The sequence below is a fragment of the Miniimonas arenae genome (assembly GCF_006351005.1).
In the GTDB taxonomy this organism is placed as follows: domain Bacteria; phylum Actinomycetota; class Actinomycetes; order Actinomycetales; family Beutenbergiaceae; genus Miniimonas; species Miniimonas arenae.
The window spans coordinates 1-57,666 of record NZ_VENP01000020.1 but is presented as its reverse complement, the minus strand read 5'-3'; the positions used below and the strand labels follow the sequence as shown (position 1 = coordinate 57,666).

Annotated in this window: 41 protein-coding genes and 1 pseudogene; 19 read left to right on the top strand and 23 right to left on the bottom strand. The window is 74.4% G+C overall.

The window, feature by feature from the left end; translation table 11 throughout:
* Positions 1–128: 128 nt before the first annotated feature.
* A complete protein-coding gene (locus FH969_RS07125; RefSeq protein WP_139986632.1) occupies positions 129–1,094 on the bottom strand; it encodes a LysR family transcriptional regulator in 966 nt (321 codons plus the stop codon).
* Positions 1,095–1,166: 72 nt separating this feature from the next.
* Between FH969_RS07125 and FH969_RS07120 the strand changes: the two genes are divergently transcribed.
* Complete coding sequence (locus FH969_RS07120; protein WP_218975281.1) at positions 1,167–2,204, top strand: EamA family transporter; 1,038 nt, start codon at positions 1,167–1,169, stop codon at positions 2,202–2,204.
* A gap of 225 nt (positions 2,205–2,429) precedes the next feature.
* Here the strand turns inward: FH969_RS07120 and FH969_RS15685 are convergent.
* Positions 2,430–2,807 (bottom strand): annotated as a pseudogene (locus FH969_RS15685) (class I SAM-dependent methyltransferase); the annotation flags it as partial.
* A gap of 763 nt (positions 2,808–3,570) precedes the next feature.
* Here FH969_RS15685 and FH969_RS07110 point away from each other — a divergent pair.
* The 5 genes from FH969_RS07110 to FH969_RS07090 all read left to right on the top strand — a co-directional run bounded on the left by FH969_RS07110 (position 3,571) and on the right by FH969_RS07090 (position 10,527).
* On the top strand, positions 3,571–4,641 hold the full coding sequence (locus FH969_RS07110; protein ID WP_139986631.1) for a serine hydrolase domain-containing protein: 1,071 nt from the start codon (positions 3,571–3,573) through the stop codon (positions 4,639–4,641).
* A 119-nt stretch (positions 4,642–4,760) separates the two neighbouring features.
* Positions 4,761–6,440 carry a DNA-3-methyladenine glycosylase 2 family protein gene (locus FH969_RS07105; RefSeq protein ID WP_139986630.1) on the top strand — a complete coding sequence of 560 codons (1,680 nt, stop codon included), beginning with the start codon at positions 4,761–4,763 and terminating at the stop codon, positions 6,438–6,440.
* Positions 6,441–6,641: 201 nt separating this feature from the next.
* On the top strand, positions 6,642–7,193 hold the full coding sequence (locus tag FH969_RS07100) for a methylated-DNA--[protein]-cysteine S-methyltransferase (RefSeq protein WP_246071751.1): 552 nt from the start codon (positions 6,642–6,644) through the stop codon (positions 7,191–7,193).
* 89 nt (positions 7,194–7,282) lie between these two features.
* On the top strand, positions 7,283–9,556 hold the full coding sequence (locus tag FH969_RS15220) for a phosphodiesterase (RefSeq protein WP_246071750.1): 2,274 nt from the start codon (positions 7,283–7,285) through the stop codon (positions 9,554–9,556).
* Complete coding sequence (locus tag FH969_RS07090; RefSeq protein ID WP_246071749.1) at positions 9,553–10,527, top strand: MBL fold metallo-hydrolase; 975 nt, start codon at positions 9,553–9,555, stop codon at positions 10,525–10,527. The genes FH969_RS15220 and FH969_RS07090 overlap by 4 nt, the downstream gene beginning before the upstream one ends.
* Before the next feature lie 266 nt (positions 10,528–10,793).
* Here the strand turns inward: FH969_RS07090 and FH969_RS07085 are convergent, their stop codons facing one another.
* Positions 10,794–12,977, bottom strand: a complete 2,184-nt coding sequence (locus FH969_RS07085) for an alpha-galactosidase (RefSeq protein ID WP_139986629.1) — start codon at positions 12,975–12,977, stop codon at positions 10,794–10,796.
* 444 nt (positions 12,978–13,421) lie between these two features.
* Between FH969_RS07085 and FH969_RS07080 the strand changes: the two genes are divergently transcribed.
* On the top strand, positions 13,422–16,235 hold the full coding sequence (locus tag FH969_RS07080) for a glycosyl hydrolase (RefSeq protein ID WP_180359712.1): 2,814 nt from the start codon (positions 13,422–13,424) through the stop codon (positions 16,233–16,235).
* A 98-nt stretch (positions 16,236–16,333) separates the two neighbouring features.
* On the opposite strand, the gene FH969_RS07075 is transcribed toward FH969_RS07080, so the two are convergent.
* The 4 genes from FH969_RS07075 to FH969_RS07060 all read right to left on the bottom strand — a co-directional run bounded on the left by FH969_RS07075 (position 16,334) and on the right by FH969_RS07060 (position 20,265).
* A complete protein-coding gene (locus tag FH969_RS07075; protein WP_139986627.1) occupies positions 16,334–16,747 on the bottom strand; it encodes a phage holin family protein in 414 nt (137 codons plus the stop codon).
* Positions 16,748–16,981: 234 nt separating this feature from the next.
* Entirely contained in the window at positions 16,982–18,709 is a 1,728-nt protein-coding gene (locus FH969_RS07070) for an FAD-dependent oxidoreductase (RefSeq protein WP_139986626.1), read from the bottom strand.
* A 10-nt stretch (positions 18,710–18,719) separates the two neighbouring features.
* Positions 18,720–19,652: an FAD:protein FMN transferase gene (locus FH969_RS07065; protein ID WP_180359711.1), complete on the bottom strand. Its 933-nt coding sequence runs from the start codon at positions 19,650–19,652 to the stop codon at positions 18,720–18,722.
* Positions 19,653–19,707: 55 nt separating this feature from the next.
* Positions 19,708–20,265: an FMN-binding protein gene (locus FH969_RS07060; RefSeq protein WP_139986624.1), complete on the bottom strand. Its 558-nt coding sequence runs from the start codon at positions 20,263–20,265 to the stop codon at positions 19,708–19,710.
* 143 nt (positions 20,266–20,408) lie between these two features.
* Here FH969_RS07060 and ppk2 point away from each other — a divergent pair, with 143 nt between their 5' ends.
* Genes ppk2 through FH969_RS07045 form a run of 3 tightly spaced genes read left to right on the top strand, consistent with a single transcriptional unit; the run spans position 20,409 to position 22,785 of the window.
* Positions 20,409–21,269, top strand: coding sequence for a polyphosphate kinase 2 (gene ppk2, locus FH969_RS07055; RefSeq protein ID WP_139986623.1), 861 nt, complete (start codon positions 20,409–20,411; stop codon positions 21,267–21,269).
* 47 nt (positions 21,270–21,316) lie between these two features.
* Positions 21,317–22,183: a hypothetical protein gene (locus tag FH969_RS07050; RefSeq protein ID WP_139986622.1), complete on the top strand. Its 867-nt coding sequence runs from the start codon at positions 21,317–21,319 to the stop codon at positions 22,181–22,183.
* 50 nt (positions 22,184–22,233) lie between these two features.
* The gene (locus FH969_RS07045; RefSeq protein WP_139986621.1) at positions 22,234–22,785 is read left to right on the top strand and encodes a hypothetical protein; all 552 of its coding nucleotides are present in this window, start codon (positions 22,234–22,236) and stop codon (positions 22,783–22,785) included.
* A gap of 120 nt (positions 22,786–22,905) precedes the next feature.
* Here the strand turns inward: FH969_RS07045 and FH969_RS07040 are convergent, their stop codons facing one another.
* Both FH969_RS07040 and FH969_RS07035 read right to left on the bottom strand, forming a co-directional pair.
* Positions 22,906–24,630 carry an MDR family MFS transporter gene (locus tag FH969_RS07040; protein ID WP_139986620.1) on the bottom strand — a complete coding sequence of 575 codons (1,725 nt, stop codon included), beginning with the start codon at positions 24,628–24,630 and terminating at the stop codon, positions 22,906–22,908.
* Between the two features lie 364 nt (positions 24,631–24,994).
* Complete coding sequence (locus tag FH969_RS07035) at positions 24,995–25,681, bottom strand: hypothetical protein (protein WP_139986619.1); 687 nt, start codon at positions 25,679–25,681, stop codon at positions 24,995–24,997.
* A gap of 41 nt (positions 25,682–25,722) precedes the next feature.
* On the opposite strand from FH969_RS07035, the gene FH969_RS07030 reads away from it, so the two are divergent.
* Both FH969_RS07030 and FH969_RS07025 read left to right on the top strand, forming a co-directional pair.
* A complete protein-coding gene (locus FH969_RS07030) occupies positions 25,723–26,370 on the top strand; it encodes a response regulator (protein WP_139986618.1) in 648 nt (215 codons plus the stop codon).
* Between the two features lie 42 nt (positions 26,371–26,412).
* Positions 26,413–28,767 (top strand): ATP-binding protein, encoded by a 2,355-nt coding sequence (locus tag FH969_RS07025; RefSeq protein WP_139986617.1) that lies wholly within the window; start codon positions 26,413–26,415, stop codon positions 28,765–28,767.
* A 756-nt stretch (positions 28,768–29,523) separates the two neighbouring features.
* On the opposite strand, the gene FH969_RS07020 is transcribed toward FH969_RS07025, so the two are convergent.
* Together FH969_RS07020 and FH969_RS07015 are read right to left on the bottom strand one after the other, a co-directional pair.
* Positions 29,524–30,387, bottom strand: coding sequence for a universal stress protein (locus FH969_RS07020; protein ID WP_139986616.1), 864 nt, complete (start codon positions 30,385–30,387; stop codon positions 29,524–29,526).
* Positions 30,384–31,922 (bottom strand): APC family permease, encoded by a 1,539-nt coding sequence (locus tag FH969_RS07015; RefSeq protein ID WP_139986615.1) that lies wholly within the window; start codon positions 31,920–31,922, stop codon positions 30,384–30,386. Before FH969_RS07015 ends, FH969_RS07020 begins: the two co-directional genes overlap by 4 nt.
* 207 nt (positions 31,923–32,129) lie before the next feature.
* On the opposite strand from FH969_RS07015, the gene FH969_RS07010 reads away from it, so the two are divergent.
* A complete protein-coding gene (locus FH969_RS07010; protein ID WP_139986614.1) occupies positions 32,130–34,124 on the top strand; it encodes a DUF4914 family protein in 1,995 nt (664 codons plus the stop codon).
* A gap of 357 nt (positions 34,125–34,481) precedes the next feature.
* Here the strand turns inward: FH969_RS07010 and FH969_RS15955 are convergent, their stop codons facing one another.
* A complete protein-coding gene (locus FH969_RS15955; RefSeq protein ID WP_255421195.1) occupies positions 34,482–34,607 on the bottom strand; it encodes a hypothetical protein in 126 nt (41 codons plus the stop codon).
* A gap of 39 nt (positions 34,608–34,646) precedes the next feature.
* Between FH969_RS15955 and FH969_RS15680 the strand changes: the two genes are divergently transcribed.
* From FH969_RS15680 to FH969_RS06995, 3 genes are all read left to right on the top strand, one after another.
* Positions 34,647–34,853, top strand: a complete 207-nt coding sequence (locus FH969_RS15680) for a sigma factor-like helix-turn-helix DNA-binding protein (RefSeq protein ID WP_370445275.1) — start codon at positions 34,647–34,649, stop codon at positions 34,851–34,853.
* Positions 34,840–35,649: an anti-sigma factor gene (locus tag FH969_RS07000; RefSeq protein WP_139986613.1), complete on the top strand. Its 810-nt coding sequence runs from the start codon at positions 34,840–34,842 to the stop codon at positions 35,647–35,649. The genes FH969_RS15680 and FH969_RS07000 overlap by 14 nt, the downstream gene beginning before the upstream one ends.
* Positions 35,650–35,926: 277 nt before the next feature.
* Positions 35,927–36,415: a VOC family protein gene (locus FH969_RS06995; protein ID WP_139986612.1), complete on the top strand. Its 489-nt coding sequence runs from the start codon at positions 35,927–35,929 to the stop codon at positions 36,413–36,415.
* 51 nt (positions 36,416–36,466) lie between these two features.
* Here FH969_RS06995 and FH969_RS06990 read toward each other — a convergent pair whose 3' ends face one another.
* Positions 36,467–37,432, bottom strand: coding sequence for an RNA polymerase subunit sigma-70 (locus FH969_RS06990; RefSeq protein WP_139986611.1), 966 nt, complete (start codon positions 37,430–37,432; stop codon positions 36,467–36,469).
* A gap of 55 nt (positions 37,433–37,487) precedes the next feature.
* Positions 37,488–37,859, bottom strand: a complete 372-nt coding sequence (locus FH969_RS06985; RefSeq protein WP_108718882.1) for an RNA-binding S4 domain-containing protein — start codon at positions 37,857–37,859, stop codon at positions 37,488–37,490.
* A 797-nt stretch (positions 37,860–38,656) separates the two neighbouring features.
* On the opposite strand from FH969_RS06985, the gene FH969_RS06980 reads away from it, so the two are divergent.
* Together FH969_RS06980 and FH969_RS06975 are read left to right on the top strand one after the other, a co-directional pair.
* Positions 38,657–42,061 carry a phage tail protein gene (locus FH969_RS06980; RefSeq protein WP_180359710.1) on the top strand — a complete coding sequence of 1,135 codons (3,405 nt, stop codon included), beginning with the start codon at positions 38,657–38,659 and terminating at the stop codon, positions 42,059–42,061.
* Between the two features lie 196 nt (positions 42,062–42,257).
* Positions 42,258–43,673, top strand: coding sequence for a dicarboxylate/amino acid:cation symporter (locus FH969_RS06975; RefSeq protein WP_139986634.1), 1,416 nt, complete (start codon positions 42,258–42,260; stop codon positions 43,671–43,673).
* A 78-nt stretch (positions 43,674–43,751) separates the two neighbouring features.
* Here the strand turns inward: FH969_RS06975 and FH969_RS06970 are convergent, their stop codons facing one another.
* Positions 43,752–45,026, bottom strand: a complete 1,275-nt coding sequence (locus tag FH969_RS06970) for a hypothetical protein (protein ID WP_180359709.1) — start codon at positions 45,024–45,026, stop codon at positions 43,752–43,754.
* A 155-nt stretch (positions 45,027–45,181) separates the two neighbouring features.
* Between FH969_RS06970 and pdxY the strand changes: the two genes are divergently transcribed.
* Positions 45,182–46,033 (top strand): pyridoxal kinase PdxY, encoded by an 852-nt coding sequence (pdxY, locus tag FH969_RS06965; RefSeq protein WP_108720142.1) that lies wholly within the window; start codon positions 45,182–45,184, stop codon positions 46,031–46,033.
* 380 nt (positions 46,034–46,413) lie between these two features.
* On the opposite strand, the gene FH969_RS06960 is transcribed toward pdxY, so the two are convergent.
* From FH969_RS06960 to FH969_RS06925, 8 genes are all read right to left on the bottom strand, one after another.
* Positions 46,414–47,157, bottom strand: coding sequence for a hypothetical protein (locus tag FH969_RS06960; RefSeq protein ID WP_139986609.1), 744 nt, complete (start codon positions 47,155–47,157; stop codon positions 46,414–46,416).
* A 316-nt stretch (positions 47,158–47,473) separates the two neighbouring features.
* On the bottom strand, positions 47,474–49,264 hold the full coding sequence (locus FH969_RS06955; RefSeq protein WP_218975280.1) for a cation:proton antiporter family protein: 1,791 nt from the start codon (positions 49,262–49,264) through the stop codon (positions 47,474–47,476).
* Positions 49,261–50,082 carry an ABC transporter permease gene (locus FH969_RS06950; RefSeq protein ID WP_139986608.1) on the bottom strand — a complete coding sequence of 274 codons (822 nt, stop codon included), beginning with the start codon at positions 50,080–50,082 and terminating at the stop codon, positions 49,261–49,263. The genes FH969_RS06955 and FH969_RS06950 overlap by 4 nt, the downstream gene beginning before the upstream one ends.
* The gene (locus FH969_RS06945; protein ID WP_139986607.1) at positions 50,079–50,930 is read right to left on the bottom strand and encodes an ABC transporter ATP-binding protein; all 852 of its coding nucleotides are present in this window, start codon (positions 50,928–50,930) and stop codon (positions 50,079–50,081) included. The genes FH969_RS06950 and FH969_RS06945 overlap by 4 nt, the downstream gene beginning before the upstream one ends.
* Before the next feature lie 89 nt (positions 50,931–51,019).
* Positions 51,020–51,802 (bottom strand): ABC transporter ATP-binding protein, encoded by a 783-nt coding sequence (locus tag FH969_RS06940; protein WP_139986606.1) that lies wholly within the window; start codon positions 51,800–51,802, stop codon positions 51,020–51,022.
* 2 nt (positions 51,803–51,804) lie between these two features.
* Positions 51,805–53,514, bottom strand: a complete 1,710-nt coding sequence (locus FH969_RS06935) for an ABC transporter permease (protein ID WP_425462451.1) — start codon at positions 53,512–53,514, stop codon at positions 51,805–51,807.
* Positions 53,490–54,689 (bottom strand): thiamine ABC transporter substrate-binding protein, encoded by a 1,200-nt coding sequence (locus tag FH969_RS06930; RefSeq protein WP_139986605.1) that lies wholly within the window; start codon positions 54,687–54,689, stop codon positions 53,490–53,492. Before FH969_RS06930 ends, FH969_RS06935 begins: the two co-directional genes overlap by 25 nt.
* 245 nt (positions 54,690–54,934) lie before the next feature.
* Entirely contained in the window at positions 54,935–57,307 is a 2,373-nt protein-coding gene (locus FH969_RS06925) for a hypothetical protein (protein ID WP_139986604.1), read from the bottom strand.
* Positions 57,308–57,666 lie beyond the last annotated feature (359 nt).

Genomic DNA, 57,666 nt, shown 5'->3' with positions numbered 1-57,666 from the left:
CATGGCTCCTCAGACCGACCGCGTTGGGCACGATGACCGTGGGCCACGAGGTCGTCCGGCAGTCCGCCGGCACGGCGGCGCCGTTCCGGCTGTTCCACCACCACCTCACGATCGAGCCGCCGCGCGGGTCAGCGGTCGCGGGTCGCAGCGACGACGGCGCCGAGAACGGCCTGCAGCGCGGGCGAACCCGCCATGCTGCGCCGGTGCACGGCGGCGACGTCGCGCGTCGAGGCGGGCTGCGCCGTCGGGACCGCGACCAGGCCCTCCCCGAGCGGACCGCGGCCCAGCCGTGGGACGAGCGCGACGCCGAGGCCCGCGCGCACGAGCTCGAGGTGGCTCGCGAACTCCATCGACTCGTGCACGACCCGCGGCGCGTTCGCGACGCCGTCGAAGAGCCGGCGCAGCCACTGGCGGCAGATCGTCGAGTCGAACGTCGCGATCCAGTCCTCGTCCGCCAGATCGGCCGGCGTCAATGCAGCACGGCCGGCGAGCCGGTGCCCCGCCGGCAGCACGACGTCCGCGACGTCCGTGAACAGCGGCGTCGCGACGAGGTCGTCCGGCATCGCGAGCGCCACCCCGCCCCACCGGTGCACGATCCCGAGGTCCCGCTGCCCGGAGGCGACGAGCGCGATCGTCTCCCACGGCTCGCTCTCGCGGACCGGCGTGCGCAGCCCGGGGTGGCGCGCCCTCAGGGCGGGGAGCGCCTCGACGAGCACGCCGCGGACCACCGTGGAGAACGCCCCGATCCGGACCTCGCCCGTGAGCGGGCGGACGGGTGCACCGCCCGGCGCCATGCCGACTCCCGCGCCGACCTCCGCGCCGACCTCCGCGCCGGCCGCGAGCTGCAGGTCGGCCTCGATCCGTTCGAGATCGGCGAGCACCACGGCCGACGCCGCGACCAGGTGCTGGCCCGCGTCCGTGAGCACCACCCCGCGCCCCGCGCGCTCGAGCAGCGCGACGCCGACGTTCCGCTCCAGCCGCTTGACCTGCTGCGACACCGCCGACGGCGTGTACCCGAGCGCATCGGCCGCGCCGGCCACGCTCCCCCGGGTCGCCACCGCGCGCAGCGCCACCACGCCCTCGAGATCGATCATGAAGCAACGCTACCGAGTGAATGCACGAAATGATCGCTGGTGCTACCGGGTGCAGGGTGGTCGGCTGGGCGCGTGAATCGACGCGACATGCAGCTCGCCGCCCTCGTGGCCACCCTGTGGGGGTTCAACTTCGTCGTCATCGACTGGGGGCTCGAGGGCATCCCGCCGCTGCTGTTCGTGGCGGTGCGGTTCGCCGTCGTCGGCCTCGCCGCGCTCGTCGTGCCACGCCCGACGGCGAGCCGGCGCACCGTCGTCGGCGTGGGGACGTTCATGTGTCTGGGTCAGTTCGGGCTGCTGTACTCCTCAATGGCGCTCGGCCTGCAACCCGGGCTCGCGGCGCTCCTGCTGCAGGCGCAGGTCGTGGCGACGATCACCGTCGCCGCGCTCGTCCTGCGCGAGCGGCCGACCCGGGCGCAGCTCCTCGGCGTCATCCTCGGCACGGCCGGCCTGGCGATCGTCGCGCTCGGGCGAGGCGGCAGCGCACCGGCGCTCGCCGTCGTGCTCTGCCTGCTCGCGGCGCTGTCGTGGGCGATCGGGAACGTCATCGCGCGGCGGGCGGGGCACGTCGCGCCGGACCGGCGCGGCGGCGCCCTCTCACTCACCGTCTGGTCGGCGCTCGTGGTGCCGCTGCCGGCCCTGGGGCTCGCGCTCGCCGTCGAGGGCCCCGACGCCGTGACCGCCGGACTCGGCGCGCTCGTGGGTTGGCGGCCCGTGCTGTCGACGCTCTACACGGCCGGGCTGTGCACGCTCGTGGGGTACGCGGTGTTCAACGCGCTCCTCGCGCGGAACGCGTCGGCATCGGTGGTGCCGTGGGTGCTGCTCGCGCCGGTGGTCGCGATGGCGTCGGCCGCCGCGCTGCTCAGGCAGGTGCCGAACGCGGCCGAGGTGATCGGCGGGGCGACCCTCGTGGCGGGGGTGCTGGTGGCGTCGGTGCGGTGGACCGTCCGCGGGGCGCCGCGGCTACGGTCGGCGGGCGAGCCAGAGAGTGCGGCCGCTGGTCAGCTCGAGGTCGGCGACGGCGAGCGGGCCGCGTCCGGCGGCGCCGTCGGCCAGGACCGCGTCGAGGTCCGCGACGAGACGGTCCCGCTCGGCGGGCTCGGCCAGCGCTGAGGCGTGCCGACGCAGGCGGGTGAGCCACGCCGTCGCCCACGCGCGGGCAAGCTCGGGCGACGGGCTGGTGTCGAGGATCGAGCGCTGCTCGAGGAGCTCGAAACCAGCCCCGCGCAGCGTCGGCGCCCAGTCCGGGTGCGAGCTCCAACCGACGCTGAGCGCCGCGAGCCGCTCGGACAGCCCGTCGGGGCCGGTGCCGGCCGGGAGGGGCTGGGGCAGGTCGTCCATCTCGAGCACCGCGAGCAGGCCGCCGGGGCGGAGCGCGGCGTGGACGCGCGCGAGCAGCGCCGCCGGGTCGGCCGCGTGGTGCAGCGTGCCGGAGGACCACATGACGTCCGCGGGTGCGGGCAGGGGCGGCTCGTCGGCGTCGAAGTCGCCTCGCTGCGCGACCACCCGCGCACCCAGACCGCGCTCGGTCGCCCGCTGCGCGACCGTCGCGAGCATCGCGGGATCGACGTCGACGGCGTGCACGGTCGCCTCGGGCATCGCCTCCGCCAGGGCGAACGTGCCGGCGCCGGTGCCCGCGCCGAGGTCGACGACGGTGCGGGCGTCCGGCGCGAGGCGGGCGAGATTGGCGGCGACCGACTCGAGGTAGCCGCCCATGGCGGCCGCGTCGAGGTCGAGCATCTCGGCGAGGGCGTCGGGGGCGGCGCCCGCGGCGTGCGCGTGGCCGGTGTTCCCGCCGACGGCGTGCCCGTGGCCGCCGTGCCCGGCGCCGGAGTGTCCGTGGCCGTCGTGCCCGCCGACGGCGTGTCCGTGGCCGTCCGGGCCGTGCTCGCCGTCGGCGCTGTGGTCGCCGTCGGCGCTGCGGTCGCCGTCCGGGCCGTGCTCGCCGTCGGCGCTGTGGTCGCCGTGTCCGTCGTGTGGCATGCCGCGACGCTAGCGCGGCCAGGTGGCCGGGCGGCCGGGCGGCCGGGCGGGCGGCTGGGCGGCCGGGCGGCTGAGCAGCCGAGCAGCCGAGCAGGCAGCGGGCGCAGCGCGTCTGCCGCACGATCCGACCCGAGGCCGTCACAGCGCTGTGACCGGGCCAACCTCCCCGAAGCGCGTCTGGCAACCGCTGCAAGCCGCAAGATAGCGCGGAAAATGGGCCCGGGCGGAGAGAAGCGGGCTCGCGGGCGCCGACGCTGCACAGCCACAGCGCTGTGGCTCTGTAGTGTCGGCGCACCTTCGCCAGGGCGCACGGCGACGTCGCCCACGAGCACCGGTTCATCCGCAGAATCACGGGGAAGACGCGCGCGAAGGCGCCGGTTGGCCCCGGCCGGGCGAGTCCGAGCAGGACCAAGGTCGAGCTCGACGGAGCCACAGCGCTGTCAGCGGCGCGGAAATCCTCTCGCGACGCGGGACTCCCGCGAGGAGCATCGTGGCCATGACCCCGACCGCCGACCCGACCGCCGACCCGCCCGCCGACCCACCGCCCCCCGCGCTCCCCGACCACCCCCTGCTCACCATCGAGCGGCGCGATGCCCTCGCCACCGCCCTGCGCGAGGCGGCGGAGGAGCCGAGCGCCGGCGTCGTGCGCATCGACGAGGAGGGCGAGACCGTCCTCGAGCACGCGTGGGGCCTGGCCGACCGCCGCCACAGGATCGCGATGACGCCGGAGCACCGGATCGCCGTCGCGAGCGGGGCCAAGGGGTTCACCGCCCTCACCGTGATGAGCCTCGTCGCCGACGGCACCCTGACCCTCGACACGACGGCGCGCTCCCTCCTCTGTGACGACCTTCCGCTGATCGGCGAAGACGTCACGATCGAGCACCTGCTCGCCCACCGCTCCGGCATCGGGGACTACCTCGACGACGACGCGGACTCCGCCGAGTACCTCCTGCCCGGCGCGATGAGCGGCTACGTCGACGCCGAGGACTACCTTGACGTGCTCGGCGGGCACGACCCCGTGTTCGCCGCGGGGACCGACTTCCTGTACTGCAACGGCGGCTTCGTGGTGCTCGCGATCCTGGCGCAGCGCGCCTCGGGCGTGCCGTTCCACGACCTCGTGCGCACGCGCGTGATCGAGCCCGCCGGGCTCACCGCGACGGCCTATCTCCGCAGCGACGCGCTGCCCGGCGACGCCGCCGTCGGCTACGTCAGGGTCGACGGCGTGTGGCGCACCAACGTGCACCACCTCCCCGTGATCGGTGGGGGCGACGGCGGGATCTGGACCACGGCGGCCGACCTCGTGACGTTCTGGGACGCCCTGCTCGACGCGCGGATCGTCCCGCGCGAGCTCGTCGACGACATGCTGCGCGAGCGCTCCGCGGCGTCCGAGGACGAGAACGCCTACGGCCTCGGCTTCTGGCTCCCCGCTCCGGGGGTGGTGGAGCTCGAGGGGATGGACGCGGGCTCGTCGTTCGTGTCCCGCCACGAGATCGCGACGGGCCGCACGGCGAGCGTGCTGACGACGACGGCGGACGCGGCGTGGGAGGTGGCGCGTGCGATCCGTTAGGGCGCCACTGCGTGCGGACCCGCCTGGCCCACCGCCGCCCGGCGCCGGCGCACGCCGCACCCACCGCGACGTCCGAATCCCGCTAGTGCTCCGCCGTCGGGCACCGCAGACTGGTGACCGTGCACCTCCCCCTCGACCCCACGTCCGCGTACGGCGCCGTCGCCGGCCGCGACGCCCGCTGGGACGGTCGGCTGTACCTGGGCGTGGTGACGACGGGGATCTACTGCCGGCCGTCGTGCCCGGCGCGGACCCCGCGGCCGGAGAACTGCCAGTACTTCCCGACGGTCGCGGCGGCGGTCGCGGCCGGGTTCCGGGCGTGCCGGCGCTGCCGCCCCGACTCGCTGCCGGGCAGCCGGCATTGGGACGCGCGCGGCGACCTCGTCTCCCGCGCCGTCCAGCTGATCTCGGGCGGTGCGCTCGACGACGGTGGGGTCCCCGGCCTGGCCCGACGCCTCGCGGTCTCCGAGCGCCACCTCACCCGGATGCTCGTCGCAGAGGTCGGCGCGGGGCCGCTCGCGCTCGGCCGGACGCGCCGCGCGCACACGGCCCGGCTCCTCATCGAGCAGACGACGATGCCGCTGGCCGACGTCGCGTTCGCGGCCGGGTTCGGCTCGATCCGGCAGTTCAACGACGTCATGCGGGCCGAGTTCGGCTGTGCACCGCGCACGTTTCGCAGGCCGCAGGCCGTGGCAGGGAGCGGGCGCTCGCCGTCGGGCAGGGCGGTGGGCGCCGCCGTCGACCCGGGCGACCGCGTGGGCGTCGGCCCCGCCTCCCTCGTGCTGCGCCTCGCGTACCGACCGCCGCTCGCGCTCGTGCCGCTGCGGCGCACGCTGACGGCGCACGCCGTCGCCGGCGTCGAGGCCTTGGTGGGCACCGCCCACTGGCGGGTGGTCGACGCGCCGGGTGGGCCCGCCGTCGTGCGGCTGTCGCTCACCGGCGGCGAGGACGCGCCGGACACCCCCGGCACGCGGGACGCTGCCGCGCACCACGCGCGCGACCTGCCGCACCACCTCACCGTCACCGTGCGGCCGGCCGACCTCGCGGACCTCATGCTCGTCGTCGCGCGGGTGCGGCGCTGGCTCGACCTCGACGCCGACCCCGTGCAGGTCGGCGAGCACCTGCGGGACGCGCCGCTCGTCGGCGACCTCGTCGCGCGGCGGCCGGGCCTGCGCGTCCCGGGCGTTCCCGACGGCGCCGAGCTCGCCGTCTGCGCGGTGCTGGGGCAGCAGGTGTCGCTCGCCGTCGCGCGGACGTTCCAGGGCCGCATCGCGCGGGCGTTCGGGACGCCGGTCACGGGGGGTGGCCCAGCGGACGTTGCGGCCGAGCGCGCGGCGCAGGGCGCGGCGAGCGAGCACGCGCAGGCGCACGACGGCGAGCGTCCGCCCACGGACCTCGTCACCTTCCCGAGGGCGAGCGTCCTTGCGGAGGCCGGGCCGCAGGCGATCCGCGACGCCGCGAACCTCACGCAGGCGCGGGCCCGGGCCGTGCACGCCGTCGCGACGGCGCTGGCCGACGGGCTGACGCTCGAGCCGGGGGTCGACGTCGCGGCGACGCGCTCGGCGCTGCTCGCGCTGCCCGGGATCGGGCCGTGGACCACCGACTACCTCACGCTGCGGGCGCTGCGCGACCCGGACGCGTTCATGCCGAGCGACCTCGTGCTGCGCAAGGCGCTCGCCGCGCGGACCGGGGTCGAGCTCGGGAAGGTGACGTCCGCCGTCGCCGAGGGGCTCTCCGCGCCGTGGCGGCCGTGGCGCTCCTACGCGTTGCAGCACCTGTGGACGGCGGAGGTCTACGCGTGAGCGCGACGGAGAACCTCTCGCGAAAGGACGGAGAACCTCTCGCGAAAGGACGAAGAACCTCTCGCGAAAGGACGAACATCACCTCGCGAAACTACGGACTTCCTCTCGCAGACCTCGGAAACCCTCTCGCAGGCTTCAGAAACCCTCTCGCAGACCTCAGAAACCCTCTCGCAGACCTCGGAAACCCTCTCGGAGACAACCATGACCACGACGACGGCCCCACCCGCCCCAGCGTCGGCGACGACCACCCAGCCGCTGCTCCTCATGACCCTGCCCACGCCGGCCGGGCCCGCACACGCCGTCGTGACGCCCGAGGACGGCGTGCTGCACCTGTTCGGCTGGCATGACCCGGTCGACAACCTGCCGCGCCTCGCACCGCACCTGCGCGACCGCGGCGTGCAGACCGCGACCGGGCCGGAGCGGGTGCGCGACGCCGTCGCACGCTACGGCGACGGCGAGCTGGCCGCCCTGGACGAACTCGCCGTCGGGCAGCCCGGCGGCGCGTTCTTCCAGGCCGCGTGGCTCGCGATGCGGCGCATCGCGCCCGGACACCCCGTCACCTACACGACGCTCGCCGCCGACGCCGGGCGCCCCGCGGCCGTCCGGGCGGCCGCGAGCGCGTGCGCGCGCAACCTCGTCGCGCTCGTCGTCCCGTGCCACCGGGTGGTCCGGACCGACGGCGGGCTCGGCGGCTTCTACTACGGACTCGACGTCAAGCGCGCGCTGCAGGCGCACGAGGCGCGCTTCGCCTGAGCAGGCGGGCGACACCGCCGGCCGAGCCCGTCCCGACGCTCGCGAAACCGCCGCCCCCAAGGCCCGCCGCGGGCTGGCACGCTAGCCCCATGACGGGGAGCAGGGGCGAGGCACGTCCCGCGCGCGACCGGCCGCGTCCGTCGCACCTGCCGCTCTCGGCACACCACCTCTCGCCCGTCGTGCGCGAGGCGCGGCCGCTCGCCGTCGACCTGTGGGACGCCGTCGCGTCGCTCGCCGCGACCGTCCTCGGCCTGTCCGTGGCCATCGCGCTGCTCGACCCGATCAGCGTGACGTCGCTGTGGTCGATCCCGCTCGCGGCGCTCGTCGTCTCGCTCGTCACGTGGGTCGTGGCCGCTCCCCTGCGCATGGTCGCCGACCGCCTCGGCGGCATCGTCGCGTTCGTGCTCGGCCTCGCCGCCCAGATCACCGCGATGTGGGCGGCCCTGCGCTGGCTGCCGGGGCTCGTCGTGACGAGCTGGTGGGCCGCCGCGCTCGCGCTCCTCATCACGGCGCTGGTGGTGGCCGCCACGTCGTGGGTGGCCGGGGGCAGCGACGCGGGCTACGTCGTCGGCGACGTGCTGTGGCGCGGTCGACGGCGAGCCGCCCAGCGCCGCCGCGCCGACCGGGCCGGCACGCCCCTGCCCGACGACCGCGAGCCCGGCCTCCTCCTCGTGATCCTCGACGGCGTCGCCGAACCCGTGCTGCGCACCGCCGTCGAGGCCGGCATGGTGCCGACGATCTCGCGCTGGCTCACCGACGGCTCCTACCGGCTGGAGTCCTGGTGGGCGCAGGTGCCCAGCACCACTCCGGCCTCGACGGCCGGCCTCCTGCACGGCGCCGCCGACCACATCCCCGCGTTCCGCTGGTGGGACGAGGCGCAGGCGCGTCTCGTCGTGGCGAACCACCCGCGCGACGCGGCGGCGATCGAGTCGGCGATGTCCGACGGCGAGGGCCTCCTCGCGCACGGCGGCGCCGCCATCGGCACGATGTTCTCAGGCGACGCCCCGGCGACCCGCCTCGTGATGAGCCGCCCCGTCGGCGCGACCGGGCGGCGTGACGGCGGCGTGTACGTGCGGTTCTTCCTCCAGCCTCTCGTGTTCGCGCGCACCCTGGTCCTGACGATCGGTGAGATGGTCAAGGAGCTGTACCAGGCGCGGCTCGCGCGGCTGCGCGGCGTCGAGCCGCGGATCTCCCGCGGCGGTTGGTACGTCGTGCTGCGCGCCATCAGCAACGTCACGCTCCGCGGTCTCAACACCGCGCTCGTCGCCGAGCACATGGAGCGCGGCACCCCGACGATCGCCGTGGACTACGTCGACTACGACGAGATCGCGCACCACGCCGGGCCGCTGCGGGCGGAGTCGCTGCGCTCGCTCGAGGGTCTGGACGCGGTGCTGCGGGCGCTCGAGACGGTGAACGAGGTCGCGCGCCGGCGCTATCGCATCGTGTGCGTGTCCGACCACGGCCAGGCGCTCGGCCCCACGTTCGAGCAGGTCGCGGGCGTCAGCCTGGAGCACCTCGTCACGACGCTGATGGGCAAGGACCCGCGCAGCGCGCTCGCCTCCGGGGGCGGTGAGGAGTGGGGGCCGGTGAACGCACTGCTCAACGAGCTCGTCCGACCGATCCGCAGCCCCCGCAGCCCCCGGGCGGCGCGCGGCTCGGGCTCGCGCGGATCGCGCGGCTCAGGCGGCTCAGGCGGCTCACGGGCAGCAGACGACGCCCGCACGGCGGGCGTCACCGTGACGGGGCCCGAGCGTGAGCAGGTCGGCCTCGCGCCGGGGACGGCCGCGGAGGACTCGGTTGCCGTCATCGCGTCGGGCAACCTCGGCCTCGTCTGGTTCACCGGCCGCCCCGGACGTCTCACGCTCGCCCAGACGCAGGAGGCGTGGCCCGACCTCGTCGCCGGGCTCGCGACCCACCCCGCGATCGCCGTGGTGGTGGTCGACTCGGCGCAGGGACTGCTCGCCGTCGGGCCCGCGGGGCTGCGCCTGCTCGAGCCCGAGCGTGCGGCCGGCCGTTCAGCCGACCCCGCGTCCGGGGGCGACCCCGGCCGCGCGCTCGTCGAGGGCGAGGACCCGCTCGCCGCGTTCGAGGACCCGGACGCCGCGGCCCGTGACCTCGCCCGCGCCGGGCGCCTGCCGCACACCGGCGACCTCCTGCTGGTCTCCACCGTCCGGGACGGCCGGGTGTGCGCGTTCGAGCACCAGGTCGGCTCGCACGGCGGCCTCGGCGGGGACCAGAACCACGCGCTGCTGCTGCACCCCACGTCGCTCACGCGGCCGGACGACGCCGAGCCGCTCGTCGGCGCGAACGCGGTGTTCCACCAGCTGGTGGCGTGGCAGCGCGAGCTGGGGCTGCGACCGTGAGCGCGACGCCGCCGCCGGCCCGTCGTCGCGAGCGGCCGGAGCCGCCGCACCGGCGCGGGGCGCCGGTGCCGCCGGTCCGGCCCGAGAGGCTCGAGCCGCCGGCGCGCCCCGACGCCCTCGCCTGGCTCGGGCACGCGACGTGCGTGCTCGACGTCGGCGGCGTCCGGCTGGTCACCGACCCGCTGCTCGGCGCGCACGCCGGGATGCTGCGGCGGCTCGGCGGGATCGCGCCGTCGGCGGAGGACTGGTCGGGCGCGGACGCCGTGCTCGTCTCCCACCTGCACCACGACCACGCGCACGTGGCCTCGCTGAGGTCGACGCACGCCGTCGTGCTCTCCGCTCCGGCGAACGCGCGGTGGCTCGGCCAGCGCGGGCTGCCGACGCGCGGCCTCGGGCCCGAGGAGTGGTGGCGGCCGTCGTGGGCGCCGCAGGTCGCGGTGCGGGCGGTGCACGCGGTGCATGGGCACCGGCCGATGCCGCACCGGCCGAACGCAACGGTGGGGTTCCTCGTCGTACGCGACGCGCCCGGCGATGACGACGCCGCGAAAGGTGGCTCGGCGTCGGGCACGAACGCGCCTGGCGCGGGCTCGCCGTCGGGCGCGTCGGGCGCGTCGGCCGACGGCGCGCTGCGGATCTGGTTCGCGGGCGACACCGAGCTGTACCCCGAGATGGCCCACCTGCCCGACGTGGCGGGCGGCCCGATCGACCTCGCGCTCGTGCCGATCGGCGGCTGGGGGCCGCGGCTGTCCGGCGGCCACATGGACCCGACACAGGCCGCGCACGCGTGCGCGCTGGTCGGTGCGCGCCGCGCGGTGCCCGTGCACTGGGGCACGCTGCACGCACCGCTCGGGCGAAACCTCCCGCGGGGGTGGATGGAGCACGGCGGAGCCGCGTTCGAGGCCGCGGTGCGACGCGAGGCGCCGGACTGCGAGCCGGTGGTCCTCGCGCCGGGCGAGCGCCTCGCGCTCTAGCGGCCGCCGCGCCCGCGCGTTCTCGTGACGCCGCAGCGAGTCGCTCTCCCGTCAGCCGTGACGCCGCAGCGACTCGGCGTGACACCACAGCGACCGAGACGCCCCGCGACGGCCTCACCCGGCGCATCGCCGCAGGTCAGCGCCTTGCGACCAGCTGAGAGGCTGCGACGAGTCGCTCTCCCGTCACGACGAGTCGCTCTCCCGTCAGCCGTGACGCCGCGGCGACTCGTCCGCGCCGGCGGCGCCGCAGCGCTGCCGCGCCCCGCTCACACGGCGACGACGTGCAGCAGCACCGAGTGCTCGGGGTGCTGCAGCGGCGCCTGCACCCCCACCTCGGCCAGCACCCGGCCGCTCAGCGTGACGCCCTCGGCCCACCACGCGGGCTGCCACAGGGGCCCGGGAGACACGATCGTGTCCCCCGGCGGCAGCGGGGTCACGCGGTAGGCGCGCCCGGCGACCAGCCCCGGCAGTCGCACCCGGCCCGACGGCGAGCTCACCCCCGTGGTCCGCTGCACGATCGCGAAGATCGCCTCCCCGCCGTCGTGCGCCACCACGCCGTGCACCCGCAGCGCGGGATCGGGGTCGTCCGCCCGGACGACGCGGCCGCGGTGCAGCAGGTGCCGGTGCTCGCGGTAGGCGGCCACCCACCGGGCGAGCTCGTCGAGCTCGGTCTCGCTCGCCGTCGTGAGGTCCCACTCCACGCCGAGGTGACCGAACAGCGCCGTCGCGGCGCGGAAGCCCAGGTCGTGGCGCCGGCCCGTGGTGTGCGAGTGCGGCGAGGCGACGTGCGAGCCCATGAGCTCCGGCGGCACGAGCAGCCCGGTCCCGGCCTCGATCATCTGGCGCTCGAGCGGGTCGATGCAGTCCGAGGCCCAGATCCGGTCCGTCAGCGCGAGGATCCCGAGGTCGGCGCGCCCGCCGCCGCTCGAGCACGACTCGAACTCGACGTCCGGGTGCGCCACACGCAGCGCCGCGAGCAGGCGGTAGGTCGCGAGCGTCTGCTCGTGCACGCCCGCGGTGCCGGTCGCCTGACGCCCGGCGTCGAGCAGGTCGCGGTTGAAGTCCCACTTCACGAAGGAGATCGCGTACTCCGACAGGATCGCGTCCATGCGCTCGAGGACGTACTGCCACGCCTGCGGCACCGTGAGGTCGAGGACCTGCTGGCGGCGGTACTCCAGCGGCATCCGGTCCGGCACGCGCAGGATCCACTCGGGGTGCGCGCGGGCGAGGTCGGAGTCGGGGTTGACCATCTCCGGCTCGAACCAGAGACCGAACTCCAGCCCGAGACCCGTGACGTGATCCACGAGCGGCGTGAGGCCGTCGGGCCACACCGTCTCGTCGACGTACCAATCGCCGAGGCCCGCGGTGTCGGTGCGGCGGTGCCGGAACCAGCCGTCGTCGAGCACGTAGCGCTCCAGGCCCACGCGCGCCGCGGCGTCCGCGAGCGCCGTGAGCCGGTCCAGCCGGTGGTCGAAGTACACCGCTTCCCACACGTTGATGAGCGCCTTGCGCGGGGTCTGCGGGTGGGTGGGCCGCGAGCGCAGGAAGTCGTGGAAGCGCGCCGAGAGCGCATCGAGCCCGTCGCCGTAGGAGAAGTAGACCCACGGGCTCTCGTACCTCTCGCCGTTCGCCAGCCTGACCTCGCCCGCGAGCAGCAGCTCCCCGCCACCGAGCGTCGCGAGCCCCTCCGGCATCTCGCGCTCCACCAGCGTGCGCGTGTTGCCCGACCACGCCACGTGCGTGCCCCACACCTGCCCGTGCCGGTGCGCGAAGCCCGCCTCGCCCGCGAGCATGAGCAGCGTCCCGTCCAGCGTCCGGGCGCGACGCGTCTCCCGCAGGTGCAGCCCCGCGACCAGCGGGTGGCGCTGCGGGCTGCGCTCGCGCATGTGCCGCCCCGTGAAGTCGAGGATCTCGGTCGCCTCGCGCGGCAGCGGCAGCAGCGCGTCCACGCCCCCGACGGCGAAGCTCCCCTCGCGCGTGCTCGTCACCGTGGTCCTCGTCCGCACCAGGCCGCCGACGGCGAGCTCGAGCCGCCAGGTCAGCGCCAGCCCCGCGGCGTCGTCCGCCGCGGACACGGTGACCGCACCGGCGAGGGGGGCTGCGCCGTCGGGCGAGGTGAGGTGGACGGGCGTGTCGGCGACGACGGGTGCCGTGTCGTGGACGTCGACCGACGTGACGCGGAACGCCGTGGAGAACGCGCGACCGTCGCGGTGGCCGGTGACGCCGGGCGTGCCGAACCAGCCGGCCGACTGCTCGGGCAGCACGCTGAGGAGCACGCCGGAGTCCGGCGAGCTGCTGGTGACGGGGCGGACCGAGGCGCGGACGAGCTCGGCGACGGCGTGGTCGTCGAGCTCGCCGAGGTCGCGTCCCCAGTGCAGCACGCGGGGCAGGTGGGGGCCGGTGGTGTCGAGCAGCAGGCTCACGCCGGCGGAGCGCAGGTACGCGTACATGGTCGTCCTCGATCGGGGCGTGGGACTGGGGCTGGCTGGTGCTCGGTCGGGCGCTCGTGCTCGGCTCGGACGTGGCCGTGACTCGGACGGCGCTCGGGCTCGGGCGTGGTGACGTCGACATGTGACCCTACCGGCCCGGCCCGGGCCTGTCCGGAGCGCGAGCGCCGTGCGGGCGCCGTGCCTGCGCCGGGCGGGTCGCGGACGCGGTCGACCCCCACATACGCACCAACGGAGTCCCAACCGAGATGTAGACGAATGTTTCTAGTGTGTTAACGCGCACGCTGGCTACGGTTCTCGAGTCCGGAAATGGAAGCGCTCTCACCGCGGAGGGGCGCCCATCCCCGGGCCGGCCACGACTCCGACGTCAGGCGATGCCCCCTGCCCTGACGCGGGTCGGACCGACCGAGCAGCGCGGTCCGCCGCGCCCGTCGAGAGGAGCACCCGGTGCCTGACACACCCCGCCCCCAGCCCCGCCCCACGCCCGACAGCATCGACACCCCGGCGACCACAGCCACGAAGCCCGCCGGCGACGCCGGCGCCACCGGCCGACCCGCTGGTCGACCCCTTGGCCGACCCGCGCGCCCCACGCCGCGACCGGCCCGGGCGAGCCTCACCGGGGTGGCGGCGCTCGCCGTCGCCGGCCTGGTCGCGGGCGGCCTCGCCGTCGGTGCCGCCGCGGCGCCCGAGACGCAGCACGCCCCCAGCGCCCCTGGCGCCCCTGGCGTCGCGGCCGCGGCCCTCACCGCGGCGGACCTGCCCGAGCTGCCCACCCGCGTGCCGCAGACCCCGCGCGTCGACGACGGCGTCGCACCGCCCACGAACTCGTGGATCTCCGGCGCCGTGTACGACATGGCCGACGTCGACGCGCCGACGTGGGTCGGCGGCGGGCTGGCGTTCCGCGCGCACGACACGAGCGTCGGCGTCGCCGTCCCGGACGTCACCGGGTATGGCGACTTCGCGATCATGCAGACCTGGGAGAACCGGGCCACGCCCGAGGACCCGGAGTCGCAGGTGATCGAGCTCGCCCCGCCCGGCGCGGTCACCTACCGCCTGTCCGCCTGGGACGACATCTCCGCGGACCTCACCTGGTACGCCGCCGACGGCACCGCCGTCGGCACGCTGCGCGCCGTCGAGGGCTGGCCCTACGTCCAGTACACGGCGGCCACGGACCAGACGCTCGGCGTGAACCGCGAGCTCGCGGCGAGCTCCACGCCGTCGCGCTACACCTGGACCGGCGCGACGGGTCAGGAGCTCAACGTCGTCACGGCGGGTTCGGTCTCCGGCACGGGCGTCGCGCTCGACGCCGGCCAGGCGGTCCACGTGTTCGGCACGCCCCAGGGCGCGACCGCGCAGGACCTCGCGACGCTCGTCGCGGGCGCCGTGGAGGTGAGCGGAACGCACACCGAGTGGTCGGTGAGCGGCGCGGCCGACGGTGGCACGGCGTCGGCCACGTTCGTCCTCGACACCGCGGGCGGGGCGGACACCGTCCTCGCGCAGATGCCGCACCAGGACTACGGCCTGCCCACGCTGACCGGCAGGTGGGAGAACGCCACGGGCTGGGCGACGGGCGCGGTCGGCACGAGCTTCACGACGACGGCCCCGACCTGGGACGTCTCCAGCGCCCTGGACCTGAGCGGACTCAGCGAGGCCGAGCTCTCGCTGCTGCGCGACCAGGTCCGCGCCGACCTGCCGAGCACTCTCACCTTCCCCGAGGACACCTACTTCGGCGGCAAGGCGCTCTACCGCGCCGCGAACCTCTACACGCTCGCGAACCAGCTCGGGCTGACCGACGAGGCCGCGACGATCGCCGAGGCGATGCGCGCGCAGCTCGCGCTGTGGTTCGACCCGGACGGCTGCGCGTCCGCCGTGCCCGCGCAGTGCTTCGGGTACGACGCCGTCAACCACACCGTGGTGCCCGACACCGACGGCTTCTTCGTCTCCTCGATGCTCAACGACCACCACTTCCACTACGGCTACCTGCTCTACGCGGCCGCCGTCCTCGCGCAGGACGACCCGAGCCTCGTAGCGCAGTACGCCCCGGTGGCCGACGTCCTGGCCGCGGACATCGCCGCCGAGCAGACCACGGACGACACGATCCAGCGCCGCAGCTTCGACGACTGGCGCGGGCACTCCTGGGCCAACGGCCTGGGCGGCGGGATGGACGGCAACGACCAGGAGTCGACGTCGGAGGCCATGAACGCGTGGGCCGGCCTCGAGCTGTGGTCACGCGTGCGCGGCGACGAGGCGATGGAGCAGCACGCCCGCTGGCTCTTCGCGTTCGAGGCCGAGACCGCGGCGCAGTACTGGTGGAACCCCTACCGGGGCACGCCGGCCACGAACACCGCACCGATCGCGTCGATGGTGTTCGCCGGCAAGATCACCTACGAGACGTGGTTCTCCCCCGAGGCGAGCGCCAAGACGGCGATCGAGGTCATCCCCATGGGGCCGAGCCAGCTCGCGTTCCTGCACTCCCTCGGCACCGACCGGATCCTCGAGATCGCCGAGCCGCTCTTCGCGGGCGAGTACGCGACCAAGCCGCTCATCGACTGGAACACCGCGCTCCTCGGCCTGGCCGACCCCGACCGCGCCCTCACGATCGCCCAGGGCCTGCCCACGGTCGACGACGGCAACACCCGCGCCTACCTGTACGCGCTGATCCTGTCCGGGAAGGCCCTCCCGAGCGACGGCGGGACCTCGCCGACGCCCAGCCCGTCGCCCTCCCCGACGGCGAGCCCGAGCCCGACGGCGAGCCCGAGCCCGACGGCGAGCCCGAGCCCGACGGCGAGCCCGAGCCCGACGGCGAGCCCCAGCCCGACGGCGAGCCCGAGCCCCAGCCCGACGCCCAGCCCGACGAGCGAGCCCACGCCGTCGGGGCTGGACCCCTTCCAGGCGGTGGCGGTGACGAGCGCGGTCGAGACCCACGGCCTCGTCGTGACCGACGGAGCGGCGAAGGTCGGCAACGGTGACTGGCTCGCCTTCGACGCGGACTTCGGCACCGGCGGCACGCGCGACGTGGTGCTGCGCTACGCGGGCGGGGCGGACGGGGCGATCTCGGGCCTCGTCGAGATCCGGCTCGACTCCCCGACCGCGCCGGTGATCGGTTCCGGTGCGGTGTCACACACCGGCGGCTGGGACGCGTTCCGTGAGGTGCCGTTCAACGTGGACCCGATCCGCGGGGTCCACCGGGTGTACGTGACGTTCACGTCGGGCGTCGGCGAGGACTTCACGCGGGTCGCGAGCCTGCGGTTCCGTCCGTGAGGCCCGACCTGCACTGAGGTCTGAGCCGCCCTCACCCCCACCGGACGGGCGTCGCCCGCGAACCTGCCTCGCGGGCGACGCCACCGGTGCGAGCCGGATCAGCGGGTGGCGGCGCGGATCCGCTTGGCCTCGCGCTTGCGGTCCCACCAACGGGTGAGGATGAGCCAGCCCAGCAGCCACCCGCCCAGGGCGAGGGTGAGCCAGACGACGAGGGTGGCGCCCGCCCAGCCGGCGGCGCCGGTGATCTCGAGCCCGCCGTCGAACAGGCTGGCGATCCAGAGGGCGAGCAGTGTGGAGATGAGTCCCACTCCCCCGAGCACGGCCGACGCGTACTTGCGGGCCATGTTGAAGACGAACGGCGCGAGCACCGCCTGAGCGACGGCCACGATGAGCACGGCCACGACGAAGCCCGAGGCGTGAACGGTGACGTCGTCGAAGAGCGCGTTGGCCAGCAGGAGGCCGAGCGCCGCGAGCACCAGGTTGATGGCGAAGTTCAGCAGAAGGCGGATCATGCCGCGAGTGTGCCACCGCCACCCTGGCGACGCACCGGAACGCGCGCGGCGCTCGAGGCGCAGATGCTGCGCGGATGCTGCGGCCCACGACGACCCGCATCGGACGACCCCGCCCGGCGCAGATCCGCTGTCACGGCAGCTCGCACCCCCGACTCGCGAGCCGTCAGCCGATCCGGCGGACGGGGTTGAGCGATCTCGCGGGGTCCTGCGGCACGAACGCGAGGGTCCGCCCGATCAGTAGCCGAGGAACGTGTCCGTGCGCACCCGGGCGGCGCCGAGCGAGCGTGCCGCGGTCCGCAGGGCGTCCACCGAGGCGGGTGACCCGGACACGAGGACGGTCCGCGCGCCGAGGTCGGGCACGGCACGGCCGAGCACCGCGGCGTCGGTGACGGCGCCCTCGAGCACCTCCCAGCGCCCGTCGAGCCCGACGCCGTCGGGCCCGCCAGCCGTGCCGCCCGAAGCGCTGGCCGCCGTCCCACCCGCCACGCCGCCGGCCGTCCCCGGAGGCACCACGAGCACGAGCCGCACGCCGGCGGGAAGCGCGTCGCCCGCGGAACCGGGCAGCTCGAGGACGTCGGCGCGGGTGCGCACGCCGTGCACGAGCACGACGTCGCGCGCGGCGGCGAGCTCGCCGTCGTGCCCGTGGCGAACGCCCGAGGCGCCGCCGGGCGCCGCACCCGACCCGCGAACCACCCCGTCCAGGTGTGCGAGGAACGGCGTCACGCCGATCCCCGCGCCGACCAGCGCGACCGGGCCGGACGGCAGAAGGAAGTCCCCGCCCACGGACGTGACGCGGAGCTCCTCCCCCGGCGCGAGCGCCGCGAGCGCCCGCTTGACCGGGCTCGGCTCGCTGCCCTCGGCACCGGACAGCCGGGTGACGAGCCGGACGTCGCCCGAGGCGGGGTCGCTCGCGAGGCTGAGCACCCGCCGTCGGCCCCGCGGGTCCCAGCGCGCGGCGGCGCCCGCCTGCGGGACGTCGATCTCCACGTACTGGCCCGGCAGCGCGCGCACGGGCGACGACGGCGCCAGGTGGAGGTCGAGCACGTCACCGGTGAGGGTCGCGCTGCTGAGCCGCAGCCGCACGCCACGGCGCAGCCCGAGGCCGAACGCGACCGCGTTGCCGACGATCAGGGCCAGCTCGGGCGAGAGCCAGCCCCACTCGAGGAAGAGCGGCGCGGCCGCGAGCACCGCCACGAGCGCGCCGACGAGCAGACGCTGAGGGCGCCGCGGCGGGCTTGTGAGGGGTTCGGTGAGCATGAACAGCGCGAGGAACGCCACGGGACTCGCTGTCAGCGCCCACCAGAGCGCGTCGTTCGCAGCCACGCCGAGCGTGAGGTAGCCGACCGCGGTGAGCACGAACGCGGGCACCGCGTAGGCGAGCACGAACGCCACGCGCCGGGTCCGCCACGCGACCACGCCGCCCGCCACCGCGACGGCGGGCAGCAGCGCCGCGGTGCCGACCCACCAGCCGCTCGTCGCGAGCCCGGTCCAGCCCACCACGACGAGCCCGACGGCGGCCGGGTTGAGGACGTGTCGCCCGCGCCACGCGAGGAGGTACTTCGAGGCGCCCGCGGCGGCCCCCGCCACGGCCGCACCCGCGAGCGTGCGCCCGTCGGTGCCGGGCAGGAGGACGAGGGCAAGGATCGCGCCGGTCACGAGGCTGGACGCGACGTGCGGCCGGCTGCGGGTGACAAGGCCGCCGACCCACGTCGCGGCGAGCGTGCCGAGCGTCCCGACGGCGAGCACGGCCACGATCCCGAGCGCCGGGTACCCGAGCGTGCCGGTCGCGGCGAGCACGAGCGCGAGCGCGACGGCGAGCACCACCCCGAGCGCGGCGAGCACCAGGCGGTACATCGAGACGCGGCCGAGGCCGGCGTCGAGGCGGCGCAGGGGTGACAGGGGCCGGGCCGGCGCGAGGGGGCCGGCGGGTGAGGCGGCCGGCGAGGGGGTCGGCCGCGTCATCACAAGATCCTCAGTCGAAGAGGCGCGCGGACCGCAGCGCGGTGGTCGGGGCGGTGTCCAGGCCGGCGGCGCGCACCGGGCCGTGCGGACCCATCGACACGACGGCGTACACGCCGTCGAGCGCGTCGAGCACCGCCTGCGGGGCGAGGAAGAAGGCGGCCGTTGAAGCCGCGTCGGCGAGCATCGCGCTGCGCGCCACGGCCCAGGTGGCCACGATGTCGCGCACCGGCTCGCCGGTCCGCGCGTCGATCACGTGGTGCAGGCCGTCCGCCCAGGCGCGCCGGTTCGTGGCCGAGGCCGCGAGCCCCGCCTCGCCGAGCTCGAGGACGCCGACGGCACGGCTGGGGTCGAAGGGGTGCTCGAGCGCCACGCGCAGCACCTCGTCCCCGACGTGCCGCATGTCACCGCCCGCGTCGACGGTGAAGTCCGCGATCCGTGCGCGGCGCAGGATGCCGGTCACGATGTCGACCAGGCGGCCCTTGCCCACCGCGCCGACGTCGAGGACGGTGCCGCGCGGCAGGGTGAGCAACGCCGTCGTGCCCCGGAACCTGCCCTCCCAGTCGGGGATCGGGTCGGGGGCGCCGGGCGCCTCGGTGAGGCGGTAGGACCGGTCGTAGCCCAGGTGCTCGAGCCGCGCGCCGATGAGCGGGTTCACCGCGCCGTCGGTCGCCGCGGCGAGGCGCGTGTAGAGGCGCATCATGGCCTCGCCGTCGTCGCCGACGGGCACGGTGCCGCCCTCACGGCCGACGACCGAGACGAGCGAGTCCTCCCGGAACCGCGACCACTCGTGGTCGAACTCCTCCACCGCCGCCATGATCCGGGCCTCCACGCCGAGCGGCAGGTCCTCCGGGGTGTCGATGACCCAGCGGGTGCCGATCCCGTCGAACCGCATCCCCGGCCCGCCGTCGGCGGGGATGGCGGCGTAGGAGCCCGGCGAAGTCACGAGGGTGACGGTAGTGGGCTCCGGGCCCGCGCGCGTGACGAGCGTGGCGCTCATCTCACGCCAGCGCCTCGGCCTTGATCTGCTCCACGGCATCGTCGAAGCCGCCGGAGGTGAGCGAGGAGCCAGCCACCTTGTCGACGTCGAGGTCGTCGATCGCGACGCCGACCACCTCGGCGGCGATGCCCGAGATGAACTTGTCCTGGTAGCCCTCGGACTGCGGGTCGCTGGCGCCGTTGACGATCTCGACGTCGGTCACGACGTCGGAGACGAGCGTGAGCGTGACCTCGACGCTCTGCTGGCCGCCCGGAGAGACGTACTCGCCCGTGGCGGTGTAGGTGCCGTCGGCGTAGGTGCTGCCGGCGGCCGCGGCGCCGGAGTCCGAGGTCGCCGCGTCGCTGGTGGCCGCGTCGTCGGAGGTGGTGGGGTCGCTCGCGGCGTCGGTGCTCTCCGACGCGGGCGCGCCCGTGTCCGACGCGTCGGGTTCCTGGGCTGCGGCCTCCTCCGTACCGCCGCACGCCGCGAGCGTGCCGACGACGGCGAGCGACGCCGTCGCGGTCGCGACGGTGCGGACCGTGCGGGCTCGGACGGACGGGCGGGCGGTCGTGGTGGCCATGGCAGTCTCCTCGGCTCGGACATTGGTTGACGGGTCAACCTGCTTGATCCAGTGTCACCCATGCGCACCGTCTGCACCCGTCAGTGCGCTGTGACTTTTCTGAGAGCGGGCTCGAGACCGGTCGTGGGGTCTAGGTTCTGGTCATGACGAAGTCCGAGAAGCGCGACGACAAGCCGGCGAAGCGCAAGGCCGCCAAGATCCCGAACGCGATCTACGAGGCCGAGCTGTTCCGGCTGCAGACCGAGCTCGTGAAGCTGCAGGAGTGGGTCAAGCTCAACGGCGAGCGCGTCGTCGTGATCTTCGAGGGGCGGGACGCGGCCGGCAAGGGCGGCGCGATCAAGCGGGTCACCGAGTACCTGTCGCCCCGCGTCGCGCGCATCGCGGCCCTGCCCGCGCCCACCGAGCGCGAGAAGACGCAGTGGTACTACCAGCGCTACGTGCAGCACCTGCCCGCCGCGGGCGAGATCGTGCTGTTCGACCGGTCCTGGTACAACCGCGCCGGCGTCGAGCGGGTCATGGGGTTCTGCACGCCCGAGGAGCTCGCGCGGTTCATGCGCGAGACCCCGATCTTCGAGCAGATGCTCATCAATGACGGCATCCACCTGCGCAAGTACTGGTTCTCCGTCTCCGACGAGGAGCAGCTCAAGCGGTTCCGCTCGCGACTGGACGACCCGCTCCGGCGGTGGAAGCTGTCCACGATGGACCTGGAGTCGATCAACCGCTGGGAGGAGTACTCCCGCGCGAAGGACGACATGTTCGTGCACACCGATGTGCCGATCTCGCCCTGGTACGTCGTGGAGTCCGACATCAAGAAGCACGCGCGGATCAACATGATCAGCCACCTGCTCTCCACGATCGCCTACACCGACGTGCCGCACGACAAGGTCGAGCTGCCGACCCGGCCGACCGGCAGCGGGAACTACCGTCGCCCGCCGCGCGAGCTCTACAAGTACGTGCCCGACCACGTCGCCGAGCTCGCCGGTGACCCCGAGCGTGACCTGTAGCGCGCCCGGGCGCGTGGCGACGGGAACGCGCGGGCCACAATGAGCGCATGAGCGAGAACACCCGCCTGCACCAGGCCGTCGCGAGCGCGGCGAACCACGAGACGGCCCGCGCGGTCCTCGGCCGACTCGACCTCGGCGGGCCCAACGCCGCGTTCGCCCTCCTGGGCGCCCTCACCCGGACCGTGGCGCGCCGCGTGACCAAGGCGGACTCCGCCGTCGTGCTCCGCGCCGGGAAAGTGACGCTCGAGGACGAGATCGTCGACGGTGAGGCCGAGCGCGCCCGCGACGTCGACGCCGAGGAGGCGTTCCTCGACGTGCTCGCCGGCCCCGACGGCGCCCGGGTGACCGCGGCGCGCGTGGGCGCGGACGGCACCGTGCACGAGGTGCTCGCGTGGGACCTGCTCGACGGCTGGCTGTGGCCCGCGCACACCGACCTCGACCACGCCACCCCCGGGCCGGAGGTGTGGCGCGTCGTCCTGGAGGACCAGCGCGAGGAGCAGCGCCGGACGAACCGCGCGCTCGAGGTCGGCTCGGCGATCCTGCGCACGATCCTCTCCTCGCTGCCCGAGGGCGAGAGCACGCTGCGCGTCGTCGACGCCGGTCCGGACCGCACGTACACCGTGCTGCGCGACTCCGCGGGCGCGCACATCCCCGCGACGCCCGCGTCGCTGCAGGCCGAGGCCGCGCTCATCGGCGGGCCGATCGCGTACGGTGCGGGTGCCGTCACGCTCGTGCTGCACACCGGCGAGGAGCACGCGGGCGGCGCGCAGCTGCGCTCGTGGCGGGTGGGTCCCGAGCGGGTCGAGCCGCTCGACGCACACGAGACGCGCTCGGAGTTCGGGCCGCGCTGGTTCGACCGGCACCACGGGCTGGAGTACGTGGACGCCGAGCCGATCACCGTCCCGGGCGCCTGAGGCTCGGGGAACGGACAGCTGGGGCTCGGGCGGCTGGTGCAGGCAGACCGATGACCACGGTACGCATCCGGCTGCGGTTCCCGATCGCGTGCCCGCCCGAGGTCGCCTGGCGCGCGCTGCACTCCCCGCGCGTGGCCGGCTCGCTGTACGCGCCGGTCGTCGTGCTGACGCCGGCCGACCCGGACGCAGCGCTCCCGCCGGCGTGGCGGCCCGGTGACAGCCTCGAGGTCACGGCCCGCATCCTGGGCGTCGTCCCGTTCGGTCGGTCGGTCATCCGGGTGCGGCGCGCGCACGTGACGCACGACGGCGTCACTCACCCCGTGTTCGTCGACGCCGGGTCGCCCGTGAGCGGGCCGCTCGCGCTGCTGACGTCGTGGGACCACCGGATGTGGGTGGAGCCAGGGGACTCCGGACGAGCTGTGGGTGGGGCTGCCTCGACCGGTCAGGCCGAGGGCGCGATCTGGAACGACCGGCTCACTGTCGGCGGCTGGGCCGCGTGGCTGCTCGGCCCCGGTCTGTGGGTGGCGTGGCAGGTCCGGGGCTGGCGGCTGCGCCGCCTCGCCCGGACCTGGCCCGACCAGCCCGACCTCGCCGCCGGGTAGCGCCCGCCGCTGTCGCCCCGGCCGACGCCGAGCGCTGAGGTCTGGTCAGGCCGATGCAACCCAGCGCTCGGCGCGAGGCGAGACGCCTACGAGAGGTGATGCTCGCCGTCGGGCATGGCGCTACTGACGTGGACTCAGGTGACCGGGCCGCGTCGCGGGGATGAGCAGCGCGGTGAAGAAGCCGATGACGAGCACGGCCGTCACGACGATCATCGTGTCCGTGACGGCGCTGGCGAAGCCCTGGTGGATCACCGACGTCACGACGGCGTCGATCTGCTGCTTCACGGCGTCGGGCACGCCGTCAGGGAGCGGGAAGCTCGCCGCGCCGCCGCTCTCGCCGCTGAACGAGCCGGCGGACGCGGCCTGCGTGATGCCGTCGACGAACGACTGACGGTAGTCCGCGGGGAGCTGGCCGGACGCGGCCTCCGCCGCCTCGGGCAGCCGGGACGCGAGGCGCGAGGTGAGCGCCGAGACGATGACGGCCGAGCCGAGCACGCCGCCCACCTGACGCGTCGTGTTGAAGGCGCCCGCGCCGGCGCCGGCCGTGCGGCCGTCCAGGCCGGACGTCGCGAGGTTCGCCAGCGGCGAGAACACCGAGCCCGTCCCCGCTCCGAACAGCAGCATCGGGAAGATGAGGTGCCAGGCCACGAGGTCGGGCTGGATGAGCCACGCGATGACGCCCACGCTGATCGCGATCATCGCGAAGCCGGCCGAGACCACCCACTTGCCCGGGACCCGGTCCGAGAGCCGGCCCGCGAGCGGCGCCACGACGCCCGAGATGAGCGAGCTCGGCAGGTTGAGGAGCGCCGTCTCGATCGGGGAGAGCCCGAGGATCGACTGCAGGAAGATCGTGAGCGGGAAGAAGATGCCGATCATCGCGAACGAGATCGTCATCCCGGACACGTTCGCCAGGGTGAACGTGCGGTTGCGGAACAGGCGCAGCGGCAGCAGCGCGGCCTCGCCGAGCCGGGCCTGCCACCAGAGGAAGACGACGAGGATGAGCACGCCCAGCCCGATGACGCTCCACACGGAGATCGGACCGGCGATCGTGCCCCAGTCGTAGGTCGAGCCCTCCTGGATGCCGAACACGAAAGCGCCGAGGCCGAGGACCGACAGCACCACGCCGACGACGTCGAAGCTCGTCCGGTGCCGCTCGAGCTTCGGCAGGTTGCGCAGCGCGAACCACAGCGCCACCACGCCGACCGGCACGTTGATGAAGAAGATCCACTCCCAGGACATGTACTCGACGAACACCCCACCGAGCAGCGGGCCGGCGATCGTCGCGACGCCCGCCGTCGCGCCCCACAGGCCCATGGCCGCGCCGCGGCGCTCGGGCGGGAAGACGCGGGTGATCATCGCCATGGTCTGCGGCGTCATGAGCGCCGCGCCGATGCCCTGCACGGCGCGCGCCGCGATGAGCAGCGCGATGTGTCCGGCGAACCCGCAGGCGGCCGAGGCGACGGTGAAGACGACGAGGCCGCCGATGAAGACGCGGCGGGAGCCGAAACGGTCGCCCAGGCGGCCGGCGAGGAGCAGCAGCGTGGCGTACGACAGGAGGTACGCCGAGGTCACCCAGCCGACGGCGACGAGGCTCGCGTCGAGGTCCTGCACCAGCGTGGGGACCGCGATGTTCACGATCGTGGTGTCGAGCATGATCATGAAGAAGCCGAGGATCAGCGGCGGCAGGATGCTCCACGGGCTGCGTCCGTGGAGGTCGACGAGCGGGACGATCGGGGACCGCCGCGCCGCGGCGGCGTCGGCCTGGGCCGTGGCGTCGGTGGGGGCGGTGTTCGTAGCGGAGTTCGGGGCGGACGAGACGGGCGACGGCGAGCCGGCGTCGGTCATGGAAGGCTCCCTCGGTCTGGTCGTGGGGACACGACGGGGCGACGTCGAGGCGCGGCGCGAGACCGCGGTCGGCAGGGCGGAGCCCGTCGGCTCGGCACCGACCGTGGCGGGGAGCGTGGCTCAGTGTAGGTGCAGTGACTGCAAGGTTCTGACGTGGTGTGACGAACGTGTCGCAGCGGGGGCGGGGGCGGGGGCGGGGGCGGGGGCGAACGGAGGACGGCCCGTCGCTACCGCTCCCGTTCGCGAGAGACTTCCCGTCCTTTCCCGAGAGACTTTCCGTTGAGAAGTCCGTCCAGGATCCTCTCGCGAAAGGACGGACTTCCTCTCGCGAAAGGACCAACTTCCTCTCGCGAAGGGTTGGCGGTTAGCGGGTGCCGTCGCGGCGGCGGGCGGGGGCGAGCAGGGCCATGCCCGTCAGCCACCAGGCCACGGCCGACACCGCGGCGGCGCCCAGCACGCCCCACCACCCGACGTCCGAGGCGCGCAGGAACGGGTACGGCATCGTGACCAGCCCCGTGGCCTCGGCGACGAGCGCGAGGGCGAGCCACGCCGTCGGCCACCCGAGCCACGCCGCCGCGACGCGCGCGGCGCGACCGAACCCTGCGCCCGAGCCGCCCGAGCCACCCGCTCCTACCAGCACCACGCGGTCCCCGTCCGCCCGGCACGCGACCACGGCCAGCACGGGCGCCGCCACGTGCAGCAGCACGCTCGCCGCGAGCGCACGCGGGCTGTCGAGCAGCCAGTACCCCTCGCCCTCCTGCGGCGCGATGAGCAGGAGGTATCCGACGCCCGAGGCGAGCGACGCCGTCGTGAGCATCCCGCGCGCGAGCACGAACGCGCGGCGGCGCTGCGCCGTCGTGCCCCCCGCGCCCTGCGCGGACCCGCCACCCGCGAGCGCCCACCCGCTCACCGCGAGCAGCCCGAGCGCCGACAGCACCGTGAGGTAGCTGAGCGTGACGGGCGGGGCGGCGTCGTTGACGGCCTGGAGCGCGAGCCCGACGGCGAGGCACGGCACGAGCGCCCACGTCGCCCGCCGCGCGGCGGCTTTCACCGGGCCCCCCGGTAGGCTCGCCCCGACCCGAAGGGCGGACCATGGACAGAGCACACGTCGTGGCCGCGGTCGACGACCATCCCGTGATGCTGCGCGGCCTCGCGTCGTTCCTCGGCGAGGAGAGCGGCATCGAGCTGCGCCTCATCGCCGCGACGTGCGACGAGCTGCTGGCCCTCGACCTCGGCGATGTCGACGTGGTCCTGCTCGACGTGGACCTCGGCGACGGCTCCGACGTCGAGGACAACGTCACGCGCATCCTTGCCGCCGGACCGCGCGTCATCCTCTACACCAACGAGCACCGCCCGGTCGTGGTGCGGGCCGCGCTCCGCGCCGGGGCGCTCGGCCTCGTCCTCAAGGGCGACCCCGAGTCCCACGTGGTGGAGGCGATCGAGAGCGCGGCCGCGGGCGAGCACTACGTGTCCTCGCGCCTGGCGATGCAGCTCGTCAACGACCCCGCCGGCGCCGTGCACCTCTCCCAGCGCGAGCAGGAGGTGCTCGAGCGGCTCGCTCTGGGCCTGCCCTACCCGGCGCTGGCCGCGGATCTCGGCATCGCCGTGACGACCGCCCGCACCCACGTGCAGCACGCCATGGACGCCTACGCCGAGGCGGGCATCACGCTGCGCGGCGGACCGCGCGAGGCTGTGGCCCGCAGCATCCGCGCGGGCCACATCGACCCGTTCCGGCCCTGACGCACGCCCCGGCCCCGTCACCCCGATCGAGCCGTCCGACCGATGATCCCGAACCGCACCGCCCGCGTCGACCTCGCGCTGCGTCGCGCGTTCGCCGTGTTCGCCCTGGTCGTGGCCGTGTTCGTGACCGGCACGCTGCTGCCGGGTACCGCGACCCCGCTGCGCGTCGCGGCGCTCGCGTTCGTGGTCGGCATCCTCGCGCTCGGCGCCGTCTCCTGGGTGCGCCGGCCGAGCCGTTGGCTCGTGAGCGTCGTGGCCCTCGCGGGTGCGGCGCTGCTGCTGGCGGGCCGGGTCGCCGTTCCCGAGGCCTCGCCCGAGGCCATGGCGATGGTGGTCGCGTACCTCGCCGGGCTCGTCGCGGTGTTCGCGCGCCGCGCCGTGGTGCTCGCGCTCGTCGGGCTCGTGGTGTGGGTCGTGGGCATCGGCGTGGTCCGGCCCTACGACATCGAGACGATCGCCGCCCTCGGCCCCGCGGTGGCGGCGGCGATCGCGATGGTGCTCTGCGTGCGCCTCATGGAGCGCATGGACGAACGCCTCGAGCGCGCCCGCGCCGACCACCTCGCGGCGGTGCGCGACGCCGTCGAGCAGGAGGCTCGCCTCGCGGCGCACCACCGCGCGCAGGCGATCCTGCACGACGACGTACTCGCCGCCCTGCGCGCATGCGGCACCGCGGCGGTACCGCGCGAGGACGCGGCCGCCTCGGCCGAGCGCGCGTGGTACGCGCTCGTCAGCGTCGACGACGAACGGCACGCCACGCGCGACCTCGTCGCCGACCTGCGCGAGGTCGAGGTGCCGGGGCTCGCCGTCGAGCTCACGACGGCGCAGCCCGAGCTCGCGCTGCCCGCACCGGTCGCGCAGGCCGTGCGCGACGCCGTCGCCGAGGCCCTGCGCAACGCGCGCCGGCACGCGGGGGTCGAGACCGCGACGGTCCTCGTGCGCGGCGACCGCCGCGCGCTGCGGGTGGCCGTGGCCGACCGCGGACGCGGGTTCGACCCCGACCGCACGTCGCAGTCCTACGGGCTGGAGCAGTCGGTGCGGCGCCGGATGAGCGACGTCGGGGGACGCGCCATCGTGGTGTCCGCGCCGGGAGCGGGCACCCGGATCGAGCTCGACTGGCGCGAGCGGGACTGGGTGGCCGACGAGGAGGAGGCACTGCTCGCCGTCGAGGAGGGTGTGCTGGGCGGCGCCCCGCACACGCCGCTGGTCAGAACGGCCCTCCGCGACGAGAACGGCCCCCCGGGGGCCGTGCTCGGCGCCGGAGGCTGTTCTCGACGCGACGGGCGCGAGTCGGACGGTGCAGATTGGGGTACGGGCGGCGCCACCCCGCGTCCCCACCCGCATGCCCCCGAGACGACGCTCACGAGCGTCATCGGTGATCCCCGCCTCGCGGCCGTGTGCGCGATCGCGCCGTTCGCGGCACTCGCACTGATGTGGGCCGTGATCGGGTTGGCGGGGGGCCAGCCGTGGTGGCTCGGCGGGTGGGCGCTCGTGCTCACCGGCTACGGCGCGTACGTGCTGTGGCGCGGCGAGCCGGGTGCCGTGCCGCCCTGGCACGAGCTGCTGCACGTGCTCGGCCTGACCGGCGTCGTCGCGTTCCTCGCGCAGGCGCCGCCGGGCACGTTCGAGACGGAGCTGGGCTGGCCGGTGTCGTTGGCCGCGCTGGTCGCGGCACCGACGGCGATCTACCGCGGCGGCTGGTCGGTGGTGGGCGTGACGGGCGCGTTCGTGGGCGTCGTCACGCTCACCGCCGTGCTGACCTCGCCGGATCCCGCCGGGTCCGCCCTCGTCGCGGCCCTGCCCGCGATCCTCAGCACGTGCTGGCCGCTCGCCGTCGGGGCCACGCTGCGCGCCGTGGTCATCGCGCTCGGCGCCCGCGCCGAGGCGGAGGCCGCGCTGACGCGCGAGACCGTCGCGCGCGAGGGCCTGGCGCGCCGACGCACCGCGGCGCTCGACAATCGGCTCACCCACCTGCGCACGCTGCTCGACCCCACGCTGGGCCGGATCGCTCGCGGCGAGGCCGATCTGTCCGACCCGCGGGTGCAGCGGGAGGCGCTCGACGCCGAACGCACCGCGCGCGATGAGCTCACCCTGCCGTGGTCGCTCACCCCCGCGCTCATCCGCGTGATTCGCTCCGCGCGCGCGGCCGGCGTGGAGATCACGCTCACCACCACGAGCGACCTCGTGCGCACGCCGCCGGCCGCGAGGCTGCTGCTGCAGACCGTGCTCGAGGAAGCCCACCCGCGCCGGGTCACCCTCACGGTGGCCGCCGACGACGCCCCCGTCTCGCTCGTGGCCGAGGTGGCCGACGACGCCGACCGGGCCGCCGTGATCGAGGCGTTGCGCTCGCGCGGCATCGACGTGCGCGACGTGGCGGGGACGGTGCTGGCGCGGGCCTGAGGGCGCCGTGGGCACTGGGTGGCCGGGCGGCGGGGACGGCGGCGCAGCCGGTACAGGCGCATCAGCCGCTGTGCGCACAGCTGTCGGTGCCGGCGGGGACGGCGGCGCAGCCGGTACAGGCGCATCAGCCGCTGTGCGCACAGCTGTCGGTGCCGGCGAGGCCGTCGACCCAGCCGTCGGTGCCGGCGAGGCCGTCGACGTGGCGGGGTGCGGCGCGGCAGTCGGTGCCGGCGCGAGCCGCACGTCGGGCAGAGAGGGACGGGCCGGCGGCCGAGCACCACGATCGCGGGGATCGCACTCGCTCGCCGCCGGCCCGTCCATCGCCCTCCGCGCTCGTGCGGGCGAGCCCGGGATCCGCGCCTGCTGCAACAGTAGCCCCCCGCTCGCGGCATGCCCCGGGGCTCGCCCGCACGCTCCACGGTGCCAAACCCGGGCGACGTCCAACAGTCGTTGTTTTCGACCACGCCCTCAGCGCAGCTCGGGACGGCGCCGGCGACCGACCGCCCTTCGGACCGCGACCGACCTCGCCTTGGCCGGCAGGCGGGCCGGCAACCGCGGGCGCTCCGGACGCTTCGACTGGTCGCCCCGACGGATTGACTGTCCAGACCGCAGATCGCACCGGGCGCGCCCGCGCAGACGCTCCTGACCTGCAGCGACGCCGGGCGGCTGACGCACTCGCCGATCTGACCAGTCAACGTGCACGGCCCACCAGTCAAAGCGCACACCTGCGGGGCCGCTCGCCCTCCGCCCCCGCCGTCAGCCCGGAAACAGCACCACCGGCACGGGCGCGTGCCGCAGGATCTTCGCGGCCGTCGAGCCGAGAAACACGCGGCGCAGCACGCCGCCCCCGTGCGACCCGACGGCGAGCAGGTCGCCCGGCTCCCAGTCCACGGCGTCGACGGCGTCGAGCCAGTCCTCCCCGAGCGCGAGCGACGCGTCGCCCTCGTCGAGGCCCGCGGCTCGGGCCGCCGCCTCGAGCGCCTCGCGCGCCTGCGTCTGCCACGCCTCGAACACCTCGTCCTCGACGTCGAGGCCCACCTCCGGCGGGTACATCCCGTGCGGCGCGCGGCCGAAGGTCACGGCTCGCACGCGCAGCCCCGCCTCGCGCGCGAACTCAGCCATCTCGGCCAGCAGCTCGGGCGGGTCGGCGGGCGACCAGGCCGCGACCACACGGTCGAGCGTGGCGGTCCGGTGCCCGCGCGGGGCGACCAGCACCGGGACGGGAGACGAGTGCGCGAGGGCGTTCGCCGTCGAGCCCAAGGTCACCTGACCGAGCGCGCCGTTCGCACCCGACCCGAGCACGAGGGCGCTCGGGTGCAGCGCCTCGATCGCCTCGTGCAACGCGGCGACCGTCGAACGCGCCTCCACGGTGTGGGTCCGCGCGACGACGTCGGGCGCGAGCAGAGCGAGCTCCTCGAGTCCGCGCCGGGTCGACTCGTCGGCGCTCTCGCGCGCCCACTGCCGGAACTCCCCGTCGCCGGCGCCGGGCGTCGCCGGCCAGCTGCGCACGACGGCGTGCACCAGCTCGACCTCCTCGCCCCGCGCGCGGGCGAGCCCGGCCGCGAGCGCCAGCGCGTGCCGCCCGGACCGCTCGGGCGCGCAGCCGACGAGCACGCTCATCGTGCGTCCCTCCCGTCGCCCGCGCCGGGCGCGTCCGCCGGGTCGAGCTTGGCGTCGTAGGGATCGTCCTCGCCGGCAACGGTGCCCGCACCCTCGAGCAGCGTGCCGTCCGCCGCGAGCAGCGTGTTGAGCCGCGAGTGCCGCCGGCCCCACAGGAGGTAGAACGCGAGCACGACCGACAGCCACAGCAGAAACCACACGTACGTGTACCAGTGCAGCCCGGTGAGCACGTAGCCGCACGCGATGACCGACAGGATCGGCGTGACCGGGTAGCCCGGCACGCGGAAGCCGCGCGGCAGGTCGGGGCGGGTGCGGCGCAGCACGAGGACGCCGATGCTCACCACGATGAACGCGACGAGCGTGCCGATCGAGACGAGGTCCCACAGCGAGTCCAGCGGCACGAACCCGGCGAGCAGCCCGACGACGATCGCGACCACCACGGTGTTGCGCACCGGGGTGTGGGTCCGGGGGTTCACGACGGCGAACGATCGCGGGAGCAGCCCGTCGCGTCCGATCGCGAACAGGATCCGCGTCTGCCCGTACATGGTCACGAGCGTGACGGAGAAGATCGAGATCACCGCGCCGGCCGCGAGCACCGTGCCGGGCCAGGTCTGACCGGTGACCATCTCGAGGATCTTCGAAAGACCGGCATCCCCCTGGTCGGCGTCGGAGAACGCCGTCCACGGCTGGGTGCCCAGGGCCGCGACGGCGACGAGCAGGTAGATCGAGATGACGATGAGCAGCGCGGAGATGATGGCGACGGGCAGGGCGCGCTGCGGGTTGCGCACCTCGTCCCCGGCGGTGGAGACGGCGTCGAGACCGATGAACGTGAAGAAGATCGACCCGGCCGCGAGCGTGATGCCGTGCACGCCGTTCGGCGCGAAGTCGGCGAAGTTGTCGGCGCTGAACGCGGTGAACGCGACCGCGGCGAAGAACACCAGCACCGCGAGCTTGATGAGCACCATGATCGCGTTGGCGCGCGCCGACTCGCTCGCTCCGCGGATGAGCAGGAGGCAGCACATCGCCACGAGGATCACCGCGGGCAGGTTGATCACGCCCGGGGTGTCGGCGAACGGGCCGGCCCGGACGACGTCCGGGATCGCCCAGCCGGTGAGGTTCTGGATGAGCAGCGCGAGGTAGTCCCCCCACCCGACGGACACGGCGGCCGTGGAGACGCCGTACTCCAGCAGGAGGCACGCGGCGACGCCCATCGCGACGATCTCGCCGAGCGTCGCGTACGCGTAGGAGTAGGTCGAGCCGGAGACCGGGACCGTCGAGGCCATCTCCGCGTAGCAGAGCGCCGAGAGGCCCGCCGCGACGCCCGCCAGGAGGAAGGCGACGATGACCGCGGGCCCGGCGTCGGGCACCGCCTCGTGCATCACGAAGAAGACACCGGTGCCCACCGTCGCCCCGACGCCGAACATCGTGAGCTGGAACGTGGAGAGGTTCCGGGCGAGACCGCCGCTGGAGCTCGCGGGGGGCGTGATCGGCTTGCGGCGCAGGAGCTGACCGGAGAACGACGCGGGACCTGCCACGGGGACCTCCGAGGGAAGGGCGGGCCGGCAGTCGCCGGGTGCGCACACGATAGCGCCTGCGGCGTTCGCCAGGCTCGACCTCCTGGCTCGAGTCGCGTCCGGCGGACCTCCGAGGCGGCCCAACGGCAAAGTTGGGACCAACGGCCCATCCCGCTCGTACCAAGCGGCCCGTAGCGTCGCCACGTCACCCCGATGAAGGAGCCCGCGATGACCGCTGCCGTCAGCCCCACCGCGCCCAGCCCCACGACCTCGGCCGGCCCGCGCGAGAGCGCGCGCCGCCCCCTCGACCTGCTCGCGCACGTCGCCCTCCCGCCCGAGGTGCGCGCCGCGATCGAGGCGAGCCCCGACGTCGTGATCCCCCGTTCGCGCGAGGAGCTCTACGCGCTCGCGCTGGGCCCGGCGAACGGCCCGACGTTCGTCGTCGCGTACGACGCGCCCACGCCCGACGGCGACCGGACCCGCCGCATTGTGGAGGCGACCGTGGTCCGCTGCCGCAACGGCATGGCGGTGAACTACCCCGAGGACTACATCCGTCGCCGCGACCCAGACTGCATGCGGATCGCCGACGACCTGCCGACCGACAAGCCGCGGTACGCCGACCGCGAGGGCGGCCCGTTCGATCCGGTGCGGACGCAGACGCTCGAGTGGCTCGCGACGCAACCCCTCGCCGTCGTGCCCTTCAAGGCCGGCGGCAAGGCGTACGGCTACCCGAGCGTCGCCGTCGTGCCGCAGAACGCGGCGTTCTTCGCGCTCGCACTCGTGGACCTGCAGGGCTGGGTGACGTTCGAGGAGCTCGGGGCGTTCACGCCGCGCAGCCTCATGTTCGTGGCGCCGCCGTTCCGGCACACGCACTTCGAGGGCCGCCAGGTCGTGGTGCACAACCGCTCCGACGAGCGGCACGAGGTGTGGGCCTACAACCTCTACCCGGGTCCGAGCGCCAAGAAGGGCGTGTTCTCGGTGCTGCTCGACATCGGCGAGCGCGAGGAGCGGCCCTGGTACACCGCGCACGCCTCGTCGGTGCTCGTGACGACCCCGTACGACAACGAGGTCGTCATCATGCACGAGGGCGCATCGGGGGGCGGGAAGTCCGAGATGACGCAGGAGCTGCGGCGCATGGAGGACGGCCGCATCCTGCTGGGCAGCAACGTCGTGACGAACGAGCCGTACATCATCACGCTCGCCGAGTCCTCGACGCTGCGGCCCGTCACCGACGACATGACGCTGTGCCACCCCGGGCTGCCGGCCGAGCAGGGCAAGCTCGGCATCGCCGACGCCGAGGACGGCTGGTTCATCCGGATCGACGGGCTCAAGGCGTACGGCGACGACCCGCAGCTCGAGCGGATCTGCATCCAGCCGGGTGAGCCGCTCGTCTTCTTCAATGTCCAGGGCGTGGCCGACGCGACGATCCTGCCCTGGGAGCACACGCCGGACTCGAACGGGAAGCCGTGCCCGAACCCGCGGGTCGTGGTGCCACGGCGCCTCGTGCCGCGCGTGGTCGACGAGCCCGAGCAGGTGGACATCCGCACGTTCGGCGTGCGCATGCCGGCGTGCACCCGTGACAAGCCGACCTACGGGATCATGGGCATCGCGCACATCGTGCCGCCCTCGCTCGCGTGGGTCTGGCGCCTCATCGCGCCGCGCGGGGACAAGAACCCCTCGATCGGGGAGTCCGCGGCCGAGAAGAAGACGCTGCGCCACGGCGGCCTCGTGGCCGAGGGCGTCGGGTCGTACTGGCCGTTCTCGACCGGCACGAAGGTCGGGGCCGCGAACCTGCTGCTGCGCCAGATCGTCTCGGCGCCGCGCACCCGCTACGTGCTCACGCCGAACCAGCACATCGGCGCCTACCACGTGGGGTTCGCGGCCGAGTGGCTCACCCGGGAGTACCTCGCGCGCCGCGGTGTGGCCCGGCTGCGGCGCGATCGGCTCACCCCGGCTCGCTGCTCGCTGTTCGGCTACTCCCTCACGGAGTTCGTCATCGACGGCCAGACGATCCGACCGACGCTGCTGCGCCCGGAGTTCCAGTCGCAGGTCGGCGAGGAGGCCTACGACGCCGGCGCCAAGATCCTGCAGGACTTCTTCGCCGCCGAGCTGTCCGCGTTCCTCACCGACGAGCTCGACCCGCTCGGGCGCTCGATCATCGAGGCCGTGCTGCGCGGGGCGACCGTCGCCGAGTACGAGGAGCTCACGCCGATCGTGACGTGAGGCGGTCGCGGCTTCGGGGTGGTGCCCGACGGCGTGGCTCGCGTCGCACCGTCGGCCCCGTTCGCGAGAGGTTCTCCGTCCTTTCGCGAGAGGTTCTCCGTCCTTTCGCGAGAGGTTCTCCGTCTTTTCGCGAGAGGGTTTCCGTCCTTTCGCGAGAGGTTCTCCGTCCTTTCGCGAGAGGGTTTCCGTCCTTTCGCGAGAGGGTGGTGGGCACACGGCGTCCCCACCACCCTCTCGCGTTCGTGCGAGCAGACCGCGCCCGACGGCGAACGGTGCGTGACGCCGTCGGGCGCGGTGGGTGGGGCGGGTCGCCTCGCCCGCCCCACCACCGCCGAACCCGGCCGCTCGCGGTCTCGATCAGGAGGCGCCGCCGCGGGTCCTGCGCCGCCTGGAGAGCGCCACCGACGTGGCGCCCAGCACCAGGAGCACGGCCGCGAGGGTGACGAACAGCCCTGGGCCGTCGCCGCCGCGCTCGTCCCGCACGACGGCGGACCTCCCCCGGGTGACGAGGACGCGGCGCGGGTGGTCGACGCCGTCGTGGTCTCGTCCGCGATCGCCGAGCTCGGCGAGCCGCAGGCGACGATCATGGCCCTGGCGTTCTACGACGACCTCACCCAGCAGCAGATCGCCGCGCGCACCGGCCTGCCGCTCGGAACGGTCAAGAGCCACATGCGCCGCAGCCTGATCCGACTCCGATCCAGCCTGGAGGTGACCGATGGGACACCTTGACGAGGAGGACCTCGCGGGCGCAGCCCTCGGCGAGGAGCTCCGTCCGCCCGACGCCGAGCACCTCGCCGGGTGCGCCGCGTGCCAGGCCGAGGTGGCCGCGTTCCGCAGCGTGCTCGCGGCGGGGTCGGACGCCGGCGCTCGGTCTGGCGCGGGCGCGGGCCTCGAGGCCCCTCCCGCTCGGATCTGGGACCGCGTCGCTGCCGAGGCGGGGTTCGACGAGCCTGCGATCGCCGGGGCTGTAGCGGGCAGGGCTGGAGCGGGCGAGGAGGCCGGGGCTGCCGCCACACCCGCCCCGGCTCCGCCCGCCCCGACCGACTCGGCCGTCCCGAGCGCAGCCTCGCCGTCGTCCCCGCGTCGCTGGCGGACCCGCACGATCGTGTGGACGGCTGCCGCGTCGATCGCGGTCGGCGCGGGTGTGGGAGTCGCCGTCGCCCAGCTTCTGAATGGCGTCGACGACGCGCGCCCGCTCGCGAGCGCCGTGCTGGAGCCGCTCCCGGGGTGGTCCGTGCCCGGCACCGCCGCCGTCACCGAGCGCGACGGACGCCTGAGCCTCACGGTCGACTTGCCCGACGACACCCAGGCCGGCTACCAGGAGGTCTGGCTCATCTCGACCGACCTCACGCGTCTCATCAGCGTCGGCGTGCTCGACGGCGACTCGGGCACCTTCACGCTGCCCGCCGGCATCGACCTCGCCGACTTCGCGATCGTCGACGTCTCGGACGAGGCGTTCGACGGCGACCCCGGCCACTCCGGCGTGAGCATCGTCCGGGGCGAGCTCTCACCGTCCGTCGCGTAGCCCGCCCCGCCCCCCGTTCGCGAGAGGATCTTCGTCCTTTCTCGAGAGGATCTTGGCGACATCGAGTCAGCACGATCCTCTCGAGAAAGGACAGAGAACCTCTCGCGAAAGGACGAAGAACCTCTCGCGAAAGGACGAAGATCCTCTCGCGAAAGGACGGGAATCCTCTCGCAGACGGGGGTCGACGGCGGGCTCACAGCGAGCGGTGAGTTCCGCCGTCGGGCGCGGTCTGTCGTCGTGAGCGGAGGCACCGGGCCGCCGCGCCAGGAGGATCCCCATGTCGACGACGTTCACCACGTGCCTGTGGTTCGAGGGCAACGCCGCGGAGGCGGTGGACTTCTACGTCTCGGTGTTCGCCGATCTGCCAGGCGGCACCCGCATCACCGACACCGACTACTACCCCGAGGGCAGCCACCTGCCGCCGGGCACCGTGCTCACCGTCTCCTTCGAGATCGGTGGCCAGAGCTTCGTCGCACTCAACGGTGATGCGTCGTTCCCGTTCACCGAGGCCGTCTCGCTCCAGATCCCGTGCCGCGACCAGGCCGAGATCGATCGCTACTGGGACGCCCTCACGGCCGACGGCGGCGAGGAGTCACAGTGCGGCTGGCTCAAGGACAGGTTCGGGTTCTCGTGGCAGGTCGTTCCGACCGAGCCGCTCTTCCGCTCCGCGGACGGTCCCGAGGCGAACGCGCGCGTCAACGAGGCGCTCATGCAGATGAGCAAGCTCGACCTCGCCGCGCTCGAGGTCGCTCGGCGTGGAGACTGAGCGGGAGCCGACGCAGGCGCCAAGACCCAGGACCGGCGGACGGCCCGCGCCTCAGTCCTCGAGCGTCTCGGGCAGCCCCAGCGCGCGGAAGATCTCCGGTCCGAGAAAGACCGTCTCCTCGGCGACCTCGCCGTCGCGGACCACGACGGCGTGCACGCCCCACGCGCGAAAGCCCCCGCCCGGCTGGCGGCGCCACTGGGCGAACCCGGGGCCGCCGTTCACGTCGACGGCGCGCACGCGCGAGCCCTTGCACTCCGCCCCCGGTCCGGAGAACCACGCGATGAGGTCCTCGCGGCCGCGCAGGTGCAGCCGGAACGGCGGCATCGACATGAGCGCGTCCTCGGCGAGCATCGAGGCGAGCGCGGTCATGTCGTAGCGCTCGAACGCCGCGACGTACCGCGCCAGCAGGCGCTCCTCCTCCTCGCGCGACCCGCGCGGCCGCGCACTGCGTGAGGACTCACGCACCGCGCGCATCGTCTCCCGAGCCCGCTGCAGCTGGCTGTTCGCCGCCGCGACGCTGATCTCGAGCAGCGCGGCGACGTCCGAGGCAGGCCACGCGAGCACGTCCCGCAGGATGAGCACCGCCCGCTGGGACGCCGGCAGGTGCTGCAGCGCGGACAGGAACGCGAGCCGCACGCTCTCGCGACCCACCACGACGTCGGCCGGGTCGACGACCAGGTCGTCCAGCACGGGCTCGACGAACGAGCCGGCCGGCAGCGGCGCGCCCAGCGACTCCACGACCGGGCGGGAGGCCTCGTCCTCGAGGTCGACCGGGAGGGCCCGGCGCTTGCGTGCGTTCAGCTCGTCGAGGCAGACGTTCGTGACGATGCGGTAGAGCCACGTACGCACCGAGGACCGGCCGTCGAAGCGGTCGGCCGAGCGCCAGGCGCGCACCATCGCGTTCTGCACCGCGTCCTCGGCGTCCTGCGGCGAGCCGAGCATGCGGTAGGCGAAGCCCCGCAGCTCCCTGCGGTAGCCCTCGAGCTGGTCGACGACGGTCGGCGCCTCGGCGGTCATGGCACGTGCCTACCAGCACCCTCCGACAACACGCCAGAGCCGGGGCTCGCCGACCTCAGGACCGACCGCGCAGCCGGTCGATCTCGCGTCGCTCACGCTTGGTCGGCCGCCCGGCGCCGCGGTCGCGGATCACCACCGGCGCCACCAGCTCGCGCGGTGGCGGGGGCGGGCTGTGGTCGATGTAGCACCGCTGCGCCTCGGGCGCCCCGACCCGCTTGACCAGCACGCCGGTCACCTCGAGCTCACGCACGCGGTCGCCGACCCGGGCCGTCACCCGCGACCCGATCCCGACGGTTGTGGCCGGCTTGGCGCGCTCGCCGTCGACCTCGACGTGCCCGCCGCGGCACGCCGCCCCGGCCGCCGACCGCGTCTTGTACATCCGCACGGCCCACAGCCAGCTGTCGACCCGGGCGGAGGCGCGTTCCATGCTCACGGAGGCTACGCCGTCGCGCGTCGTGCCCGATCGGGCAGCAACACGCGCCCGATCGCGTGCCCGCACACACCGCGCCCGACGGCGAGCCCAGGGTCACGCTGGGCCCCTGCGGTCCACGCGGGGAGGGTCGGCATGAGCGAGCGCCGTCGTCGATGAGTGTGAGGACGCACGCCCCGGCCGGCACCGCCGCGCACCGCACCGCCACGGCGCCGCGCGCGGTGGCGGCGCGGCCGCAGGTCCGCCCGAGCCCCGTGGTCCCCCGCGCGAACGCCCTTCCGCTGGGGGCCGCCGGGCTGGGTGCGCTGCAGCGCAGTGCGGGCAACGCCGCCGTCGCGGCGATGCTCGCGGGTCGCGTCGCGCCGGCGGCGCAACGGGAGCTCGTCGGCGTGCCGACGCGGCCGCCGATCGACGCGACGCGGCCACCGGGCGACGTCGGTGGCAGTCCCGTGAGCGGCGAGCACGAGTCCGAGGATCGCCCGCACGTCCGCCCGAACCCCCGGCCGACTCCCGGTCCCGTCACACGTCCGGAAGCCCCCACCGCCAAGGCGGCCCCGGACGCCAAGGCAGGCCCGGCCGGGGCCGCGCCTCCCGCGAAGGCAACGGGCGCACCCGCCACGCCCGCGTCGACGACGGCGCCCAGCGCCTCAACCGCGGAAACGGCCGTAGGCCCCCGCCCCTCCGCAGGCGCCGCCGGTCCTACCGCGGGCGCCGCCGCAGGCGCCGCCGGTCCCACCGCGGGCGCCGCCGCAGGCGCAGCCGCAGGCCTGACCGCCGGCGCGGCCCCGGGCCCGGTGGCCGGCCCAGCGGCGACGCCCGCCTGGCCCCCGCCCCGCCCGCAGCCCGCGAACCCGACCACCGATCCCGCGCTCGCCGGCGTCACCGCGCAGATCCACGCGGCCGGCCACGCCGCCGCCACGCACCCGACCCCGCAGGCGCAGGTCGGCCTCGCCCAGGCGGCCGCAGTCCCACCGGCTGGCGACGCGATGGCGCAGGCGCACGCAGCGCACGTCGAGGGCATGGCCGCCACCAAGCCCGGTGGGTTCGACAAGGCGGCGTTCGTCGCGGCGGTGCGTGCCGCCGTCGCGAAGGCCGCGCCCACGAACCTCGACGAGGCGGACACGTTCGCCACCTCCGGCCGCGCCGACGGCATCCGGAACGAGGTCAAGGGCCAGGTCGCAGGCGGCAAGCAGGCCGCGGCCGGACCGGTCGAGGCCGCGGTGCGCACGCCGTCGGACCCCTCGGTGGCGACGCCGAAGGAGGTCACGCCCCTCCCGCCGGCGCGCGCCCCGCCGACCCCGCAGGTCGACGCAGCGGCGGGCATGCCGGGGCCGGCACCGGGCGAGCAGCTCGCCCTCACGGGCGGTCCCGCGCAGGCGGACCGCGCGATGACGGACGCCCAGGTGACCCCGGAGCACCTCGAGCGGTCGAACGAGCCTGCCCTCCAGGAGGCGGCCGCCGCGCGCAACGCCGCGCACGAGCACGCAGCGCAGGCGCCCGGGCAGGTCCGCGCGCAGGAGGCCGCGACCCGCGCCGGCGCGCGCACCGGTGCGGCCGGCCAAGCCAGCGCCGGCCTCGCGGGCCTCGTCGGTGCGGCCACGGCCGCGCACGGCGCGGTCGCGGGCACGACGGCGAGCACCACTTCGCGTGACGAGGCCGAGCGGGCGCGAATCACCGCCCAGATCACGGCCACGTTCGAGGCGACGAAGACCGAGGTCGAGGCGATCCTCGGAGGGATCGACGCCAAGGTCACGACGGCGTTCGACGCCGGCGAGGGTGAGGCGCGTCGCGAGTTCACCGCTCGGCACCAGGCCGACATGGCGGCCTACAAGGACGAGCGCTACTCCGGGATCACCGGTGCTGCGCGGTGGGCCGAGGACCTCTTCACCGGGCTGCCCCCGGAGGCGGACCGAATCTTCCAGCAGGCCCGGGCCGGGTACGAGGCGCGGATGACCGAGGTCATCGGCACGGTCGCCGACGTCGTGGCCGGCGAGCTGGAGACGGCGCGCACGCGCATCGAGGCGGGCCGGACCAAGGTCCGCGAGCTCGTCGCCGAAGCGCCGCGCGCCCTGCGGCAGGTCGCGCAGGACGCGGCCGCCGAGGTCGGGGGCCGCTTCGACGAGCTGACCTCCGCCGTCGACGCCAAGCAGCAGTCCCTCGTCGACGACCTGGCGGCCCGGTGGACCGAGGCGAGGAACGCCGTCGACGCCGAGATCACCGCCGCACAGGAGCAGAACCGCGGGCTGGTGGACAAGGCGATGGACGCCGTCGGCGGCGCGCTGCGCACGGTGCTCGAGCTCAAGGCGATGTTCGTCGGGATGCTGGCGCGGGCTGCGTCGGCGTTCACCCGGATCCTCGACGACCCGATCGGCTTCATCGGCTCGTTCATGACCGCGGTGAAACAGGGCTTCCTGCAGTTCGGCGACCACATCCTCACGCACCTGCAGAAGGGCCTGACCGGCTGGCTGTTCGGCGCGCTCGCGGAGGCCGGGATCGAGATTCCTGAGTCGTTCGACCTCAAGGGCATCCTCACGCTCGTCGGCTCGCTGATGGGGCTGACGTGGTCCGCCGTGAAGGCGCGCATCGCGAAGCTGGCGCCCGGCGTCGGGGCGGTGATCGACGCCGTCGAGAGCAAGATCGAGGTCTTCCAGCTGCTCGCCACGCAGGGGCTGGCCGGGGTGTGGGGCTGGATCAAGGAGAAGATCACCGACCTGAAGTCGCTGATCATGGACCCGATCATGGACTTCGTCCGCGAGCGGATCGTGATGGCCGGGATCTCCTGGGTGATCGGCGCGCTCAACCCCGCGGGCGCGCTCGTCAAGATCGTCCAGGCGCTGGTCGGCGTCGTCACGTGGATCAGCGAGCGCGGGGCAGCCCTGGTGGACCTCGTCAACACGGTGATCGACGCCGTCGTGGACATCGCGGGCGGCGGCGCGGGCGGCGTGCCGGGCAAGATCGAGGCCGCGCTCGGCAAGTCGGTGCCGCTGGTCATCTCCTTCCTCGCCAACCTGCTCGGGCTCGGCGGGATCTCGGAGAAGATCCGCTCGATCGTCCAGCGCGTGCAGGCGCCGGTGACGCGAGCGCTCGACGCGGTGATCAAGGGGGCGCTGAAGGTCGCCGGGCCGATCATCCGGGCGGCGTCCGCCGTCGCGGGCACGGTGAAGGCGAAGGTCGCGGCGGGGAAGGCGTGGGTAGGCGAGAAGGTCGCTGCCGGCAAGGCCTGGGTCGGGGGGAAGGTCGCGGCGGGAAAGGCCTGGGTCGCACGGCTCCTGCGGAAGACCTTCACCGTGGGCGGCCAGTCCCACACGCTGAAGGCGGCGCAGCGGAGCCCCGGAGCACGAGTGGCGCTCACCGTGGCGAGCGAGGAGAAGAGCGTCGAGGCGCACCAGCAGGCGGCCGCAAAGGTCGCGACCGCAAGGAATCGGCCCGAGCTCGCACAGGAGGCGATCGCGCTCATCGCGCGCGCCGCTCAGGTGGAGGGACAGGTGGCCGCGGGGCAGGACGCAGCGGGCGCCCACCCGGCGCTCGCCGAGCTCGCCGCGATGATCCAGCGGGTCTGGGCACGCATCGGCTACCAGGGGGAGCCCCCGCGAGAGTCGTTCGCGGATGACGGACGGGCCGGCGTTCTCGGTGAGGTCGGTCGCCACGCGGACCAGGGCTCTCGCGGCTACCGCGGCAACGACACACGGGAGGAGAAGGACCGGCTCGAGAGCGAGCACGTAGTCCCACGGGCCTGGATCCTGGCCTTCGTCGACAACTTCCTCGGCCTCGTCCGACGCGGCTCGCGCGCCGATCGCAGTCTCTACCGCTCGATGACCACCGTGATGCTCTACAAGGGCGCTGCGGACTACAAGACGGAGCGGACCAAGCGCAGCGACAACACGGCCATCGCCAAGCTGAAGGCGCTCACCAGCACACAGGTCGGCACTAACCCTGGCAAGAACCCCGCGGCTGTCGCTGCCGCCGTCCGGTCGTGCTTCGACGGACCTATCGCGAGTCGGATCCAGCTGACGAAGCAGGCACGCGACGCCGATCACGCCCAGCACGCTCGGCCCGGTCCACCGGCGCCCGCCGACTCGGTGATCGAGGGGGCCGCGATGCGGCAGCTGCTCGACGTCCTCGAGTTCGTGGCTCGCAGCCTCGCTGCTGTTCCCCAGACGACGAGCGCGACCAGACCAGGCGGACGGAGCGGCGAATGAACCACGGCGGAGACTGAGCCGGAAGAGATGCGCCCTCGCAGGCGTCGCCCTCGAGTACCCCCGTCTCACATCCCGGCCGATTCGTGACGATTCGACCGGAGGGTCGAAACAGGGCGCACAGTGGAGAGCAACCCTGCCCACCCCGAAGGGACGAGCTGTGTCCTCCACCACACCGACGGAGCCGACGAGCGAACGCGTGACCGCGCCCGCCGCCTCCACCGCCAGCCCCAAGCGCTCCGGCTGGCACCGCCTCACCGGCTTCGGCACCCAGATCGTGATCGCACTCGTGCTCGGCGTCGCGCTCGGCTTCCTCGCTCGCGAGATGGGCCCGCTCGAGAGCGGCGACCCGAACTGGCTCACCGACCTGCTGTCCACGATCGGCGGCACCTACGTCTCGCTGCTGCGCGCGATCGTCCCGCCGCTGGTGTTCCTCGCGATCGTCGCCTCGATCGCGAACCTGCGGAACGTCACCAACGCGGCCCGCCTCGCGTGGCAGGCGCTGCTCTGGTTCGCGATCACGGCGCTCGTCTCCGTCGCCATCGGCATCGGGCTCGGGCTCATCCTCCAGCCGGGCAACCACACGTCGGTCACGCCCGACGCGGCCGCGGCCCCCACCCACGACGGCTCCTGGCAGGACTTCCTCCTGGGCCTGTTCCCGAGCAACATCCTCGGCATCGGCGGCAGCGCACCCGAGGGCGGCGGCGACATCTCGATCAGCTTCAACGTCCTGCAGATCGTCGTCATCTCGATCGTCGTCGGGCTCGCCGCGCTCAAGGTCGGCCGCCAGGCCGAGCCGTTCCTCACGTTCGCCCAGTCGGCGCTCTCGGTCATCCAGAAGGTGCTGTGGTGGATCATCCGCCTCGCACCGCTGGGCACCGTCGGCCTCGTCGGGCGCGCCGTCGCGACCTACGGCTGGGACCTCCTGCCGACGCTCGGCGTCTTCACGATCGCGATCTACACGGGCCTGGCCATCGTGCTCTTCGTGCTCTACCCGGTGATCCTGCGCACGAACGGGCTCGGCGTCGGGCACTTCTTCCGCGGCGCGTGGCCGGCGATCCAGCTCGCGTTCGTCTCGCGCTCCTCGATCGGCACGCTCCCCCTCACGCAGCGCGTGACCGAGCGCAACCTTGGCGTTCCGCGCGAGTACGCCTCGTTCGCCGTCCCGCTCGCCGCGACCACGAAGATGGACGGCTGCGCCGCGATCTACCCGGCGATCTCCGCGATCTTCGTCGCCGAGTTCTACGACATCCACCTGTCCGTCATGGACTACATCCTCATCGCGTTCGTGTCCGTCGTGGGCTCGGCGGCGACGGCGGGCCTCACCGGCGCGCTCGTCATGCTGACCCTCACGCTCACCACGCTCGGCCTGCCGCTCGAGGGCGTCGGCCTGCTCATCGCGATCGACGGGATCCTCGACATGGGCCGCACCGCGGTGAACGTCGCGGGCCAGGCCCTGGTGCCCACGATCGTCGCCAAGCGCGAGGGGATCCTCGACGTCGCGCAGTACAACGCGGCCTCGGCCGAGGACCTCTTCCGCGACGTGGACGACGTCACCACCGAGACCTCCAAGACGCCCGACGGCGAGCTCCAGCCCGCAGGTGCCCGCGCCTGACGCGTCGCTCCAGCACCCGAGAGGGCCGGTCCGATCGAACCGGCCCTCTCGTGCGTCGGGTGGGCGCCCTGTCCCCGCTCAGGGCGCGAGGTCGCCCATGGTGATCGACGGATCGATGAACTGGTTCGTGTAGAGGTCCTCGGGATCCACCGAGGCGTCGGCCGCGAGCGACCCCGTCGCCTGCAGCACCGGCGTGAACGTCGAGACGATCTCCGCCATCCGGTCCCCGTCCATCTGGCCGAACACCCCGGACGCGGGGTCGTCGAACACGAGCCCGTCGGACAGCTGGGTCGCCGCCGAGAACGCCGCGACGCCCGCCGAGTACGTCCACGAGGTCTGGTACTTCTCCACCAGCTCGACGATGAGGTCGTTGGTCGGGCCCGGGTCGGCGAGGTAGTCGATCTGCGACTGCTGCAGGATCGGCACGAGCTTGGCGAGGCAGTCCGCCTCGCCCTCGACGTCGGCCGCACGCACCGTGATCGGCTCCGGGTAGATCGAGTACCCCAGCTCGTGCAGGTACTGGAAGGCCACCGGCTTCATCCACTGCGGCACCTCGTTCTCGTACACGTACGGCTCGGAGGTGCCGAACCCCTGCTGCATGATCGACGGGTCCGTCACGAACCGCTGCGGCGTGCCCTCGTAGGACGGGTCGATCTGGTCCATCGACACGATGCTCTGCGACGCGAGCAGCGACGGGATGATCTCGCCCGACGTCACGATCGTGGCGCCCGTGGCGGCGACCTCGGCGATCGTCGTCGCGTCCGAGTACGTGGCCGGGTCCCACATGTAGATCTGCGGCGACCTCGTCATCTGGCTCGTCACCGCCACCACGGGGCGGCCGTCCGCCGCCGCGTTGATCGCCTGGTCGGAGTTCACCGCGCCGACGAGGATCGAGGTGTCCAGGTACATGAGGTCGCTCACCCGCTGGAACCCGACGTTCGCCCCACCTGGCCGCACCTCGACCTTCACCCCGGTGTCGACGCCGTGCGCCACGAGCGTCCCGGCCACCGACTTGGCGTCCGTGTCGATCGTGTAGTCGGGCCCGACCAGCGCGTACATCCCGCCGTGCTCGGCCTCCGGCTGCCAGTCCTGCTGCATCACCACGGTCGCGGGGCAGACGTCGGACAGGTCGAGTGGTCCGCCCGCCTCCGCGGTCGGCAGGCCGGTCGCATCGTCCGTGCCCGACGGCGAGCCGCCGCCTCCCGTCCCCCCGCCCGTGCAGGCGGCGAGGACGAGGCAGAGGGCGAGCGCCGCCGTCGTGCCTCCCGCCCGGGCGGACCGACGCCCGACGGCGAGGCGTCCGCGAGTGGAGAGAGCAGGGTCAGGGGTGCGCACGAGACGCGTGGGTCGCATGGGGATCCGTTTCGGGCTCTGGGGAGCCCGAGGCGGGCTCCTGGCAATTTCAGCGGGTAGCGGCAGTCTCAGGCGCGGGGTGCGGACACTCCGGGCGGCAGGTGCGCTCGGGTGAGCGTACCGCCGTCGCCCCCGGGGAGTTCTACGCTCGGAGCGTGAAGATCCTCTCGATCCAGTCCTCGGTCGCCTTCGGTCACGTCGGGAACTCGGCTGCGGTGTTCCCCCTCCAGCGGATCGGCGTGGAGGTGCTGCCCGTCTACACGGTGCACTTCTCCAACCACACGGGCTACGGCGCCTGGCGCGGCCCGCTCCTGAGCCCCGACGACGTGCGCGAGGTCATCACCGGCATCGAAGAGCGCGGCGTGCTCGGCCAGGTCGACGCGGTGCTCTCGGGCTACCAGGGCGGGGAGGGCATCGGCGACGTGATCCTCGACGCCGTCGCGCGGGTCAAGGCCGCGAACCCCGCCGCGATCTACGCGTGCGACCCCGTCATGGGCAACGCGAAGTCCGGCTGCTTCGTGGCACCCGCGATCCCCGTGCTGCTGCGTGACCGCGTGGTCCCGGCCGCCGACCTCATCACGCCGAACCAGTTCGAGCTCGGCTTCCTCACGCGCACCGAGCCGCGCACGCTCGAGGAGACGCTGGAGTCGGCCGACCTCGCGCGCGCGACCGGCCCGAGCTCCGTCCTGGTCACCTCGGTGGAGCGGCCGGACCGCCCCGAGGGCACGATCGAAATGCTCGCCGTCACGCCCGACGGCGCGTGGATCGTCCAGACGCCGCTGCTGCCGTTCAAGGCGAACGGCTCCGGCGACGTCACGGCGGCCCTGTTCACCGCGCACTACGTCCGCACGGGCGACGCCGCGCTCGCGCTGGCCCGCACGACCTCGTCGGTGTTCGACCTGCTCACCACCACCTACTCCTCGGGCGAGCGTGAGCTGCAGCTCGTCGAGGCGCAGGACTTCTACGCCGAACCGCGGATGCAGTTCGAGGTGACGCAGGTCCGCTGACTGGGCGGGCGGGCGCTTCCTGCCCGCGGGCGGGCGCTCCGGGCGCGCAGGCGGGCGTTCCGGGCGCGCTGACGGGCGTTCCGGGCGCGCGGGCGCGCGTTCCGGGCGCGCGCACCGGGCGGCCGCCGGACGTTTTGACTGGTCGGCGTGACGCATTGACTGGCTCGATCGGCGCGGCCCGCACTCGCAGGGCTGTGACCTGCGGCGACTCTGAGCGGGACGCGCCGAGAAGCCATCTGACCAGTCAATGCGTCGCGGCCACCAGTCAATGCGTCGGGCCGCCCGACGCCGGGCGATGCCAGGCGGCGCCAGTGCGAGCGCTGGCGCCGGGCAAACGGGCCTCGAACGGCCGGGCGAGGCCGTACCGCGGCCCGGGGCGGTCAGGCCCAGCCGAGCGTCTCGGTCACCACGTCGAACGCCCGGCTCGGGAACTCCAGCCACCCGGGCTCGAGCTCGGCCCGCGCGAGGGCGACGAGGCCTCGGGCACACGCCTCGGCGTCGCCGTCGAGCAGCGCGCCGATGCGCGCGGCGACGTCGGGCAGCACCCGCTCGATCCGTCGGAGCGGGTCGAACGGGCTGCGCGGCGCATCGGGGGCGAGCCGCTGGCGCAACGCCTCGCACAGCGGGGTGAGCGCGTACGTGCGCACGAACAGGCTCCCGGAGATCCGCTCGCCGCGCCGCAGGCGGCCGACGCCGATCGCCGTCTTCACGAGGAATACGCCGATCTGGTCGGCCGGGTCGGGCAGCGGGTCGGGGTCAGCGGTGACGACGTCGCCGCCGTCGAGCAGCACCTCGCGGTCGGGGTCACGCACGACCCACGGCAGGCCGGCACCGAACTCGGCCACGAGCCCGTCGTCGTAGAGCGCGACGCCGCCGTCCCCGCCCTCGACGGCGCGCAGCACGAGCCGGTCGGGATCGGGCAGGAACGGCCAGCTCGCGCGGAGCTCGTCCGTCTTCTCGGGTGCGAAGAAGACATTGAAGTCGAGGTCGGACCACTCGTCCCGGCGCCCGGCCGCCGCGCGCGTCGTCGAGCCGAAGACGATCAGGCTCGTGACGCCGTCGGTCGCGGCGCACGCGTCTCGCAGTGCGGTGATTTGGGGCTCGAGGTCACGGGGCGTCGGCACGCGGCGATCCTCCCGCATCGCGCGGCTACCTCCCTACCTGAGCCAGCCACGCGGCTCACGGTCCCGGACGGGCGGCCCACTCCGACGGGAGAGCGACTCGTCGTTTCGCCACAGCGACTCAGCACCTGCTCGCCGCCGGACGCAGGCCTGTGACCTGCGGTGACGCTGAACGTGCTGCGGACGAGCGGCGGGTGAGTCGCTCTGGCGTCACGGACAGTCGCTCTGGCGTAAGGCACCGTCGCGCTGGCGTCACGCACAGTCGCTCTGGCGTCACGACCAGTCGCGGTTGACCAAGCGCGCCCCAGCGGGCCGTCAGTCAGCCCGTCCCACCCGTCCCGCCGGCGTCGGCCGGCTCGCCGCCACCACCATCCGGCGCGATGCCATCACCAGCAGCGGCACTGGCACCGCCTGGGGTCGAGGTCGAGCCGACACCCACGGGCGCACCCGCGCCACGCGTCCCGGGTGCGTCACCGGCCCCACCATCACCATCACCACCACCACCACCACCGCCAGCACCACCACCGGCACCACCAGCCCCGGCCACGCGCGCGATCTGGTCCGCGAGCTCCAGCCCGGCAGCCGCGTACACGTTGAACGCGGTGTCCACCCCGTGCTCGCGTGCCCAGCGCACCTCGTCCTGGTAGCGGGCCACGGCGGCGACCCGCCCGGTGAAGCCGGACTCGCGCAGGCACTCGAGCGCGGTGACGTTGGCGCCGTGCCGCGGCATCGCGAGCACCGCCATCCGCACCGAGGAGTTGCGGCGCAGCCGGTTCCAGAAGTCCAGGTCGGTCGCGTCGCCCTCGATGACCCGCCGCCCCTCCCCGACGAGCGTCGCGACGCGCGGCCCGTCGTAGTCCACGCCGACCACGCGCAACCCGTAGGAGCTCACGAGCCGGTCGTACGCCGCGATGCCGACGCGGCCCATCCCGAGCACCACGACCTCGGCGTCGCCCGCGTCGCCGGGCCGCTCCTCGATCTGCAGCCGTGACTCGTCCTGCGCCGGCAACTGCAGCGCGATCTTCTCCACCATGAGGTGCCCGCGCCCGTTCACCAACGCCGAGAACACGAACGACAGCGCGACGGCGATCGCGATCTCCACCAGCCAGCTCGGCTCGAGCAGCCCCGCCGTCACGCCGACCGACACCACGATGAGCCCGAACTCGGAGTAGTTCATGAGGCTCAGCCCGGCGAGCAGTGCCGTGCGGTACCGCAGCCGCGCCAGGACGAGCAGCCCGACGTAGCCCGCGCCCTTGAGCGGCAGCAGCGCGACCATGAGCAGCGCGACGCCGATCGTCGGCAGGTCCGGCAGCCCGGTGAGCCCGATCGAGACGAAGAACCCGACGAGCAGCAGCTCCTTGACGTGGAACAGCGAGCGCGCGAGCTCGGACGAGGCCGGGTGGGACGCGAGCAGCACGCCCATGACCAACGCCCCGAGGTCGCCCTTGAGCCCGACGGCGGTGAACAGCACGTACCCCGGCACGATCGCCATGACGATGCCGAACAGCGACTGCATCTCGCCGTGCCCGAGGCGGCTCCACACCCGGCGCAGCAGCCGCGTCAGCGGCCAGAGCCCGACGAGCGCGAGCGCCCACGGGCTGGGCGGGTGCCCGCTCGTCGCGGTGAGGAAGACGACCGCCGCCAGGTCCTGGACGACGAGGATGCCGATCGCGATCCGCCCGTACAGCGAGTGCGACTCGCCGCGCTCCTCGAGCACCTTGACCACGAACACCGTGCTGGAGAACGAGAGCGCGAGGGCGAGCAGCGCGACGGTCCGCACGTCCTGGCCCGCGAGCATCGCGATCCCGACGGCGCCGCCGCACCACAGCACCGCCCCCACCACCACGACGCTCGCCACCAGATGGGCCGACGCCGTCAGCCAGACCTCGCGCCGGACGAGCACGCGCAGGTCGAGCTTGAGCCCGATCGCGAACAGCAGCAGCGTCACCCCGAGGTCGGCGAACACGTCCAGCTGGGGCAGCTCGCCGACGTGCATCGCGTTGAGCGCGAAGCCCGCGGCGAGGAACCCCACGAGCGGCGGCAGCCGCAGCAGCATCGCCAGGCCGCCCAGCCCGAAGGTGACGACGAGGTAGATCGCCGCGGTTGTCACGGGCGGCCCCGCCCGTACCAGCGCCCGACCACCCACCCCTCCAGCGCCGCGAACACCGAGAACACCACGACGCCGAACAGCGCCGTCAGGCCCACGGCGGTGAGCAGCGCGTCCATGTTCAGCCGGAGCGTGTAGATCCGCAGCAGTCCGCCGATCCCGGCCGCGCCCTGCTGGAAGAAGAAGTCCCCGACGATCGCACCGATCACGCTGAGGCCCGCCGCGCTGCGCAGCCCGGTGAACACCGACGGCACGGCGGCCGGCACCTCGAGCCGACTCAGCCGCTGCCAGCGGGTCGCCCGGGCGAGGGTGAACAGGTCGTGCGCCGCGCGGGTCGGACCGGAGGTCAGCCCGAAGAACGTCGTCGAGATGACCGGGAACACCGCGATGATCACGGCCACCACGATGCGCGCGGGGATCCCGTACCCGAACCAGATCCCGATCAGCGGCGTGAGCGCGAGGATCGGCACGGTCTGCAGGATCACGGCGTACGGATAGAGGATCCGCTCGGCCCACCGCGACTGCGCCATCACCACCGCCCACGCCGTGCCGATGACGAACGCGAGCGCCAGCCCCGCGAGCGCCACCGTCGCGGTCCGCCACAGCGCCTGGAGCATCGGCGTCATGATCGTGGCGTCGCCGAGCGTCGCGAGCACCTCCCACGGCGGCGGCAGGAGGAACCGCTTGCTCGGGTCCAGCACCACGAGGCTGATGAACGTCCACACCGCGAACAGCCCCGCCGCCGCGATCGCGACGGTCAGCAGCGTGGTGGCGAGTCCGGAGCGGCGCCCGCCGGCGGGCCGCGCCCGGTGCGGGTTCACGAGTCGCCCCGCGCGTCGGTGACGCCCGACGGCGAACCCTCGCTCGCCGTCGCCGGCTCGCCCCGCGCGGTGGTGACGCCCGACGGCGAAGACTCGCTCGCCGTCGTCGGCTCGCCTCCCGCGCGCTCGAGGAGGCGGGAGACGTCCCCGGCGAGGGCCGCGAACTCGGGCGTGAAGCGCAGCTCGGGCGGGCGCGGGTGCGCGAAGGGGACCGCGACCTCCGCCTCGACCCGGCCGGGGCCCATGACGAGGACGCGGTCGGAGAGGTAGACCGCCTCGGACACCGAGTGCGTGATGAAGAGGCCGGCGAAGCGGCGGCGCGCGAAGATGCCCTGGAGCAGGGTCTGCAGCGAGAGCCGGGTGATCTCGTCGAGGGCGCCGAACGGCTCGTCGAAGAGCGCGAGCTCGGGGTCCGCGACGAGCGCCCGGGCGATCGAGACGCGCATCCGCATGCCACCGGAGAGCTGTCGGGGGCGCTTGTCGAGCGCGTCGCCGAGTCCGACGTCCTCGAGCGCGCGGTGGGCGCGCTCGGTGCGTTCGGCCCGGGTGACGCCGCGCAGCTCCGGGACGAGGGCGACGTTGGCGGTCGCGGTCCGCCACTCCAGCAACGTCGGGTCCTGGAAGACGAAGCTCACGGCGGCGGGGTCGGCGTCGAGGTGGACCGACCCGCTCGTGGGGGGTTCGAGGCCCGCCGCGACCCGCAGCGCGGTCGTCTTGCCGCAACCCGACGGGCCCACGAGCGTGACGAGCTCGCCCCGTCCGACGGTGAGGCTCACGCCGTCGAGCGCCCGGGTGCCGTCGTCGAACACCTTGGTGACGCCGTCGAGCACGAGGGCGGGAGGCGTCACGGACGGAGCCTATCGGCGCGCTGTTTCGGGGCGGTCACGGGCGCGACCTGGCGACACCGGGGGCTGGCGACCTTCAGTCGCTGGCGAGCTCAGCGCAGGAACGCCGCCACGTCGTGGTCGAGCGCGACGTCGGCGGCCAGCTCGTCGGGCGTCGCGAGCGCGCGCAGCCGCCCGGCGATCATCACGCCCACGCGGTCGGCGACCGAGAACGCCTCGGCGTGGTCGTGCGTCACGTACAGCGCGGTCGTCCCGGAGGCCGCGAGGACGCGGCGCACCTCGACGCTCAGCTCCTCGCGCAGCCGACGGTCCAGGGACGAAAGCGGCTCGTCGAGCAGCAGCAGCCGCGGCGCAGGAGCCAGCGATCGCGCCAGAGCGACGCGCTGCTGCTGCCCGCCCGACAGCGACCCCACGGCCCGCGCGCCGTACCCGGCCAGGCCCACCAGCTCGAGCATCTCCGCCACGCGCTCGGCCCGGGTCGCCCGCGTCGCGCCGAACGGCGTCCCACGCAGCCCGTAGGCGACGTTGCCCGCGACGTCCCGGTGACCGAACAGCTGCCCGTCCTGGAACATGAGGCCGAACCCGCGCCGGTGCACCGGGACCGGCGCGACGTCCACCCCGTCCCACCGCACCTCGCCCGCGGCGAGCGGCTCGAGCCCGGCGATCGTCCGCAGCAGCGAGGACTTGCCGCACCCGCTGGGCCCGAGCAGCGCGACCACCTCCCCGGGTGCCACGTGCAGGTCGAGGCCCGCGACCGCCGTCGTCGGCTCCGAGCCCCGGCGCGAGGAGGGGTAGCGCACGACGGCGCCGCGCACCTCCAGCCCGCGGGCCTCGCCCGCACTCGGGCTCGGTCCGCGCTCGTCCGGTCGGCCCACGCTCACCACTCCCCCGCGTGCGGCGGGCGCAGTCGCTCCGCCGTCGTCATCACCAGCGCGACCACGACGGCGAGCAGCACCGACGCCGCGAGCGCCATGCCGTAGTTGCCCTCGCCCGGGCGCCCGAGCAGCCGGTAGATCACGACGGGCAGCGTCGGCCGGTCGGGCCGCGCGAGGAACGACGTCGCGCCGAACTCCCCGAGCGAGACCGCGAACGCGAACCCCGCGGCCAGCCCGATCGACCGCAGCGCCATCGGCAGCTCGACCGTCCAGAGCACGCGTCCCGGGCCCGCGCCGAGCATCGCGGCAGCCTGGCGCAGCCGGGGGTCGATCGCGCGCAGCACGGGCAGCACCGTACGCACCACGAGGGGGATCGAGACCATCGCCTGCGCGATCGGGATGAGCACGAGCGAGGAGCGCAGGTCCAGCGGCGGGCGGTCCAGCGCGATGAGGAACCCGAACCCGACCGTCACCGCGGACACGCCCAGCGGCAGCATGACGGCCGCGTCCAGCGCGCCGAGCGCACGGCGTCCGGTGCGGCGCCGGGGCCGGCGGGACAGCACGAGCGCGAGCACCACCCCGACGGCGAGCGCCAGCACCGTGGCGTCCGTCGCCGTGCGCAGCGAGATCGCCGCCGCGTCCCAGGCGGTGACGGTGAGCGCGCGGTCCCCGGTCGACCCCAGCGCCACGTAGTGCTCGAGCGTCCACCGCCCGTCCTGACGCAGCGACCGCACGAGCATCGAGCCGAGCGGCAGCGCGAGCGCGGCCACCGTCAGCGCGGTCACGCCCACGGCGACCCGGTCCACGGCGCAGGCGCGCGCACCCAGGCGCAGGGGCGCCGTCGCGCGTCGTGCCTCGACGAGGGCGAGCGACCGCTCGCGCCGCGTTCGCAGCCGACCGCTCGCCACGAGCGTCGCCGCGACGATGACGAGCTGGAGCACGCTGAGCACGGCCGCGGTGCGCAGGTCGAGGAACTGCGTGGTCTGCAGCCAGATCTCCACCTCGACCGTGGCGTAGCGCTGCCCGCCGAGCACGAGGACGACGGCGAACGCCGTGGCGCAGAACAGGAAGACCAGCGCGGCGGCCGACGCGATCGCGGGTGCAAGCGCCGGGAGGGTCACGGTGGCGAACGCGCGCGCGGGCGACGCGCCGAGCGTGCGTGCGGCCTGCTCGGCGCGCGGGTCCAGCCGCTCCCAGACCGACCCGACGACGCGCACCACGAGGCCGTAGTTGAAGAAGACGAGCGCGGCGACGACGGCCACGAGGCTGCGGTCCCAGCCCAGCGCGCCGAGCGGTCCGCCCGCCGCGAGCAGCGAGCGGAACGCGACGCCGACCACCACGCTCGGCAGCACGAACGGCACCGCGACCAGTCCCCGGACGAGCGCGCGACCGGGGAACGTGCAGCGGTAGAGCACGTACGCACCCGGGATCGCGAGCCCGACGGCGAGCCCCGTGCCGAGCGCCGCCTGACCCAGGGTGTGCCCCACGACGCGCCAGGTGCGCGGGTCGGCGAGCACCTCGGCGAAGCCGCCGAGGTCGAGGTGGCCGTCCGTGACCACGCCGCGCGCGAGGATCGCCGCGACCGGGTAGGCGAAGAACGCGAGGAGGAACGCGAGCGGCAGCGCGACGGCGATCGCCCACGCGCCCGCCCGCACCGCGGTCCAGCCGCGCTCGCGCGGCGCCGTCGTCAGTCGAGGACCGTCTGGGTCCACTGGTCGATCCAGGTCGAGCGGTTCGCGGCGATCTCGTCGGCCGGCACGGCGAACGGGGTCGTCGCGAGCGGGGCCCACTGCGCCCAGTCGTCCGGCAGCGCGACCGTGTCGTCGACCGGGTAGACGTACATCGAGCCGGGCACGTCGGCCTGCACCGCCGGCGAGAGGAGGAAGTCGACGAACGCCTGCGCACCCTCGGGGTTCGCGGCGCCGGTGAGCACGCCGGCGAACTCCACCTGCCGGAAGCAGGTGTCCAGGAGCGCCGCGGTGGTGGGCTCGCCGTCGTCGCCCACGGTGTAGGGCGGCGAGGACGCGTACGAGAGGACGACGGGCCGCGTGCCGTCGCCGCCCCCGCCGCTGAAGTCGACGTAGTAGGCGTCGGACCAGCCGTCGACGACGAGCACGTCGTTGTCCCGCAGCCGCTCCCAGTAGGAGAGCCAGCCCGAGCCGTCGCCTGCCGTCGAGGACCCGTCCGCACCGCCGAACGCCGCCACCGTCGTGAGCAGGAACGCCAGGCCGGGCGAGGACGTCGCCGGGTTCGTCACCACGAGCTGGCCCGCGTACTCGGGCTGCGTGAGGTCCTCGAGCGACGCGGGCGGCGTCTGGCCGTTCTCCTCGTACCAGGCGAGGTCGACGTTGAGGCACACGTCGGAGACGTCGACCGGCGTGAGCGCGTCGCCCAGCAGGTACTGCTCGGCGCTCGCCGGCAGCGCCGGCGACGTGTACGGCGCGAAGACGCCCTCGTCCATCGCGCGGCTCGCGAACGTGGTGTCGACGCCGAACACGACGTCCCCGAGCGGGGAGTCCTTGGTCAGCACGAGCTGGTTGACCAGCGCACCGCCGTCGCCCGGCGCAACCACCGTGACCTCGATTCCGGTCTGCTCGGTGAACGACGCGAGCACGTCCTCGCTCAGCGCGAACGAGTCGTGCGTGACGAGCGTGATGGACGACGGCGACGCTCCCGTCCCGGCGCTCGCCTCGCCGTCGGCGGTGGTCGCCCCGTCGGAGGTCTGGTCGGCGGTGGCGCCCCCCTCGTCCGAGGCACCGCCCCCGCCCCCGACGAGCGAGCAGGCGGTGAGGCTCAGGACCGCGGCGAGCGCCGCCGTCGGGAGCAGGGTGCGGCGAACGCGAGCGCGACGCGAGGGACTGGTGCTGGTGACGGTGCTGCTGGACATGCGTGGCTCCTCCCGAGGGAGGGGCGGCGGACGGGTGCCCGCCGGGAGTTCCCGACTTCCTTCGCCGGTGCTAACCGGAGCAGGTTCGAGGGTCTGCGGCGAGCCGCACTCTCAGCGCCCGTCCCACCCGGTCGGGGTCGGTGGCGCTCCCCTGTCGTTTCGCGAGCGAGCCTACCGCGCCGGGGGCGGGCCGACGGTGGAGGGCGGGCTCGCCGTGCGCCGACGGACGGACGGGGCGCGAGATGTCACCCGGCGGTGTCGCCGTCGCCGTCGCCGGGCGGCTCCGCGGCGGACATCTGCACGTCGGGCCCGCCCCGATCCTCGCCCCCACCGCCGGCACCCGCGGCCATCAGCGTCGCGGCGCGGCGCTCGAGCCGGTCGGCGAGGGAGTCGATGTCGTCGAAGACCGCGGGGACGGAGGCCCAGACGTCGCGGAGGTCCTGGATCTTGAAGGCCGGCGCCCCCGTGAGCTGGGCCACCTGGCCGATGATCGCGTCCATCGCGCTCTCGAACCCGGTGGTCTGCGCCATCGCGGCACGCAGGCCGCCGACGAAGGCCTGCACCTGCGCAATCTGGCTGTCGGTCATCTCCGCGGCGAGGGCGAGGAAGTCGCCGACCTCCGTCGCGTTGTCGCGCACCGTCTCGACCGGGGCGCTCACGGCGCCCTTGGCCGTGTCGACGGCGCTGCGCACGCCCGCGACGGCGAGCTCGAGTCCGCTGTTCACCACGCCCGCACCGGTGTCGACCACGGACTCCGCGAGGTCGGCCAGCGCGCCGTCCCCGAGCTCCGTCCTCGGGATCTCGACGTCCGGAACGGTCAGCGCGTCCACCTCGGCCAGCACGTCCGCGGCGCCGGTGCGGACCGCGTCGGCGTTGGCCTTGCCGTCGCGCGCGGTGGCCTGGAACTGCTGGAGTGCGGCGATCCGGTCCTCCATCGAGGCCAGCGCGGTGTCCGTGGCCTCCTGGATGACCTGGAAGCTCGACTTCCCGTCGAACAGCTCGGCCGAGATCGCGTCCATGTCGGCCAAGGACTGCGCGGCGGTCGCGCTGGCCAGCCCCAGCTCGGCGTCGACCCCGGCCCACGCGACCCGGCCGGCCGCGGAGGTGGTGCGCAGGTTGGCGGCCTGGGCCAGCAGCACCGGCACCGCCGCGAGGCCCGCGAGGTCGCCCGCACCGATGGCGCCGGTGCCGCTGCCGTCGTCCGCATCGCTGTCGCCGCCCGCGGCGAGGCGCTGCACGGCGGGCTGACCGGCCGGCTGCGGCCCGGCCTCGTGGCCCGAGCCCAGCACGTCACCGCCCCACACGTTCCACAGCTTCTGCGCCCAGTCGAAGATGTGCTTGCTCGCCTCCTTGATGAAGGCCCACAGCGCCTTGAGCGCCCCCTGGTTGGCGCTGACGATGCCGGTCTGCGAGACGCCGGCCGAGGCGAGGGCGATGACGTCGAGGACCCAGGAGACCGTCGACCCGATCGCGTTGGCCGCATACCCGTCGGCGAGCGCGGCCCAGGCGGTGTGCTGCTCGGGGTTCTTGTCCGCGTTGTAGGCCGCCCCGACCATGAGGCCCGTGTCCAGGAAGACCAGCACGGTGGAGTTGTAGGCCTTGACCAGCGCGAACACCTGGTGCACCGCGGCCGACACCGGGATGAACGGCGCGCCGATCACCGAGCCGACGAGACCGTCCTGGACGAGCTCGTTGACGTAGACCACGTGCCCGACGGCCCCGTTGAGCACGTTGACGCCGTTCCGGACCAGGAGGAAGGCCGAGAAGATCGGGTGGTCGCTGAGCTTGCCCGGCACCGCGTCCACGTCCTGCGCGAACTGGATCGAGTCGGCCGCCAGCCCGCTGTAGAGCCCGAGCCCGGGGATGAGCCGGCCGAACTCCAGCGGTGTCCGGATCGCGTTGCCGTGGTCGACAACCCAGCTGCCGAAGTCGAACGGCGGTGACGGTGCGGTCGAGCCGGCACCGGGCGCGCCGCCCGCTCCGCCGGACCCGTCGGTACCGCCGCCCCCTCCACCGCCGCCGCTGCTGCCGTCCATCGAGGGGCCGGCCGGGCCTGCCGGCGTCTCCTGGGGTGCAGGCTCCTGGTCGGGCGTCGGCTCGGCGGGTGCCGACGGGCCCGACGTCGACGGTCCGGTCCCCGGGGAGGCCGGCTCGAACGAGGCCGGGACCTCCGGTCCGCTCTGGTTCGCCTCGGGTGCGGGGATCGAGACCGCGGGCTCGGGCTCCGACATCGGGCCGGGTGTCGAGGCACCGGCGCCCGACGGCGTCCCTCCCCCGGGCGCGTCGGGTGCGGCGGGCGGGGGCGCACCGTCGGAGGTCGGGCTGCTCGACGCCTCGGGCGAGGCCTCGGGCGCCGGCTCGGAGGTTAGCGTCTCCTCCGACTCCTCGAGCAGGCTCGCGGGCGCCTGACGCTGCAGGCTGTGCACGACGGCTCGGTTGCCCGCCAGCCGCTGCATCGAGACGAGCTGCGCGGGCGAGACCGGCGGCCGGCGGGTTTCCGGCGCGGTCTGGGTGCCCGCGACCGTCAGCAGAGACGGTGCTGCGCCGGACGCATGCGGACGCGGACCGACGAGCCGCTCGGGTGCGTCAGCCTCGTCCGCATGCAGCGTGCCCGTCATCAGCTCCCCTCCGCCGGCGGAGTGCCCGTGAGCGCGCCGGGTTCGGGCATCCACTGGCATCCTCCCCGGCGACCGGGCGGGACGCGGGTCCCGGTCAGCGGTCCGATCGGGCGGAGTCGGCTGCCCGATCGGGCACGGGCGCGTCGCGAGCCCCGGTCGCTCGGCGTCGAACGCTGCGCCGGCGCTCCCGTCGCGCGCGTGACCCCTCGCGTCCCCTGCCGCACGCCGCCGGGACGTCAGCAGCCCTGCGCCACCTCGGCGCTCGATCCGGAGAGGACCGCGTCGGTCCAGGCGAGGAGGTCCGGGATCAGCGGCGAGCCCGCGCGCACCACGTCGCCGTGGCCGTAGCCCTCGTACTC

Excerpts from the sequence above, each read along its gene's own strand:
- FH969_RS06930 (WP_139986605.1), bottom strand. The coding sequence starts at position 54,689 with ATGTCCAGCAGCACCGTCACCAGCACCAGTCCCTCGCGTCGCGCTCGC.
- FH969_RS07045 (WP_139986621.1), top strand. The coding sequence starts at position 22,234 with ATGACCACGGTACGCATCCGGCTGCGGTTCCCGATCGCGTGCCCGCCC.
- FH969_RS07040 (WP_139986620.1), bottom strand. The coding sequence starts at position 24,630 with ATGACCGACGCCGGCTCGCCGTCGCCCGTCTCGTCCGCCCCGAACTCC.
- FH969_RS07100 (WP_246071751.1), top strand. The coding sequence starts at position 6,642 with ATGACCACGACGACGGCCCCACCCGCCCCAGCGTCGGCGACGACCACC.
- FH969_RS06970 (WP_180359709.1), bottom strand. The coding sequence starts at position 45,026 with ATGCGACCCACGCGTCTCGTGCGCACCCCTGACCCTGCTCTCTCCACT.
- FH969_RS07060 (WP_139986624.1), bottom strand. The coding sequence starts at position 20,265 with ATGGCCACCACGACCGCCCGCCCGTCCGTCCGAGCCCGCACGGTCCGC.
- FH969_RS06990 (WP_139986611.1), bottom strand. The coding sequence starts at position 37,432 with ATGACCGCCGAGGCGCCGACCGTCGTCGACCAGCTCGAGGGCTACCGC.
- FH969_RS07020 (WP_139986616.1), bottom strand. The coding sequence starts at position 30,387 with ATGAGCGTGCTCGTCGGCTGCGCGCCCGAGCGGTCCGGGCGGCACGCG.
- FH969_RS06925 (WP_139986604.1), bottom strand. The coding sequence starts at position 57,307 with ATGACGGGCACGCTGCATGCGGACGAGGCTGACGCACCCGAGCGGCTC.
- FH969_RS06985 (WP_108718882.1), bottom strand. The coding sequence starts at position 37,859 with ATGGAACGCGCCTCCGCCCGGGTCGACAGCTGGCTGTGGGCCGTGCGG.
- FH969_RS06995 (WP_139986612.1), top strand. The coding sequence starts at position 35,927 with ATGTCGACGACGTTCACCACGTGCCTGTGGTTCGAGGGCAACGCCGCG.
- FH969_RS07030 (WP_139986618.1), top strand. The coding sequence starts at position 25,723 with ATGGACAGAGCACACGTCGTGGCCGCGGTCGACGACCATCCCGTGATG.
- FH969_RS07110 (WP_139986631.1), top strand. The coding sequence starts at position 3,571 with ATGACCCCGACCGCCGACCCGACCGCCGACCCGCCCGCCGACCCACCG.
- FH969_RS07000 (WP_139986613.1), top strand. The coding sequence starts at position 34,840 with ATGGGACACCTTGACGAGGAGGACCTCGCGGGCGCAGCCCTCGGCGAG.
- ppk2 (WP_139986623.1), top strand. The coding sequence starts at position 20,409 with ATGACGAAGTCCGAGAAGCGCGACGACAAGCCGGCGAAGCGCAAGGCC.
- FH969_RS07075 (WP_139986627.1), bottom strand. The coding sequence starts at position 16,747 with ATGATCCGCCTTCTGCTGAACTTCGCCATCAACCTGGTGCTCGCGGCG.
- FH969_RS07025 (WP_139986617.1), top strand. The coding sequence starts at position 26,413 with ATGATCCCGAACCGCACCGCCCGCGTCGACCTCGCGCTGCGTCGCGCG.
- FH969_RS07125 (WP_139986632.1), bottom strand. The coding sequence starts at position 1,094 with ATGATCGATCTCGAGGGCGTGGTGGCGCTGCGCGCGGTGGCGACCCGG.
- FH969_RS07050 (WP_139986622.1), top strand. The coding sequence starts at position 21,317 with ATGAGCGAGAACACCCGCCTGCACCAGGCCGTCGCGAGCGCGGCGAAC.
- FH969_RS07010 (WP_139986614.1), top strand. The coding sequence starts at position 32,130 with ATGACCGCTGCCGTCAGCCCCACCGCGCCCAGCCCCACGACCTCGGCC.
- FH969_RS07085 (WP_139986629.1), bottom strand. The coding sequence starts at position 12,977 with ATGTACGCGTACCTGCGCTCCGCCGGCGTGAGCCTGCTGCTCGACACC.
- FH969_RS07070 (WP_139986626.1), bottom strand. The coding sequence starts at position 18,709 with ATGACGCGGCCGACCCCCTCGCCGGCCGCCTCACCCGCCGGCCCCCTC.
- FH969_RS15220 (WP_246071750.1), top strand. The coding sequence starts at position 7,283 with ATGACGGGGAGCAGGGGCGAGGCACGTCCCGCGCGCGACCGGCCGCGT.